The 57,671-nt window shown below is 62.8% G+C and carries 50 protein-coding genes, 1 pseudogene and 2 CRISPR repeat arrays (1 of these 53 running past the window's edge); of the genes and pseudogenes, 13 read left to right on the top strand and 38 right to left on the bottom strand.

What is annotated here, in order from left to right; genetic code table 11:
* The 12 genes in view from ACFXKA_RS04675 to ACFXKA_RS04620 are tightly spaced (at most 47 nt apart) and all read right to left on the bottom strand, a layout consistent with a single transcriptional unit that may run on beyond the window.
* Positions 1-414: the 5' end (the start) of a hypothetical protein gene (locus ACFXKA_RS04675; protein ID WP_379426083.1), read on the bottom strand. 1,605 nt of this gene lie to the left of the window's left edge; the window shows 414 of its 2,019 coding nt (coding positions 1-414); it begins with the start codon at positions 412-414; its stop codon lies off the left edge, out of view.
* Between the two features lie 8 nt (positions 415-422).
* Positions 423-1,514 carry a hypothetical protein gene (locus ACFXKA_RS04670; RefSeq protein WP_379426082.1) on the bottom strand — a complete coding sequence of 364 codons (1,092 nt, stop codon included), beginning with the start codon at positions 1,512-1,514 and terminating at the stop codon, positions 423-425.
* Positions 1,511-2,377 (bottom strand): hypothetical protein, encoded by an 867-nt coding sequence (locus tag ACFXKA_RS04665; RefSeq protein WP_379426081.1) that lies wholly within the window; start codon positions 2,375-2,377, stop codon positions 1,511-1,513. The genes ACFXKA_RS04670 and ACFXKA_RS04665 overlap by 4 nt, the downstream gene beginning before the upstream one ends.
* Positions 2,374-2,781, bottom strand: a complete 408-nt coding sequence (locus tag ACFXKA_RS04660) for a hypothetical protein (protein ID WP_379426079.1) — start codon at positions 2,779-2,781, stop codon at positions 2,374-2,376. The genes ACFXKA_RS04665 and ACFXKA_RS04660 overlap by 4 nt, the downstream gene beginning before the upstream one ends.
* Complete coding sequence (locus ACFXKA_RS04655; protein ID WP_379426078.1) at positions 2,778-3,173, bottom strand: hypothetical protein; 396 nt, start codon at positions 3,171-3,173, stop codon at positions 2,778-2,780. The genes ACFXKA_RS04660 and ACFXKA_RS04655 overlap by 4 nt, the downstream gene beginning before the upstream one ends.
* A complete protein-coding gene (locus ACFXKA_RS04650) occupies positions 3,170-3,982 on the bottom strand; it encodes a hypothetical protein (RefSeq protein WP_379426077.1) in 813 nt (270 codons plus the stop codon). The genes ACFXKA_RS04655 and ACFXKA_RS04650 overlap by 4 nt, the downstream gene beginning before the upstream one ends.
* A gap of 47 nt (positions 3,983-4,029) precedes the next feature.
* Positions 4,030-4,716 carry a hypothetical protein gene (locus ACFXKA_RS04645; RefSeq protein WP_379426076.1) on the bottom strand — a complete coding sequence of 229 codons (687 nt, stop codon included), beginning with the start codon at positions 4,714-4,716 and terminating at the stop codon, positions 4,030-4,032.
* Positions 4,713-5,060 carry a hypothetical protein gene (locus tag ACFXKA_RS04640; RefSeq protein WP_379426075.1) on the bottom strand — a complete coding sequence of 116 codons (348 nt, stop codon included), beginning with the start codon at positions 5,058-5,060 and terminating at the stop codon, positions 4,713-4,715. Before ACFXKA_RS04640 ends, ACFXKA_RS04645 begins: the two co-directional genes overlap by 4 nt.
* Positions 5,057-5,350: a hypothetical protein gene (locus tag ACFXKA_RS04635; RefSeq protein WP_379426074.1), complete on the bottom strand. Its 294-nt coding sequence runs from the start codon at positions 5,348-5,350 to the stop codon at positions 5,057-5,059. Before ACFXKA_RS04635 ends, ACFXKA_RS04640 begins: the two co-directional genes overlap by 4 nt.
* On the bottom strand, positions 5,347-5,505 hold the full coding sequence (locus ACFXKA_RS04630; RefSeq protein ID WP_379426073.1) for a hypothetical protein: 159 nt from the start codon (positions 5,503-5,505) through the stop codon (positions 5,347-5,349). The genes ACFXKA_RS04635 and ACFXKA_RS04630 overlap by 4 nt, the downstream gene beginning before the upstream one ends.
* Entirely contained in the window at positions 5,505-6,065 is a 561-nt protein-coding gene (locus ACFXKA_RS04625; protein ID WP_379426072.1) for a hypothetical protein, read from the bottom strand. The genes ACFXKA_RS04630 and ACFXKA_RS04625 overlap by 1 nt, the downstream gene beginning before the upstream one ends.
* On the bottom strand, positions 6,065-6,295 hold the full coding sequence (locus ACFXKA_RS04620; protein ID WP_379426071.1) for a helix-turn-helix domain-containing protein: 231 nt from the start codon (positions 6,293-6,295) through the stop codon (positions 6,065-6,067). Before ACFXKA_RS04620 ends, ACFXKA_RS04625 begins: the two co-directional genes overlap by 1 nt.
* A gap of 185 nt (positions 6,296-6,480) precedes the next feature.
* Here ACFXKA_RS04620 and ACFXKA_RS04615 point away from each other — a divergent pair, with 185 nt between their 5' ends.
* Positions 6,481-7,752: an XRE family transcriptional regulator gene (locus ACFXKA_RS04615; protein ID WP_379426070.1), complete on the top strand. Its 1,272-nt coding sequence runs from the start codon at positions 6,481-6,483 to the stop codon at positions 7,750-7,752.
* Here the strand turns inward: ACFXKA_RS04615 and ACFXKA_RS04610 are convergent.
* The 4 genes from ACFXKA_RS04610 to ACFXKA_RS04595 form a co-directional block, all read right to left on the bottom strand.
* The gene (locus ACFXKA_RS04610; RefSeq protein WP_379426069.1) at positions 7,733-8,404 is read right to left on the bottom strand and encodes an HAD family hydrolase; all 672 of its coding nucleotides are present in this window, start codon (positions 8,402-8,404) and stop codon (positions 7,733-7,735) included. The genes ACFXKA_RS04615 and ACFXKA_RS04610 overlap by 20 nt on opposite strands.
* Positions 8,405-8,584: 180 nt before the next feature.
* Positions 8,585-9,628: an ImmA/IrrE family metallo-endopeptidase gene (locus ACFXKA_RS04605; RefSeq protein ID WP_379426068.1), complete on the bottom strand. Its 1,044-nt coding sequence runs from the start codon at positions 9,626-9,628 to the stop codon at positions 8,585-8,587.
* A gap of 49 nt (positions 9,629-9,677) precedes the next feature.
* Positions 9,678-10,367, bottom strand: a complete 690-nt coding sequence (locus ACFXKA_RS04600) for a hypothetical protein (RefSeq protein WP_379426066.1) — start codon at positions 10,365-10,367, stop codon at positions 9,678-9,680.
* Positions 10,368-11,217: 850 nt separating this feature from the next.
* Complete coding sequence (locus ACFXKA_RS04595) at positions 11,218-11,520, bottom strand: hypothetical protein (protein WP_379426065.1); 303 nt, start codon at positions 11,518-11,520, stop codon at positions 11,218-11,220.
* A gap of 342 nt (positions 11,521-11,862) precedes the next feature.
* On the opposite strand from ACFXKA_RS04595, the gene ACFXKA_RS04590 reads away from it, so the two are divergent.
* On the top strand, positions 11,863-12,018 hold the full coding sequence (locus ACFXKA_RS04590; RefSeq protein WP_379426064.1) for a hypothetical protein: 156 nt from the start codon (positions 11,863-11,865) through the stop codon (positions 12,016-12,018).
* A 98-nt stretch (positions 12,019-12,116) separates the two neighbouring features.
* Positions 12,117-12,680: a CRISPR direct-repeat array (repeat unit 30 nt; unit sequence GTTGCGACCCCTCGCAGGGGCGATGGTGAC).
* A 173-nt stretch (positions 12,681-12,853) separates the two neighbouring features.
* Here the strand turns inward: ACFXKA_RS04590 and ACFXKA_RS04585 are convergent.
* The 10 genes from ACFXKA_RS04585 to ACFXKA_RS04540 form a co-directional block, all read right to left on the bottom strand.
* Positions 12,854-13,024, bottom strand: coding sequence for a hypothetical protein (locus tag ACFXKA_RS04585; protein WP_379426062.1), 171 nt, complete (start codon positions 13,022-13,024; stop codon positions 12,854-12,856).
* Between the two features lie 307 nt (positions 13,025-13,331).
* The gene (locus ACFXKA_RS04580; protein WP_379426061.1) at positions 13,332-13,874 is read right to left on the bottom strand and encodes a CopG family transcriptional regulator; all 543 of its coding nucleotides are present in this window, start codon (positions 13,872-13,874) and stop codon (positions 13,332-13,334) included.
* 856 nt (positions 13,875-14,730) lie between these two features.
* Positions 14,731-15,281: a CRISPR direct-repeat array (repeat unit 21 nt; unit sequence GTTGCGACCCCTCGCAGGGGC).
* A 70-nt stretch (positions 15,282-15,351) separates the two neighbouring features.
* Positions 15,352-15,675: a hypothetical protein gene (locus tag ACFXKA_RS04575; protein ID WP_379426060.1), complete on the bottom strand. Its 324-nt coding sequence runs from the start codon at positions 15,673-15,675 to the stop codon at positions 15,352-15,354.
* Entirely contained in the window at positions 15,672-15,827 is a 156-nt protein-coding gene (locus tag ACFXKA_RS04570; RefSeq protein ID WP_379426059.1) for a hypothetical protein, read from the bottom strand. The genes ACFXKA_RS04575 and ACFXKA_RS04570 overlap by 4 nt, the downstream gene beginning before the upstream one ends.
* A 1,016-nt stretch (positions 15,828-16,843) precedes the next feature.
* Entirely contained in the window at positions 16,844-17,707 is an 864-nt protein-coding gene (locus tag ACFXKA_RS04565) for an Abi family protein (protein WP_379426058.1), read from the bottom strand.
* Positions 17,708-19,611: 1,904 nt separating this feature from the next.
* Positions 19,612-22,023, bottom strand: a complete 2,412-nt coding sequence (gene cas3, locus ACFXKA_RS04560) for a CRISPR-associated helicase Cas3' (RefSeq protein ID WP_379426057.1) — start codon at positions 22,021-22,023, stop codon at positions 19,612-19,614.
* A gap of 38 nt (positions 22,024-22,061) precedes the next feature.
* Entirely contained in the window at positions 22,062-22,715 is a 654-nt protein-coding gene (cas5, locus tag ACFXKA_RS04555; RefSeq protein WP_379426055.1) for a CRISPR-associated protein Cas5, read from the bottom strand.
* Positions 22,716-22,773: 58 nt separating this feature from the next.
* Complete coding sequence (gene cas7i, locus ACFXKA_RS04550) at positions 22,774-23,829, bottom strand: type I-B CRISPR-associated protein Cas7/Cst2/DevR (protein ID WP_379426054.1); 1,056 nt, start codon at positions 23,827-23,829, stop codon at positions 22,774-22,776.
* A complete protein-coding gene (locus ACFXKA_RS04545) occupies positions 23,826-25,373 on the bottom strand; it encodes a hypothetical protein (protein WP_379426052.1) in 1,548 nt (515 codons plus the stop codon). The genes cas7i and ACFXKA_RS04545 overlap by 4 nt, the downstream gene beginning before the upstream one ends.
* Complete coding sequence (locus tag ACFXKA_RS04540) at positions 25,318-26,061, bottom strand: CRISPR-associated endoribonuclease Cas6 (protein WP_379426051.1); 744 nt, start codon at positions 26,059-26,061, stop codon at positions 25,318-25,320. The genes ACFXKA_RS04545 and ACFXKA_RS04540 overlap by 56 nt, the downstream gene beginning before the upstream one ends.
* Positions 26,062-27,240: 1,179 nt before the next feature.
* Between ACFXKA_RS04540 and ACFXKA_RS04535 the strand changes: the two genes are divergently transcribed.
* Positions 27,241-28,392: a hypothetical protein gene (locus ACFXKA_RS04535; RefSeq protein WP_379426050.1), complete on the top strand. Its 1,152-nt coding sequence runs from the start codon at positions 27,241-27,243 to the stop codon at positions 28,390-28,392.
* Positions 28,393-28,409: 17 nt separating this feature from the next.
* On the opposite strand, the gene ACFXKA_RS04530 is transcribed toward ACFXKA_RS04535, so the two are convergent.
* Positions 28,410-29,183 carry a hypothetical protein gene (locus ACFXKA_RS04530; protein WP_379426049.1) on the bottom strand — a complete coding sequence of 258 codons (774 nt, stop codon included), beginning with the start codon at positions 29,181-29,183 and terminating at the stop codon, positions 28,410-28,412.
* An 849-nt stretch (positions 29,184-30,032) separates the two neighbouring features.
* Between ACFXKA_RS04530 and ACFXKA_RS04525 the strand changes: the two genes are divergently transcribed.
* Complete coding sequence (locus tag ACFXKA_RS04525; RefSeq protein WP_379426048.1) at positions 30,033-30,467, top strand: hypothetical protein; 435 nt, start codon at positions 30,033-30,035, stop codon at positions 30,465-30,467.
* 219 nt (positions 30,468-30,686) lie between these two features.
* Here ACFXKA_RS04525 and ACFXKA_RS04520 read toward each other — a convergent pair whose 3' ends face one another.
* The 4 genes from ACFXKA_RS04520 to ACFXKA_RS04505 form a co-directional block, all read right to left on the bottom strand.
* A complete protein-coding gene (locus ACFXKA_RS04520) occupies positions 30,687-32,459 on the bottom strand; it encodes a UvrD-helicase domain-containing protein (RefSeq protein ID WP_379426046.1) in 1,773 nt (590 codons plus the stop codon).
* Positions 32,452-34,347 carry an ATP-dependent endonuclease gene (locus ACFXKA_RS04515; protein ID WP_379426045.1) on the bottom strand — a complete coding sequence of 632 codons (1,896 nt, stop codon included), beginning with the start codon at positions 34,345-34,347 and terminating at the stop codon, positions 32,452-32,454. The genes ACFXKA_RS04520 and ACFXKA_RS04515 overlap by 8 nt, the downstream gene beginning before the upstream one ends.
* A gap of 422 nt (positions 34,348-34,769) precedes the next feature.
* The gene (locus ACFXKA_RS04510) at positions 34,770-35,474 is read right to left on the bottom strand and encodes a hypothetical protein (RefSeq protein ID WP_379426043.1); all 705 of its coding nucleotides are present in this window, start codon (positions 35,472-35,474) and stop codon (positions 34,770-34,772) included.
* 343 nt (positions 35,475-35,817) lie between these two features.
* Positions 35,818-36,462: a hypothetical protein gene (locus ACFXKA_RS04505; RefSeq protein ID WP_379426042.1), complete on the bottom strand. Its 645-nt coding sequence runs from the start codon at positions 36,460-36,462 to the stop codon at positions 35,818-35,820.
* Positions 36,463-36,816: 354 nt separating this feature from the next.
* Between ACFXKA_RS04505 and ACFXKA_RS04500 the strand changes: the two genes are divergently transcribed.
* Both ACFXKA_RS04500 and ACFXKA_RS04495 read left to right on the top strand, forming a co-directional pair.
* A complete protein-coding gene (locus ACFXKA_RS04500; RefSeq protein ID WP_379426041.1) occupies positions 36,817-37,755 on the top strand; it encodes a tyrosine-type recombinase/integrase in 939 nt (312 codons plus the stop codon).
* A gap of 132 nt (positions 37,756-37,887) precedes the next feature.
* The gene (locus tag ACFXKA_RS04495) at positions 37,888-38,091 is read left to right on the top strand and encodes a hypothetical protein (RefSeq protein WP_379426039.1); all 204 of its coding nucleotides are present in this window, start codon (positions 37,888-37,890) and stop codon (positions 38,089-38,091) included.
* Here ACFXKA_RS04495 and ACFXKA_RS04490 read toward each other — a convergent pair.
* A complete protein-coding gene (locus ACFXKA_RS04490) occupies positions 38,080-38,808 on the bottom strand; it encodes an adenylate/guanylate cyclase domain-containing protein (protein ID WP_379426038.1) in 729 nt (242 codons plus the stop codon). The two genes, ACFXKA_RS04495 and ACFXKA_RS04490, sit on opposite strands and share 12 nt — an antisense overlap.
* An 11-nt stretch (positions 38,809-38,819) precedes the next feature.
* Positions 38,820-39,395, bottom strand: a complete 576-nt coding sequence (locus ACFXKA_RS04485) for a Pycsar system effector family protein (RefSeq protein ID WP_379426036.1) — start codon at positions 39,393-39,395, stop codon at positions 38,820-38,822.
* Between the two features lie 219 nt (positions 39,396-39,614).
* Between ACFXKA_RS04485 and ACFXKA_RS04480 the strand changes: the two genes are divergently transcribed.
* The 5 genes from ACFXKA_RS04480 to ACFXKA_RS04460 all read left to right on the top strand — a co-directional run bounded on the left by ACFXKA_RS04480 (position 39,615) and on the right by ACFXKA_RS04460 (position 44,267).
* Positions 39,615-39,947, top strand: coding sequence for a transposase (locus ACFXKA_RS04480; RefSeq protein ID WP_379426035.1), 333 nt, complete (start codon positions 39,615-39,617; stop codon positions 39,945-39,947).
* A complete protein-coding gene (locus ACFXKA_RS04475; protein WP_379426033.1) occupies positions 39,947-40,864 on the top strand; it encodes an IS3 family transposase in 918 nt (305 codons plus the stop codon). The genes ACFXKA_RS04480 and ACFXKA_RS04475 overlap by 1 nt, the downstream gene beginning before the upstream one ends.
* Before the next feature lie 630 nt (positions 40,865-41,494).
* Entirely contained in the window at positions 41,495-41,782 is a 288-nt protein-coding gene (locus ACFXKA_RS04470; protein WP_379426031.1) for a hypothetical protein, read from the top strand.
* A gap of 1 nt (position 41,783) precedes the next feature.
* The gene (locus tag ACFXKA_RS04465) at positions 41,784-42,497 is read left to right on the top strand and encodes an RNA polymerase sigma factor (protein ID WP_379426029.1); all 714 of its coding nucleotides are present in this window, start codon (positions 41,784-41,786) and stop codon (positions 42,495-42,497) included.
* Positions 42,498-43,565: 1,068 nt separating this feature from the next.
* On the top strand, positions 43,566-44,267 hold the full coding sequence (locus ACFXKA_RS04460) for a hypothetical protein (protein ID WP_379426028.1): 702 nt from the start codon (positions 43,566-43,568) through the stop codon (positions 44,265-44,267).
* 242 nt (positions 44,268-44,509) lie between these two features.
* Here ACFXKA_RS04460 and ACFXKA_RS04455 read toward each other — a convergent pair whose 3' ends face one another.
* The 3 genes and pseudogenes from ACFXKA_RS04455 to ACFXKA_RS04445 form a co-directional block, all read right to left on the bottom strand.
* On the bottom strand, positions 44,510-45,898 hold the full coding sequence (locus ACFXKA_RS04455; protein WP_379426026.1) for a DUF2075 domain-containing protein: 1,389 nt from the start codon (positions 45,896-45,898) through the stop codon (positions 44,510-44,512).
* Between the two features lie 500 nt (positions 45,899-46,398).
* Entirely contained in the window at positions 46,399-49,440 is a 3,042-nt protein-coding gene (locus ACFXKA_RS04450; protein WP_379426025.1) for an NACHT domain-containing protein, read from the bottom strand.
* A gap of 813 nt (positions 49,441-50,253) precedes the next feature.
* Positions 50,254-50,415: pseudogene (locus ACFXKA_RS04445) on the bottom strand (site-specific integrase); the annotation flags it as partial.
* Positions 50,416-50,993: 578 nt separating this feature from the next.
* Here ACFXKA_RS04445 and ACFXKA_RS04440 point away from each other — a divergent pair.
* A complete protein-coding gene (locus tag ACFXKA_RS04440; RefSeq protein WP_379426023.1) occupies positions 50,994-52,229 on the top strand; it encodes an IS256 family transposase in 1,236 nt (411 codons plus the stop codon).
* Positions 52,230-53,075: 846 nt separating this feature from the next.
* Here the strand turns inward: ACFXKA_RS04440 and pheT are convergent.
* A complete protein-coding gene (gene pheT, locus ACFXKA_RS04435) occupies positions 53,076-55,577 on the bottom strand; it encodes a phenylalanine--tRNA ligase subunit beta (RefSeq protein ID WP_379426021.1) in 2,502 nt (833 codons plus the stop codon).
* 32 nt (positions 55,578-55,609) lie between these two features.
* Positions 55,610-56,668 (bottom strand): phenylalanine--tRNA ligase subunit alpha, encoded by a 1,059-nt coding sequence (gene pheS / locus ACFXKA_RS04430; protein ID WP_379426019.1) that lies wholly within the window; start codon positions 56,666-56,668, stop codon positions 55,610-55,612.
* 185 nt (positions 56,669-56,853) lie between these two features.
* Between pheS and lipB the strand changes: the two genes are divergently transcribed.
* Complete coding sequence (lipB, locus tag ACFXKA_RS04425; RefSeq protein ID WP_379426017.1) at positions 56,854-57,525, top strand: lipoyl(octanoyl) transferase LipB; 672 nt, start codon at positions 56,854-56,856, stop codon at positions 57,523-57,525.
* Positions 57,526-57,671 lie beyond the last annotated feature (146 nt).

Below are 57,671 nucleotides of genomic sequence, written 5' to 3'. Positions count from 1 at the left end.
GGCGAGGTGGTGCGCGCCGTCCCACAGCAGGCTCAAAGGGGTCGACCACGACCCTCCCGCCAGCGCCGAGGTCAGTGGCAATGCCCATGCGGCGGCGGCGAAATTGCGTAGCCGGTGCGGCTCCAGCGGCCGGACCGCGGCCACAGCCACGATCAGCACCAGCATCGCCGCCAGCGCCGCCCCGCACACCAGCGCGGTCTCGGCGGCCTGTCCGGCATGCGCCAGGTTCGGGCCCGACCAGTGGGTGACCGGGTCAGTGACCGCGTGCACGACGGGCGGGGTGCCCGGCGGAGCCTCCGGGGTCATCGGAGCAAAAAGGTTCGCCGTGGGCGTCGAGTCGGCAGCCAGCGGTGTGGCGGTGGTGGTCGGGCCGCAGTCGGTGGGGGTGATCAGGGGTACACAGTCGTTGGTCATGACGTTTCCTAGGAGGTTTGAAAGGTGTTGCTGGACTGGCGTTTTGCCTCGCGCTTACGCTTTTCTTTGCGCTTGGCTTCGCGCAGCGCGTTGCGGGCGTCGAGGAAGGACTTCCATTGCTTGTCGAAGTCCTGGATGTGCAGTGCCAGCGGCGAGTCCGCGAATTCGGCTTCGGATTCCAGCCGGTTGGCGGCGGCCTCCACGTTTTTCAGCACGGCCTCGCTGCGGCACAGGTAGAGCAGGCCGACCATCGAGTACGGGTGCGCGTCCTGGGCGGCGCGGATCGCACCCCGCAATGCGGTGTCCATCGACACGCGGTCCTTGACCGACAGCTCGACCTCCAGGGCCCACCAGCCGTAGGTGCCGCGTACCACGCCCAGAAACCGGCCGTCGTGGATGTGGGGGCGTCCCGGGATCGGCTCGCGCCCGGTGGAGAACTCCAACATCATTGCGGTGCGGCGTTTCTCGGCCGTGACCCGCGCGGAGCGGTTGGCGTCGTGTCGCAGGGTGCGTTCGGAGATGAATGCGCGGCGGTCGCTGCCGACGAGCATGATCCGCGCCTGTGCGACAGCCCGGTAGTGCTCGGCGTACATCAGCGGCGGGCTCCACTCGCCAGGCTTCCACCCCAGATACCGCTGCTCGACCTGCGGCGGTGCGTACACCCACGCCCGGCCGCGCTGAACCTTCGTCAGCTCGCAGAGCATGCCTTTGGTGATCAGCTCCCGGACCAGTGCATACGCGGTGGACTCCAGCACGTTGAGGTACTCGGCGAGCACGTCGACCTGCATGCCGCGCATATGCGTGACGCCAGCGAGTACCTCGTCCTGGCGGGCGGTCAAGGTGCCGCGCCGCCGCGCCGGCAACACCCGCCCCAGCGACCCGACCGGTATCCCGATTTCGGCGGCGATCTCCTTGGTGCGGAAACCCTGCGCCCGCAAGGCTTCCGCCTCACCGAGCACGGTTTCGATCTGCCGCAACGAAACCCCGAGCAGTTTGTTGATCTTGTGGTAGGTGAGCCCGGCGGCGCGGAGCCCGTCGATGATCGCGACGCGGTGGCGGCGGTCCAGCGCGGCGTAACGGTCGGCATTGACCTGGCTCATCGGCGGCGCCTCCTCTCTGGTGTGGAGGTGGTGGTGCGGCAGGCCGTGGCATCGGTGCGTTCTGCGTTGTGGGTGTGGCGGGCGCGGTCGCGGGCGACCTGGCGGGGGTTGATTCCGAGTCGGTCGGCGATCTCGTCCTCGGTCAGCCCGCGGGCGGTCAGCGCGGTGACCTGTTCGCGCCGTTCTTCCCACGCCGATCCGGGTGTCCAGCGGGCCCGGACCGGGCGGGCGTTCGGGTCGTCGAGGGCGTGTTCGTCCCACTCCATCGGTAGCGGCCAGCCGCGCCGCTCCCCCAACGCCCGCGACTGCGCCGACGGGCCCGGCGTCATCTGCAACCGGTCGAACAAGGCTTTGACCGCGCGCTCACGCTCCGCCGAAATCTCCTGGGCGACACGACCGTCGCTGTCGGCGCGGTGGCCCATCAGCGAATGAATCGTGCGATTGGTGCGGGTCACGCCTAGCTCCCGAGCCAGCTGCGTCGCCGGATAGCCCGATGCCACCAAGGCTTGAAAGCGTCGGCGGGCACCCAGGATCGGCACCAGCGCGGTGTCGGTGGTCACCTCGGCGGCCCGATCGGGTACTGGCACCGCGAGTACTGCGGCCTCCACCCAAGCGGCGATCTTCTTGTCCGGGCCGGTGGCCATGATTCGGGACAGGGAGGGCTGGCCGACGCCGGTCAGCTTGGCCAGCTGGTTCTGGTTCACCCCGGACGCGGCCATCGCCTCGACGTGTGCGCGCACCGCGTCCGCCGGCACCCGAGGATTCCAACGCCCGTACGCGATCTGACGCCGCCGGTACTCGGCATAGTGGGTCGCGCACAGCCCGCGGCCCTTGGCCCGGTCGGTTCCGCATGCGCAGCTCACCGTGATCGCCTCCGATCACGTTCGGCAGACGGACGGCGGGCTTGGCGGCGGGCCGCCAGATCGGCGCGGGCCTTGGCGATCAGCTCCCGCATATCGGTGGCTTCGATCCCGCGGTCCTCGCATGCGTTCGCGGACCGCACCCAGCGGGCGATCTTCAGCGATTCCAGTTGCGCGTCAGAACATTCGCGCTTGGGCACCGCCTCGGCTTCGTCGTACAGGTACGCCTGCAACTTGTGACCGCGACGGCTCATGCCGCCCAGCACCTGCGCTTGGGCTTCGCCACCCGGGCGCCGCTTGTCCTGTGCCAGTTGACTTTCGGTCTGCAAATGCGCCGGCGCCATCCGCCACGGGTAGGTGGGAATCCCGTAACGCTTGCCTTCGGGGTCGTGGAATCGGGCGTTCATCGCGACCGCCGCCGATCACGCTTGGCCGACTTCTCAGAGGCACGGCGGGCCGCCAGATCAGTCCGGGCCTTCACGATCAGCTCGCGCATCTCGGGGTCGCCTGCGTGGATAGGTTCGCGCTCGGCGCGGGATTTGGCGACGAACTTGCTGCCCCATCGCACCTCGCCGTACGCGTCGGCGGCGGCGAGGTACTCCGCCAGGGCAGGCTTGTGGAACCTTCGCCAGTGATCGCGTTTGGCGGCCTCGGCCGTGCAGTCTCGATCGCCCTTTTGCCGCGCGGTGTCGCTGGCGGCGCGGAAGATGTCGGAAAGGACATCGGTCACCGTGCTGAGACGGTCCCGCTCGGCGCGCAGGGCCGTCAGTTCCGCCGATTCTCTTCGCGGCGTGGTCATTTCGGCTCCGGGAAGTTCTCGGCGGTGAATCCGCCTTTGGGACGCTGCAATTTCGTCACCGCGCGCCCGCGGCGCCACAGATTCCAGGCGGCGACGATCAGCCCGATCTGGTCGCGGTCACTGACCCGGATCCGGGTGGTGCGGATCGTGTCCAGGCGCTCCCGCAGCGCCAAGATCGGGGAATCAGCTCCCAGACCGGCACCGCTGTCCCACAGCCGCACGAACTCCGCAGCGGCGTCCGGGTCGATCTCGGTGAGCCGGACCGCGACCGCGCACGCCACCGCAGGCCGCGCCTTCAACCGGCGGGCTACCCCGGTGAACCGGTCGGCGATCGACACCAATTCCGGGTACGCGTTGGCGAATTCGACGACCTTCGTGGTGGATTGGCTGCTCCCCCGGCTGGACTCGCCGAAAAGGTTGCCCTCCATCCAGATCATGTAGACGCGCAGCGCGGCGGCGACCACCGTGATGTTGTGGCCGGCGATCCCGGTGAGGGTGAGCTGATCGGCGGGGGTGCGTTTCGCGCCCTGATCCATGGTGACCTGGGTGTCGGGCGAGAGCCCCCGCACGATCAGCATCGGGAAACTCATCCCCGTGGTGCGGGCGATCGCCTGCAGCCGGTGCTGACCGTCGAGGAGTTCCCCGTCGGGACCGAACTTGATCGCTTCACCGTTCAAACGCCAACGGCCCGAGATCATGTCGTCGTAGTACTCCTGCACGCGCGCCTGGCGGATCGGCCGGTTGTTCGGGTTGCGTTCGAGCCAGCCCCGCGCCTGCGCGGAATCGACCGCCTCGATCTGGGTGCTCACCGTGGACTGCGGGTGTCGGGCTGGTCGGGGTCGACGAGATGCATGGCTCATCCCTCCTCGGGACGGTCGGAAAGATCAGGAAGACGGTCGATGACCGCCTGCAGGGCGTCCCGCACGCGCAGCAGGTCGCTGCGGAACCGATGCGAGAGCTGCTCGGCGTGCCGGTCGAAGCGGGCATCGGCCGCCAATTTCGCCAGCGTGTTGGCCTTCGTCAGCAGCTCCCCACGAGCGGAGTCGAACGACTCGGTGATGGGACGCCGCTTCTGTCGCGGCACAGGCTGCTCAGCGGTCGCGGGGACTTCTTGGGCCGTGGATGCCTCGGAATCTGGTTCGCGGTCACCGGCTTTCGGCTGATAGGACTTGCCGTCCAAACCGATCACCGTGTCAGGTGTTCGGTTTTGAACACCTGCCGCTGCGCTGTGAACGGTGCCGACGCTCATGCCGGTCACGGCGGCGATCGCTCGTGTGCTCATGCCGGTCTCGCGCAGTGAGGCGACGATCTCTGACCGCTCTTCGCGCGGGATCCGCAGCTGCGCTCCGTCGAATTCGGCCGCGCAGTATGCATCCCAGCTGCCGTGCCCGAGTACCTCCCACACCCGGCCCAGGTACGCCTGCCTGACCAGCTCCCACACCTGCGCGACTTGCGCCCGAATGGTGTCGGTCAGCTCCCGGGCCGCCTCGGCGGTCAGCACCGGATCCGGCTGCGGCACAGCCACTGTGAGATCAGTGCTCATCGCGACCGTCTCCGATCACAGGCACCCCGACCGGCGGTGGTGACATCCAGCGCCGTGATCCACTGCCGCACACCGGTCTGCGTGACACTCCCGCGATCCGCTGCCGTTGCGGTGGCCTGCCGGGGATGCTCGGCGCGGTGCTGGCCATACCGATCCAGCACCGCCGCCGGCGTCAACCGCTCGTGCGGTGCCGACAACGAATGCAGCTGCTCGCGGTCCAGGGCATCGTCCAACGCGGTCGACAGCTCCGCGACGCGGGCGTCACGCTCGGCGAGGGTGCGGCGCAGGCGTTTGTTCTCGGCCTCCAGCACCGCCTTCTGCCCGAATAGTGCAGTCCAGTTCATTGCGGCACCCCCATTGGGGTCGGCGCGACCGCGGTGGCGTGCACGCAGTCGATTCGCGAAACCTCTTCCGCGCGGCACACATTCGGCGAGATCGCCCGCGTGCCGCCCTGGGCGAGCATCAGCCCGAACACCACGCCGACCCCGAACACCACGGCCACCACAGCAAACATCAGCCGCAACCGCAGCGACACCCCGTAGGCATGCGGGTCGATCAGCATGGCGGGGTCGTACTCGCGCCCCGACATCGCCGGCATCCCCGAGTGATGGCGCGCGAAATCCATGGGATTCATCGCCGCCACCCCCGCCGCGACGACCGCACGAACCAGCGCAACCCGAACACGATCACGCCCACGCCGATCAGCAGACTCGCCACGAACTGCGGCGCTACTAGCAACCCGACGCCCAGGACGAGCAGACCGAACATGAGGAGGTCCAGGCGGGCCATCACAACCACCCCCGAGTGGGCCCGGAGGTCTCGCCCGCGCCGGAATCATCGGCGTCGTAGTTGTCGCCCAGATATGCGCAGATGTCCCGCTGATGCCGCTCGCAGCCCTCGGCATGACCGGACTCGTTGTCGACCGGATGCCCGTCGTATGGGCCCCGATCGGTCACACGCTGCCCGCACGAGACGCACGTCCAGGTGGTGTAGTTGTCCGCACGCCAGCGGTAGCGGTCCGGAGGCGCGACGCGCTCGAATGCTTCGATGGCGGGGTCGTCGACCTCGTCCGGGTCGATCGTCATTGCAGTCGCGATCTCTGCCCAGGAACTGCCCTGACCGCGAGGCTTGTCGGCGTAGTCGATCATCAATGCGCAAGCGATGCCGGAGAGACGCTCGGCAACCTCGATCGCCTGCAGATAATCGGTCGGCACGTCATGGTCGCCGTAGTTGTGACCCGTGAACTGCGAGATCAACGGCTTCCGCGTGATCGCAACATCGTCATGCTCGTCACGCAGCTGCGCCAACACGAGCCGCTCCAGACGGCTACGAATATCCGAGCTGTCCATCACGCGGCCCCTTCGGGCGAGTCAGGGAGGACAGGACGGGCCAGCGCAAGTACCTCGTCACGATTAACACGCCAGAGGCGGTCGTTCACTCGAAAGCCCTGCAGCACACCAGCTTTGATCCAGTTCCTGATTGTCTTCGAGTCCACTTCGACAAGCTCAGCGGCCGTCTTGAGGCTGATGAGGTTCCTCGCTCGGCGGGGATCGAAGGGCGGTCGGTCGGTGGTATCCAACGGGCTCACTCCTTGGTGGAAAAGAGCGGAAATGCCTGCCATCTCCGCGTGATCGGCGTCATAAGCGCCTATAGAGATGGTCCGACCGGGGAATGTCCGAAAATAGGCCGAGAAGTAGGACATAGATAGGCCATTCCATGTCCCATTGAGTAGAGGGTGACCTCTTAGCGGACTAGACTGTCCTCATGACAACCCCAGGAAACGCTGCACTCCGCGCGGCGCGTCAGGCTCTCGGGTACCGCTCGCAGGCCGCGCTTGCCGAAGCGGTGAACGACGCTGCGCGCGCGATTGGCCTGCGCGTATCCGTTAACGCTCGAACAGTGCGACGTTGGGAATCTGCTGACCCGCCCTGGCCGCACACAGAGCATGCGGCAGCGCTCGAAGCGCTGTTCAAACGGCCAGTGACCGAACTGGGCTTTACCCCGCCGTGGGAAGAGGATAGCGGGCCCTCCACTCGTACAGCCAAGCACTTCTCGACGGAAAACCGGCTTGGTCAGCGCATCATCGGAGCGTCGACAACGCCCCTACCTACCTCGGTCGCAACGGATTTCATGAACATCACGGTGTCCTTGCGACACCTGTACTGGCTGATCCCGGCTACCCGCTTGCATCGGTCAGTGGCAGATCACGCGCAGCTTGGAATCGAGTTGCTCGGGCAAGTGCCAGAACCAGCCAAGCCGGTTCTTGCTCGCGCCGTTGCGGAGTCGAGCCTGCTCGCCGGCCGACTAGAGTTTTTCGACCTTCAACAGCCCGAACTGTCGCAGCCCAGCATGGTTGTGGCCCTTCAGGCTGCACATGAAGCGGACGATGCACTTCTCGGCGCGGCAACCCTCGCACACATGGCCTTCGCGCCAGCCTTCTCCGGAGACTCGAACCGCGCCGAGGAAGCGCGAGATCGAATGCGGGCTGCGCGAGCGTTCGCCCGGCGCGGCAACGCCAGCCCTGAGATGGTGGCATGGCTCGACGCAGTAGAGGCGGAAGTCGAAACGCGCTTTGGCGACACCCGACGCGCACTGAGCCTGATTCAGCACGCAGAGGACAGCTACCGCGAGTACGACCCCGACACGAATCCTTCTCCAGCCTGGATGGATTGGTTCTCACCGACCCGACTTGCCGGGTTCAAGGGGAACACCTTGCTCGTCGCCGGCCGTGGTCGCGAGGCGCGAGAAACACTCGAGCAGGTACTGGTTGAACTTCCCGAGGACGCAGTGAAGCAGCGCGCGGTGTATCTCGCGGACGTCGCCGCAGCAGCAGTGCTAGAGAACAATCCGGAACAGGCGTGCTCGTACCTGGAAGACGCCATGGACCACCTTGGCCGCACCTGGTATGCCACCGCAATGGATCGGATCAAAGCGGTGCGACAGACACTGCGGAAGTGGGATTCGCTGCCAGCTGTACGGAACCTTGACGATCGGCTCTACAACTGGCACACGACGGTCAATTCACTGGTTGGCTAACCGAATCATTCTCAGCTGCAACGATATCCGGAAGCTCAGTGAGGTCGCGGATCCTGTAATCAGACAGGTCCGCGACCTCTTGCTTGTTCCGAAGTATCCACCCCCAGGGACCACGCTGCAGATAGGCAGTGCGCATGCCAACACGCTTAGCAGGTGCCACGTCGTTGTCGATCCGGTCACCGACATAGACGATCTCATCGGCACCGCAGGGCGCGACCTCAACAACCCTCTCGAAGAACTCGACCGACGGCTTCTCCACGCCCCAGTCGTCCGAGGTCGCAATGAAGTCCGTGGGTAGGTTCAGACTCCGCAGGATTCGCCCTGATCGCACAGTCTGGTTTCCAACGATGCCGACCCAAACACCCATTTCCCGAAGCTTCGTCAGTGCTGGGCGCACGTCGGAGTAGAGATCCTCTTCCCCGTAGGACTCGGGCTGCCCCGCGTCAGCGCGAGCTTGACGTTCCTTGGTGAGATCAAATCCGGGCTGAAACACTTGGAAAGCTTCGCGATAGTCCTGCCCTGATGCGATGACAGCACCGAACACTGCGGCGAAGGTATGTCGTGGAACTCCTAGCCAGTCGGCCCAAGTGCCATACTCGCGGGTCTCATCGACCAGCGTCTCACCAACATCGAACACGACAGCCGAAATCATGGCCCTAACCGTACCGGCCCGATCATCGAGGCCCCATGTTGGTTACTTTGGCCAGCCTCTTCATGAGCGCAATCTATCCGTCGCAGAGCTATCGATCGGATCCGTCCCACTCGCACGGGCTAGCCCTGTGCGATGCGGAATCCTCTGCCAGTTGTCAGGAGACTCCGCATCGCCTGTAGCTCACACTGCATGCAGCCGGTACCGGCCGGAGGGGCTCGTGTGACTGGTGTCACTGGTGACTTCGGTGTCCTGGGCGGTGCGCAGCTCGACACCGAAGGTCAGTGCATGGACGTCGCTTACGGGCAGATCCAGCTCACTGGCGATTGTGCGGGCATTGACCTTCGAATCTGGTCGGTTGAGCACCTGCGGAAACACCCGTGACATCTCATAGTTCGGCATTCCACCCGGCTCCGAGGATCGGAAACCTCGTGTGGACAGCTCGATGCAGATCTGGCGGTAGTTCCAATCGCTGAGCCAACCAGCCTTCTGCGCCGCCATGGCGAGTGCCATTGCCGATACCTTGAACTGGCTACGTACATCCAGGATGTCAGCGACCAACGGATTCGACGGCAGATACTCGATGATGCTCGCAGCCGGTACCAAGAATTCCGACGCGAACGCGTCGGCTTCCCTTTCCAAGGCGGCGGTTTCGCATGGTTCGCTGTCGTGCAAGACGAGGTGCCCGATCTCGTGAGCCAGGTCGAACCGGATCCGTTCTGGAGATTTACGGCGGGCCAGGAAGACGTACGGTGTCCCCGACCGCCACATCGAGTAGGCGTCGACGGCATCGGCGAACGGCGGCAAACTGTAGACCCGGACTCCGCGAGATTCGCACAGTTGCACCAGATTCGGCAGAGCCTTCGTGCCCAAACCCCAGACACCGCGCAGTAGTTGCGCGGCGATCTGAGGGCTGTTGCCCGCCAGCGAAGGTAGACCCACCTCGGGCAACACGAACCGTTGGGATATCCAGCCATCGATCTCCACACCCGAGATCCCAGCCGCGACCGCGGCATCGCGTTCACGAGCGCTGGCGCGGCGTGCTGCACGGAAACGAACCTCGCTGGAGTCGAATATCGGTGCTTCGGGGCGCTCGAAATAGCTGGCAGGAAAACCCAACACGCCTGACAGTGCGTTGGCGAGACCCCGCGGTGCCTCGCCTGCTTCGTAGCGGGCAACCGTGCGGGGGATGACCGACAGTTGCCGCGCCAGTTCGGCTTTCGTCATCCCCCTACGCATCCGCGCGATCTGGATACGATCCGGATCCAGATACGCCTCAGACGACCTCGACGACCTGGAAGTCGACGTCTTGTCCCCCGATGTCGCGCGGCCTCGCGCTACCACTGTCCGGCCTCCAATCATCGAGGATCACTCGCACGATCCAACTTGTGAACTGACCATCCTTGAACCCACGTGGCAGTGATACTTCCACACGCACAGCGTCGTCGTCTCGGTAGTACACGATGAACCAATTCCCGCGTGGCGGACGTTTACGCAGGTCACTGTCGTGATCGCTGATTCCTCCCTGAAGTGCCCGCAGCGCCTCGACCGTGATCAGCGGTACAGCGCCGTTCTTCACCGCCTCTTCGGTGGCTTTTCCCCGCTTACGCGCGGCAGAAGGCCCCCTGGGATGGTCGATAATGCCGGTGATCTCGTTACCTCCAACGACCGACAGCGTGAACGTGCCGTCCTTGCGCTGCGAGATCGGCCGGTTCTTCGGATCATCGGGAACCCACAACTGTGTTGCGCTCAGACGCTCACGCACAGTGCCAACCACGTAGATCCATCGGGTGAGACCAGCGGCCGTGACCGGGTAATGGCGACCGGTCATGTTGCCAGCCCAGACATCACCAGCAGCAACGGCGTCGATGATGTCGGAGACCTGGATCCCCATCTGGGCGAGGTAGGCGGGGGCGTCCGGAGGCTCGATGACGATCGGGGACTGAAACGGAATTGGCTGGCTCATACTGCGTGCACCTCCGCGCCTCAATTTTCTGTTCAAAACCGGTCAATGACCAGGTGGAAGGCACGTTAGCACCCGAAACCACCTGCACGGCAATCGAACTCACGAAGCTGGCACGCACGGTCACACCGGGGCTACCGGATGTCCGTTCTTCGGGGACCGCGACCATCAGGGGTCATTCGGGTGGATGACTGCGAAGCGTGTCATCGACAGAAAGAACCCTGCTGCACAGTCGATTTGGGCTGCTTGGACCGTTGAACGTCTACTTGAACTCGCATACAACTTCACGGGCATCGGGAACGCCCTAGATGATGAGATCTCGATCTTCATGGGCTTGAAGCCATCGCACACTGAACTCCAAGCAACCACGCCCGAGGGCGGCGCCCCCGACACGCCATCCGGAGATACCCTGTAGCCCGCCTCACCAGACTCTGGACATCGCCCACACCCGAAGTTGGTGTCGCAGGTTCGAATCCTGCCGAGGGCACTCCTTGACCTGCACATTTGCACACAGGTCGCACTTCAATGCCAGATACGTGCCAGTTCCACGTGTTCGACGGCCGCAGAAGTGGACATTTGGGCACAGGTCGGAGCAAGGTCCGTGCCAATGGCGGACATTCGCGTGTCCGCAGCAACGCCCAGCCCTCGCCCGACGTCAAACCAACCATGAACGACGAACGAAACCAGCGCCTTCGGCGTGCGGGACTCGACCCGACCGCCCCCTGAACCGGTGGCGATTCCATCAGATCCGAATCATGATCATCACCACCATGCCGAGCGGACTTCGGTGCGGACAGCGATGGCCGGCATCACCCGGCCGGCATCGATAGCGCCGCAATGCCTTCCGGCGCGTTCAATACCGGTCGGCCAGATCCTCGTCGTCGACCACGCGCACGGCCTCGTCGAGCCGACGCAGCCGCGCGACCACGATCTCGGCCGCCGCACCGGTCCGATAAACGCCGTCGCACACCGCGACGACACCGCCGAGCATCGACAGGGCGAGCAGCGCGAGCACCTCGTCGACCTCGTCCAGGCCCGGCGCTGGGTCGACCGCCGGCCGGACCGCGCGCAGCACGTCGCGCCCGTCGAACATCTCCGCCGGCTCGACCTCGGCGAGGACGTCGAGGACCGCGGCGAGCAGGTGGTCAGATGCCATCGCTGGCACCGTCGCGCCCGTCGAACGCCAACGGGCTACAACCAGGGCCGAGTTCCAGCTGATACACATGGGCACCGCAGCGGCCGCAGGTGTGGGCGAGATGACCGCGGGAGCATCCCGCGAGGCGGCACGCGGTCCATCCGAGAGTCGACCGGCTCGCCGCAAGGACGTGGCGTTCTGGGCCCGGGCAGAAGATCGGCGTCGGGAGCACCCACCCGCGCGGAGTCCGGATCAGGTGGTCGTTGTCGATGGCGTGGCCGTCCGGGTGCAGATACCAGACACGACGCCGGTTATTCGAACCCATGTGCGAATGATAGCCGAGCGGTCGCTTATGATCTGCGCGTGTCGGGCGATCAGAAAATGTGCCAGATCTGCGGCGAGCGCCCGGTCGGCGAGGGCTACCTGTCGATGATGTGCCCGCAGTGCCGGGCGCGGATCGAGGAGCAGAACCGCACCCGGCCGTACCCGTTGCTGCCCCCGCCGGACGACATCATCTAGCGCCCCGGCGCGGCGCCTTGGCCGGTTCGGTCAGCGCGACATACAGCTTGACCGTGCGTTACGCCGCTGCCGCTCTCCGACACCGCCGACGAACACCTGTTGGGACCCCTCGCAGGGCCGATGGTGACCCACGACTGGTACCCCGTCACCGGATTCCCGACCTTCGGGTTGCGACCCCTCGCAGGGACGATGGTGACACGACGACGCGACCGCGGCCGCGCTGAAAACACTCGTGTTGCGACCCCTCGCAGGGGCGATGGTGACCCCGAGCGCGCAGTGCCCGCGCAAAGCTGCCGCCTTGTTGCGACCCCTCGCAGGGGCGATGGTGACTCTGGCGGCGTGGTGGCAGATGACCGACCCGTACGAGTTGCGACCCCTCGCAGGGGCGATGGTGACGCCTCCGCCCACGCCGACGCTCTCACCTGCTTCGTGTTGCGACCCCTCGCAGGGGCGATGGTGACCGGTGCGTGGACGGTGTGCAGCTTCGGGTGCGTCACCAAGTTGCGACCCCTCGCAGGGGCGATGGTGACATCGCGGATTCGCTGGCCGACGCGCACGCCAAGATGTTGCGACCCCTCGCAGGGGCGATGGTGACTCCCCGCCCATGCTGACGTAGGTGGACCATGACTGATGTTGCGACCCCTCGCAGGGGCGATGGTGACCCCAAGGTAAAACACCTGTTCATACAGCCGCAGGGGCTATTGATTCGGGTCGATTTCTCAGTGAACCGCCGATCTTGCGCGAACACTCGGCGTGTCGCTGAAATCTGACGAGGATCACGATCGACAACGGCGAGAGGCGGGCATACCGTCCTCTACGAGTTCAGGTTGATGGGTCACAGGATATCGCTCGGCGCGGGCTCGACAGCGCCCCACTCCAGCCGCCGAGGCTGCCCACCGGGCGGGAACGTGTACACCAGAACGTTGTCGTACGACAGGTCCAGGGCGGACTCGACGGCTGATTGGAACCTGCGGAGCTGGGCATCGCACAGTTGGCCTTCGAACACGCTGCACATGATGCAGGTATTGCCGGCCATATCTTGGCTGTCTAAGAGCACACCGAAATGGTCACCGCCTTTGGCCCGACCGTTTCGTGGCGGCCAGCACTGCGCGGGCGTCTCTGCGTCGCGCCGCGGTGGGGTGGAACACCGCGACAAGACCCGCGCACAAGCGGGTGGGCCCGTCCCTGTGGACCCACCAGATCGCGCCTGCACCGGGACCCGCGCTAACGATGGTGGTGAACAAGCTGGTCATGAGTCCACCCGCAGGACTATCAGGGGCGCCGAACTCGTTGCCGGACATGTCCCGACGTGGTCAGCCATGCACTTCGGCGTCATCGCTGTGATGTTGAAGAACGGCAACGAACACCTGCCGGAGCGCATCACCATATCCACGCAGGTACATGCTGGAACGCCTGAATGAAAACCGGTCGAACCCAATGGGATCGGCAAGTTGACCGAGATCCTCGGCGAGCAGGGAAAGCCACTCGGGTCCCGCTGCGCTCGGCGATGTCTGCTCGCAGACCGCGGAATGAGCTGCGCGCGTCACCGGCCGGATCCACGCAGCAATGTCGAAACGATGGGTGTCGAGCTCGTCGAAAACCTCCCATGGCAGATCTGCGGCACGGTTCAACGCCGCTGCGAATCCGTCCTCATATTCCTGTTGAGCCATGGGCATCAACCGGTTTCTTGCCTGCTCGATGAGTCGTGGCGTATCGGTCGGCACCCGAGCGTAAGTCGCACTGGACGACTCTCCGAAATGGCGGCGGAGGGCTTCCTGGATCACCTGGGATGTCGACTCGCCTGTGCCAGCGGTTTTCAGCAGCTCAGCGAGATCATCGGGCAGGTAGATCGACATCCGTGGCATGTGAGTATTTTAGCTCATACATGTGGACTCACATGTTATGTGGGAGTCCAATGCTTCGATGTACTGTGACACCCGCCTGAACCGATTCCAACAGTCCAGACCCCGGAATTTTGAATGGTCTTCTGCTGGAGAGATTTGCAGGTCAGGTACTCGGCACAGCCTATCGACCTTGGGTGGATTCTGGCCGTGACCTGGCTTCTCGGGCTCGGCCACCGCGCGGGAGTTGGGCGGGCGTGCGGGATCCACCACCAGATGGTCCCTGTAGAGCTGGAACCCGAGCGAACCTCAGGTGCGCTGCACTTTGGCCAGTTCCTCGTCCAACCGTGGATGCGCAGTCAGTGCGACCCCTTTCGCAGGGGCGATGGTGACCATCGGGCTGTGGACCAACAACGGCGCGACCTTCCTGTTGCGACCCCTCGCAGGGACGATGGAGACGACCTGCTCGCGAATTTCCTGCGGTCGATCGCGGGCATGTTGCAACCCCTCCCTCGTAGGGGCGATTGTGACACGCGGGTGTCCTCACGTTCCGGCGCGGTCGACTGGACGTTGCGACCCCTCGCAGGGGCGATGGTGACCTACGCCCACGGTGCGAAAAACGCGCTCCAGGTCGTGTTGCGACCCCTCGCAGGGGCGATAGTGACACCCAGTCCCGCGCTGACCAGAAGGTCCAGGGCTACCTGTTGCGACCCCTCGCAGGGGCGATGGTGACTGCGGCGGTGATCCAGGACGCCACCCAGCTGACCGCGTTGCGACCCCTCGCAAGGGCGATGGTGACGCGGCCCAAGCCTGCCAGCAGGCCGCGAACATGTGACCCCGAAATCGACACGCGGCCAATCTGTTTCGACATGTTGTGACCCCTGCAGGGGTGATGGCGATGGCGGCCGCCGCGGGAACAAGCTGCTGCTGTATTTGTTGCGACCCCTCGCAGGGGCGATAGTGACGGCATCGGAAGGCCGGCGCGTGCTGCTGGTCGATACGTTGCGGCCCCTCGCAGGGGCGATGGTGTCAGCACCACCCTGGGCAGCGCGTTCACCTCGATTGCGTTGCGACCCCTCGCAGGGACGATGGTGACGTCAGCGCCGAGGTGACGCCCTGCTGAAGATCCGGTGACGTTGCGACCCCTCGCAGGGGCGATGGTGACTCTTTCGGCGACCTATGACGCGCTCCCCGTACTGCTGTTGCGAACCCTCACAGGGGCGATGGTGACGCAAGAAGGTCACCCCCGATCCCGGGCCCAGCCCTGTTGTTGCGACCCCTCGCAGGGGCGATGGTGACCTGTGGGCGGTCACCTTCTGGTCGGTCGTCATGAAGTTGCGACCCCTCGCAGGGGCAATGGTGACCGCGCGGGCGGCTGCCGGTGCAGTTGCTGATCGTGCTGTTGCGACCCCTCGCAGGGGCGATGGGTAACCGGTGAGCGCCCGACCATCTAGGGCTGATCGGGTCATCTGTGAGGCCATCTCCTGTTGTGTCAGGCGGTATCGCGCAGGCTGGACAGGACCCGGATGGCGTCGGAGAGCGGGATCATACGCTCGGGTTGTTCGGCGGCGAGGCCCATTTCGATGTACTGGCGGATCAGCATGCTCGCGGTGATGCAGTGTTCGGCGGCGGTCTCCCGGACGCGGTCCCGCAGTTCGGCGGGGAGTTTCAGGGAGGTGGTGACCATGCCGGTTTCGATCTCGTCGGCGGTCGGGGGTAGCGGCGGCGCGGCGGTGTCGTCGAAGGTCAGACCGCCCAGGAACGCGGTGGCGTCCTCGGGGGTGCGCGGGTAGCCCTGGTCTTCGTGGTCGCTCATTGGTTGGCCTCCCATGCGTTGTACTCGGTGAGCTGGTGTTCTCCCATCGGCACGGCCATCAGGATTTCCCAGCGTGTGGAGGCCGAGGGCAGCTGTCGCAGGACGACGATCAACGCGTGGTCATCGTCGCTGCGGCCCCACACGGTCAGCACCGGTAGACCTTGGTTGGTCCGGGCTGGCCGTGGCCACCGGTGAGCCGAGTACAGGACTTCCATCACCTCCCAGGTCCGGACCTGGAAATGCTGGAGGAACTGTTTGGCTGTCGGTGACCACTCGTACTCCACACCACCACCATAATACCTCGGTATTATCGCTGGTGGCGGTTACCGGTCCTGCTGATCGCTGCGGCCCGTGTCGCGCCGGAACCCTGGGCGGCGTCGAGGACGAGCGCGACCGCCCGCTCCGGTGCGGCAGCGGGGAGCGGTTCCCCCGCCGCGTCGGCGATCTGCCGGCCGCCGATGGTGACGACGACACCGTAGCGGCCAAGACGGCTGGAACCGCGTTGCGACCCTGACGGGCGATGGTGACCGCCCGGCAAATGGATGCTGCCGAACTTCTCGTTCGGGTTGCGCCCCTCGCAGGGCGGTGGCGACCATCCTTTCGCGTGAGCGGCAGCTGGTCGACATCTTGTTGCGACCCCTCGCACAGGGGCGATGGTGACTTCGCGGCAGCTGCGCGCGATCTGGCAGGCCTGGCTGTTGCGACCCCTCGCAGGGGCGATGGTGACGACGGAATGTACTGGCGCGCATTTCGAGACACCGCGTTGTGACCCCTCGCAGGGGCGATGTGGTGACGCGCCGGGCCGGTACACCACCCAAGGCACACTGGGCAGGTTGCGACCCCTCGCAGGGGCAATGGTGACCTGTCGGCATACACGACCCTGACCGCTACGTCTGGTCGTTGCGACCCCTCGCAGGGACGATGGTGACGCCCGACCGACATCGAGCCCTGGACCTTCGACTGGTCGTTGCGACCCCTCGCAGGGGCGATGGTGACATCCGAGGGCGTCGCGGTCGGCGACGATGACCACACGTTGCGACCCCTCGCAGGGGCGATGGCGACACGCCCCATTCGGCGGTGTCGCCGGTCGAGATCATCAGGTTGCGACCCCCGTGCAGGGGCGATAGTGGCACCGGCCACGATATCGGTGTTCGGAAAACGATGACTCCTACATCTGGGATGGGTGGGTCAGCCCCTGGCACAGCCATGCAGGCTCGCCCTCGATGAAGTCCCAAAAGGTCTGCGAGTAACAGTCATCACCGCGGGCATTGTCGACGAGATGCCCAAGGGTCACAGCCCATGCCCAGGGTGTGTCCTTGTAGAGGGTTCGATCGTTTTCGGTCCACACAACGCGCGGTGCTTCGACTTCGATGCCATGGCTTCGGTTCCAGATGCGGCCGTGATGCGCACAGACGTTCCGCAGCACTGACATCGCGCGGAAGGTCTTTCGCGCGATTTTGTGGCTGATCCCGAAGCGGGTCGCGAGCGGCTTGAATACGCCGTCTGCATCCTTGATCAGCCCATACATCTTTGAGCTAGTACCGAGGGACAGAGCTTCCACCGCAGCCCACACTGGGATTGCCTCTCCCCGAGCGCGATGGTGCTGGACGAACCGTTCCGTGGAGCGTTTCAGCTCGCTGTCGATGCTTTGGAGAAGCTTGTCTCTTGCACCGTTTCTGTCCTCGTAGATGTCGTCGTCCAGGTAGGAGTCCGGCCCGGTCGACTGCGCGATGAGGTAGGCGAGCTGCGATCGAAACACGATCTCGAAATCGGCGAGGCCTGACTGAAGCCGCTCGGTGAGTCGCCGATCGAATGAGTAGGCCGCCTGGATCTTCTGGAATGTAGCGCCAGCGGTGAACTGGTTTTGCCCGGTGGGTGGGTTCACCTGGAAGTATCGGAAGTAGCCACTCAGCCTGTAGTAGTTGTGATCCTTGAGGAACCGAACCGCTTCGGCACTCTCGGTGGCTGTGAGCGCGAGGCCGTTGTCGCGCAATCTTTGAACCTGGTCCTCGATGCTCAGGAAGGGCTTCACCCTGAGTGAGGGTAGTAAAAAGCCCGCCGAAGTGAGGAAGCTTGCGCTCTAGCCTTGGCGGGCATCGTTGGCATGAGTGTAGCAGTTCTGCACGACGGAATGCGCGGGGCCGCAGCGAGCGGAGCTTACAAGTCAGGGTTCGGGTCGGACCAGAGTCCGTTTCCGTGTGCTCGTGGCGACCCGCTAAGGGGCCGGAACCACTTGTTGCGGTACTCGTCCGTGGAGCTGATGTCCGCTTGTATCTGGTTGACGCCGGGGCGTGGTACGCCGTGGCGGCGGTGCCGTTGTCAAGCAACACCGTGGTGATAACACGGGCATCACCAAGGGGCAGAACTCCTACAAGTTGCACCCCCTCGCAGGGGCGATGGTGACTCCCTGAACGACTCCGAGAGGAGGTCTGACCATGGCGTTGCGACCCCTCGCAGGGCGTGGCGACAGGATGGCGAGGACACGCACATCACCGCGAACGAAACGTTGCGGCCCCTCGCAGGGGACGATGGTGACGCCCAGATCGCAAGGGCGTCCCGATGCGAAAGATCATGTTGCGACCCTCGCAGGAGCGATGGTGACCGTCTGATCCTGCAGAAGATCGGCAAGATCCCGTACCAGTTGCGACCCCTCGCAGGGGGTGATGGTGAGTTCCAGGCATCGCGGCTGATGCCGTGCATGCTCAGGTTACGACCCCTCGCAAGGCGAGGGTGACGACCCCGCTGGTCAAATCGGCGCGCCCACAAGCGACCCTCGCAGGGGCCGATGGCGACCCGGAAGCGGTGGATCGCGCACTGCCTGGCGCTCTAGTTGCGGCCCCTTGTAGGGGCGATGATGACCACATTCGCGCGTACTCGTCCGCACCGATCATCGCGTTGCGACCCCTCGCAGGGGCGATGGTGACGCCGTCACCAACATGGTCGGCGAGAACACCTTCTAGTTGCGACCCCTCGCAGGGGCCGATGGCGACCCGGAAACGGTGGATCGCGCACTGCCTGGCGCTCTAGTTGCGGCCCCTTGTAGGGGCGATGATGACGCACCAAGTTGGCCACCGCGATCAACTCGACCCCGGTATTGCGACCCCTCGCAGGTGGGATGGTGCCGGGTCGCGGCCGAGGGCGCGGTCTACGACATGTGGGAGTTGCGACCCCTCGTAGGGGCGATGGTGACTGGCGCGGTACTCGATGCTGCTGACGGTCACCTGCCGGTTGCGACCCCTCGCAGGGGCGATGGTGACCGGCTGATCGTCCTCCAGCGCGGCCAGCTCGACAGGTTGCGGCCCCTCGCAGGGGCGATGGTGACCACGGGCGGCACTCTGGCAGCGGCGACCTATTACTAGTTGCGACCCCTCGCAAGGGCGATGGTGACGATTCAGGGTTTGCGGGCGTGTCAGGACGCCCACCACCGCGGGTTGCGACCCCTCGCAGGACAATAGTGACCGTCTGACCCTGCAGAAGATCGGCAAGATCCCGTACAAGTTGCGACCCCTCGCAGGGGCGATGGAGCCTCGAGCTGCTCGCGATCCAGTTCCAGATCGGCACCGCGCTGCGACCCCTCGCAGGAGAGATGGTGACAGGGACGATGGTGACCTTGCGGGCATCATGCTCTACCTGCTCGCCATGGAGTTGAGACCCCTCGCAGGGACGATGGCGACCTGGCCTCGAACCTGGTCCGCGACCAGCAGCCGTTGCACGCCAATGCTTCTCAGAATCGGGTCGAGCTCGGTGTATGCGAAGAAGTTCGGCCGGTTTTTTCCAGCACGAGATCGCCGGGCTGCGGCGCAACCGCCGCCATCAGTTCACTACTCCAGCGCTGCTCCTCCGGGTTGCGACCCCGCGCAGGGCGATGGTGACGCACAGAGATCGTCGGCTGCCGCGAGGCCGGCTGCATGTTGCGACCCCTCGCAGGGGCGACGATCACAACACCCACCCAGCCCGATAGATCTGCTGCGCCGGTCCGCGCACCCCCTGCAGGCCGAGCACTGGGTCGTAATCCCCGTCGATGACACGCACGTTGAGGGCTTTTTCGTACTGTGTCAGAGATCCGGCCCAGTGTGGCATGGGGATGAGATAGCGGTCGGCGAGTAGCCGGCCGGCGGCGGAGTCTGTGCCGGTTTCCTTGAGTGCTCGCTCGTAGTCGTCGCGGTCGGTGCTGAGGATCGCTTCGGTGCCGTCGAACAGTTCATCGAATCGTTCGGCGAGTTTGGAGCGGTCGTCGAATGGTTGGGCGAAGGTGAGGAATCCGTCTTCGAACAGTTTGCGGTGGCTGTCGACGGTGGCTCGCCAGTGGCTGCCCCATGGGCTGCTGTACACCTGGTCCAACCACGTGGTGGTGGCCTTTTCGTCGATGATCTGTCCGTTGTGGCGTGTGAGGATGTCCCATGCCAGGCGGGTCGGAGCTTCCTCGTAGACGCCGTCGGCCCACAGTTCGCCGCCACCGCGTCGCGGGGTGTAGGTGGGTTCGTGCACGATGGTGGGCACGGGTGGGAGCGCACCGACCCGGTTGGTTCGGCCGAATCGCTGCAGCAGCGCTTCCAGGTCTGCGGCGGAGGTGTGGCAGCGATCCAGGTCGATGTTGAGTGAGACCTCGAGGACTTGGGTGCCGATCAGCAGTCCGGGCCGACGGGGGTTGCCGACAGCGAATCGGCGCAGGATCGCGGCCTCGATCTTGTTGCGGTCCTCGCGTTTGAATCGCGAGTGCAGCAGAAACGCCGAGTCGTCACCGTGCAGGTCGATGCAGGCGGGTCCGAGCTTTTCATACAGGTAGACAGCATCTTTGACGTTGTTGGCGACGACCAGCACCGATTCTCGCGCCTCGAGTGCGGCGCTGATTTCGGCGATCGACTCATCGGCGGTGAGGTGAGCGGTGCGGGTGTGCAGGTGGTGGCGGGCAGGGGCGGTGGCGTCGGCGGGCGGTTCGACCAGTGAGGCCGGCTGCTGCAGGGTCGCTTCGACCAATTCGACCAGGGCTGTCGGCATAGTTGCCGACAGGACCGCGATGCGGCCGCCGGTCCGTTCCCACAAGCGCATCATCGCCAGGATCATGCCGAGGCGACGCGCGTCGAAGGCATGCAGCTCGTCGAGAATGAACACCGAATTGGCGCTGTCGACCAGGACGCCGGAATGTGCCGGGCCGGCGAGGGCGCCACGCAGCAGCTGGTAGGGGGTCCCGACACGCAGCAGTTCCCGAAAGTTCCTGGTTGCTTGGGTGCGAGAGTGCGCCTTGCGCGCAGCATCGGCACGGATACCGGCTGCATCGCCGGCGCAGCCGTCCTCAAGGGCGCGGGCCAGATGGTAGGAGGCGGCTTTGGAGTGGGCGACTCCGATCCCGTCGCTGGTGTCGAGTTCGTCGCCCAGACGGCTGGTCATCGCGTTGATACTGGCCAGATAGGGCAGCAAGTAGAAGACGCGCGGGTTTCCCGCGGTCAGTGTGGCCAGGTCGGTGACCTGGGTCCGCGCCCACAGCAACGACGCCTCGGTCTTGCCGCTGGCGGTCCATGACCGCAGCAGCATGTGGCCGCGGGTGTCGGCTGCTCGGGTCTGTTGGGGGCGCAGGGTGTGCCCGGCGTTGGCGAGGCGCCGGGTCAGTCGGGTGCGGTAGTCGGCGGTGAGGGGTTGGTACTGCTGGAGTTGGCGGTGTCCTGAGGAGAGATGGTCGGCCATGGTCACTGCACCCAGCAGCAGTACGGCGGTCAGTCCGCGGTGGCGGTCGTCGGAGATCAGCGTCCATTCCCAGCGATCCATCAATTGGTCGAACAGGGTGTGGGCGTGGGAGACGACAGCGTCGGGGGTGATGGGGTGATCGTGCGATTGGGTGGGAAGCCCGGACGCGGTGGCGGTGTGGTGCAGCCACACGCAGAGCCGGTTGACGGCATCGGTGTCGGCGGGCAGGAAGTTGGTGGTGAACTCTGCGGGGCTGTCGCCGCCGTAGAGGGTGAGCAGCGACCCCTTGCCGCCAGTGAAGGGGCGGTGGTGGCCGGCGACGGCGCCGGCGATCCAGAGGCGGTCCTCGGCGGGGAGGTTGTCCAGGAGCAGGGACACGAACCCGAGGGAGAGGACTTCGTGGCGTTGTCCCCAATTCTTGGGCGGTTCAACGCTGTTGCCGACCATGCGTTGGAAGCCGTCGGCTACTTTGCCGGCGTCGTGTAGCAACGCAGCGAGCGCGGCCCAGACCCAGAACCCGCCGGGCATCGGGAGTATTCGGCCCACTCGATCCTGGATCTGCCGCAGCGAGTTCAGCGTTGCCTGCAGATGGTGGGTGAGGAGTTCTCCGCGCTGGGCGGGGTGGCCGGGTCGGGGGGTCGGACTCTTCGCCCACAGGTCATGCATGAAGTTCTCCCGTGCGCAGGGTGGACAGCGAACCGGTGTCAGGCACTCGCGCTGAGCTGGGCGGGGTGTATCGGCGGTAGCAGCGCGACGGCTTGACCGGTGTCGGTGACCAAGCCGGTGTCGATGTCGGTCGCCGCGCCGTGCGCGGCGTAGCGGTAACTGCCCCAACGGGTTCGGGCACGGTCGATGGACACCGCGGTGGTGAGACGGAACCGGGTGCCGGCCGCGTGCGGCAGTGTGTCCGGGACGATGGCATGGCCTTGAGTTCCTGGCCCGGTGCTCAGTTCGACGCGGCGCGTGCGTGTGGCGACAAGGTCTTGGCTACGCCCCAATCGCATCGGCCAGACGGGGCGGCGCAGCGCGTGCTGCCAGCGGTCGAGGTCGGTGACGAGCCAGACAGTGAGGGTGGTCATAGCGAGAAAGTCTCGGTCTTTGATGGTGATGTTGGCGGGGGTGCCAGGGTTGGCGAGCGGGTGGTAGGTCTCGAGGTCGGTGCCGAACCCCGCCGCGTGGAAGGTCATCGCGAATCGGGTGGTGTCAGCGACGCGGTCCCACCCGCCGGCCGCGGCGGCGAGCGCCCCGCCGACTGTGGACGGCGGCGGGCAGGGCAGTCCCACTTGCAGTCCGTCATAGAGCGGGTTGCGGAAACTGACGATCGGCGCGGTGAACACGATTTCCAGGGCCGGGGGCATGATCGCTTCCTGTGTGACGACGAGGCGCGGCGGCCCCTCGAAGGTGGTGAGGTGCCGGTCAGTCGGTGGGGTCGTCGAACCAGTCGTCGCGGTGGCCCTCAAGGAACTCCTGGGCGAGAGTGTGGAGCACGGTACGCGGGTGATCGAGAATGATCGTCTCGTCCTCGATCAGGTCCGCGAGGTCGGTGCGCGCCTTCTCGCGGGAATCGCCGAGAAATCCTGGTGCCCATCCGATCCGGACGGGGCCGTCGAGTTCGCTTTCCCACGCCGCGATCTCTTCGCGCAGGACATCGACGTCGAAATAGGTTTCGCGATCACGGTTCCGGACGACACGGGTGAAGGGGTTGGTGCCGCCTTTGATCGGTGCGAGCACGATCAGCCCCGGGGTCCGATCACCATAGTGAGCCGACTGCTTGGCGCCACCCTTGACCGACGCCATGGCACGCAGCAGGACCGCGACACGGCGGCGGCGTTCCTCGATCGGCAGACGCACACACCGCGTCCCCCGCAGCGATACCTCCGTCGCCGACCCCGCGAGCAGCTCGGCCGCCACGGTGGGCGGAAGCGCGGATTTCATTGCGTTGCCGCCGATTTCGAAGGTGCCCACGCGTGGCAGATCGAGCAGAAGGTCGCCGGCCAGGTCAGCGGTATACATCTCGTGTTCGTGGATGACGGGGTTGGTGTCGGGTCCGAAGCCACGGCTCATGGTGCCGAAATCCATGACTGGGCGGTTGGGGACCACGGCCACCAGGGTGCCGGTGGCCAGCACCGTGTCACGCATGAACGTCTTCGACTCACCCCTCTTGCCACCGACGGTGTCGGCTTTCACCGCGATCATGTAGCCGAACAGATCGTCGTCGAGGAACTGGTCGGGCCGCCCCTGGGTGTAGGCCTGCTGCTTCTTGCCCTCACCGCTGCGCACCACCGGCGACACCGGCTCACCGGCGGGCAGCGAGTCACGCAGCCACCGCCGCGACGCCTGCGCGGACACATACGGCACCCGGTCACGGCCGACGGTGAACTGCTTGACCATCCCGCGGTTGTCTTCACCTCTGCCGTTGTTGGGTGCACCGGCCTTGATCTCAAGTACGGTCTTGCCCACCAGATAGCTCATCGCGATTCCTCTTCACTGTCGTTGTCGGCGGCGTGTTTCCCGGCTTCGGTAACGAGTTCTTCCAGTTCCTCGGGTGAGCCACTCGGTTTCCACCCTCGGGCGGCGAGCGCTTCGATCACCGCGAAGAACAGCAGCCGCCGGTGGGCCCAGCGGTTGTCACCGTCGAAGAGCAGGCGACTATCTCGCGTGGACAGCAGGACCGCGGGCATGCCGTCGGGGCGGTGGCCGTCTTTGAGTAGCCACGCGACACTGTTGGTGCGGAACCAGCCGTCGAGGTTGCCGCCTCTGGCGTTGGCGCGCACGAATCCCTGGAATGGTCCGGGCCGCGCGTCCTGGCCCAGCAACGCCGCAAGTCGATGAGCCAGTTCGGTGAGTTGGGTGACGTCGTTCTCGTCCAAGTTGAGTACCTCTACGCAGTAGGAGTTCACCAGGGCAGCAAGGGTGATCGCCTCGTCGGGGACGGTGCCGCGATCGGAAAGTGCCTCCAAAAGCCAGTTCACCACCCGCGAGAGCACCACGGCGGGACTGTCGAACACTCGCTTGGCCAGAAACTCTTCGCCGGGAACGGAATTGGAGGCTTGAGTCGTGAGCAACGCGCCGTAACCGGCGCGGCGGTCGGGATGGCGGGCCGTGGACCGCAGCCATTGAGCGATCGGCTCGGTCAGCTCCTGCGTGCGCAGGTACTGCTCCTTGTTGGAGTTCGACAGCACGATCAGCTCGACACCGGCTGTGATCCGCCGATCGTAGGAACGCACCCGATCGAGCACCATGCGTTCGCGAGCGTAAGGGGCGGCCTTGACCTTCGCAGGCGGCATCTGCGAAATGGATAGTGTGCGAGCGACAGCGACAGCGGTCATGCGTGCGAGAAACTCCTCGTCCCAGGAGTGGATCGCCGTGGCACGCCCCCCGGACAGGTCACAGCCATAGGGAAAGGCCCACAAACTCGCGACGCACGCGAAGCACAGGGGTGTGCCCTGATGTCCCGGTGCGGTCGTGTTGCGGTGTTCGACGCTGGCACCCAGGGGGATGTCGACCTTGCCGTACCAGTCACACGCCGGGCGGTCGCAATACGCGCACGGCACGCCCGGCCACACTGTGATGTCGGCGTCTCGAGGAATCCGACGCCATTGTCCGATCAGCTCACGGCGTTGCTGTTCGGATTGCTTGCCGCGGGCGGTGGGGTTGATCTTGGAGTTGGGCCACAGCGCATAACTTGCCGAAAGCCAGAAGCCGCCGGCATCGCCGGGCTTGTCGACCCCGGCGGTCAGACACAGATGCTCGGTCATCTTGTCGACGGCCCCGTCGAACTGCTCGACAGTCATCTGGTCGGGGTGGTCCCGTTCGGCCAGTCGAGCGAGCGCGAAGGCGCCGATGCGTTGCAGCGGACTAGCGGTGAGTATCACGGTGCGCTGCTGGATCAGGGCATCGGACATGGGTTTCCCTTCCTGACAGTCCGCGACCTCGACGGACGCTGCGACAAGGCCGGGGTCAGCAACAGATCCAGCCCATACCAGCGGAATTGGCCTGGCCCAGGCCCCAATCATGGAGGGCCTGAAGGGTTTCGGGGGCGCCGACAACATCGACTTCGACACACGCGCCGGGTTTCTTACCGCCAGGTCCCGTGGCGCTGCCCACCGCGAACGATCGTTTCGCTCCGACCCAGCCGACTCGCTCCAACGTCACGTCCGTGTCCAAGCCCAATGTTTCGGCTTTGCGTCGCAGATTCGCTTCGATGTAGACATCCCACTCGGGCTCACCCGGCAAGCACCACGCTTGCCGGGTTGTGCGCGTACCGGACTCGTCCCGACCCGAGGACTTCATCACGACCGGGGTGCTGGTGCGGAACCTCGCCCTCCCGGACGTGAAGTCCGTCGGCTCGACAGTGTCGACAGCATCGATAATGAATGCGGCTGCACCCCACGCGATGACCGGCATCGTCGTCAGCGCCTTCGCCCACGCCTCGACGATCTCCGGTAGCGGGCTGCCCAGTTCGAGGATCCCCGGACCGCCGGCCGGGTAAGCGCCCGCTCGTCGCCGCGCTGCCGGAAAGACCGGGGCCGAGTACCCGAAGGGCGCCATCCCGAAGCGGCCGTAACCATGGGCGTGCAACCCAGCCCCCAGTTCGGGTGCCGCACTCTCGAGCAACGCGTAAGCCAACGCACGCCCAGGTCGGAGCACATCGACCCAGGGCAACTCTGCCGCGCCGGTGTGGAAACTCAGCCGCAGACGCATGCGATATACCCCCCATATCTCGAACCGTCGAAACCAGGACCGAGCGCTTGAGGGCGCTACTTGTCGGAGGTCACCGCCATGATCATGACCAGCGGCACGACACCAACGTATGCCCGAGAAATCCTGCCCGTCAATCCCCAAATATTAAACACGACAAAAGATTCCGACCGACCGGAACAATTTGCCCGCTGGCTATAATCAAGACAGCTCATCGCCTTCGAACGGCACTGTGGTTGGCCCGCTCGAGTTGGTCGCAACTGTTTCACGTTCGGGGAGAACGCCTCTGAATGATGAAACCCATCGCCCCTGCGAGGGGATCACGCGGGTCTGCGCCGATCTCAAGCCGACGATCGACATGCCCGACAAGAACAAGCGGCTGCACCAGAAGCCGACTGAGATGGAGCCAGTCAACGGTGGTCCCGAGCTCGACCAGCCCAGCCGGAGCGCTGCAGTCGCCTGGGCCATCTCATCCAATTCGACAGCTCGGCTATTCGTGATCGCCTGTGCCACAGGGAAGATCGAGGCGTCGCACAGGTCGTATCATGAGCGAAAGTCATCTCTGACGCGAAACACTGCACAGCAGTGCTGAATTCGTTCATGTCCCGACCCCGGCACTCGCGAAATACATACCCGCACAGAGGTACCGGTGACCACCGACGAGATCTGTGAGATGCTCTAGGAAGGGCACCCGGACCTGGATTGATGCATACGCTTCAATCAGTCGGGTTGATGGATACGGCTCAACCCGCAAGTCACCCGAATAGCGGAATCTGCTGCGCCGCATACCGGGGTCACCGTGGTGATCAGATGCTCACCTGGGTTCAGGCGCTTCTCGCGATTGGGGCGGCGTTGTTCGCGAAACCTCTTCGCACAGCCCAGAGTTAGGCGATCGCGAACAATGCCGGATCCCCTCGTCGGGTCTTCTCATGGTGGCCTGGTGCAGGTGCTCGGTGACCGTCAGGCGGGTTCCGACGAAGACGGTTTCCCGATCCGGCCGCCGTGGATGATGATCGGTTCGTACATCCAGTCCTGCGGTGCCGAACGTCCGCAAGTTTGCGAGTACTGAAGGGTGCGCACCGCGAAGTTCAGGTGCCATTCTAGCTGATGGTGCTGCCGAGTCCTCGTGTTCGTCCGACAAATCCAGTTGGTGCGGCCGTCCTGAGAACTGATAATCGTTCGATGGCCAAGAAGTCGCTGCGAACGATCGCGGAGTTGCTCCACGATGTCGAGCCGATCACTCTTCAGGAACTGCGGGAGCGACCGCGAGACGACGATCAGACCGGTTTCGAGCTCGAACTGTCACGAGAGCGGTTCCCGATTCCGGAGTTGATCCGATTCGTCATGATGGAACTGGGCCTCAAGAACCTGGGCCACAATGAGAAGGTCGCGTGGCAGTTCCCGTTCGTATCCGGCAACAGACTCGGCCTCGTGCTGTTGCGCAAGTTCGGACTGAGACTCTCCGTTTGGTGCAGTCGAGACGATCTCGCAGATGCGCAGGCCTGGGCATCGACATTTGTGGGCCGATTGGGCGCAAGCCAGCGGGCCGCTGAGTCACTGTTGCAAGGACTTGCCAGTCAGCAGTTCGAGCAAGGGAAGGTGACGTTGCGCAACCAGTACGTCGAACTACGTGAGACGTACCTGTACTTCCGCGAGGGTGCGCGTCTCGCATTCGCCGGCGAAGGGCGAATCCCCGAACGAAGCCCAAGCGGCGGATATTACATTTTCCGGGAACAACGCGAGGGATCGTATAACGTGCTGGCAATGTGCACGGCGTACTTCTCACTCGTGGAACATGTTCTGGCACTGTCTCTTCCGTTCCTTGAAACCTGGCCGGGGCCAGCGGAGATGAACGTCCGCAAGTTCATCGGGCAATCGTGGTCGGACAAGTACCGGTACGTGTTCGGCACCCACGGATCTGGGCCCGCCAGCGACTTCTTCACCCGCCTGAGCAAGATCGCTGAGCGACATCGAAATACGTACGCTCACGGCGCCTTCGGCAAAGAAGATGCGACGATCTACTTCCACGTTCCAGGAGTCGGTGCCATCCCAGGCAACATGACGGCCGTTAAGAACAGCCCGCAGTTTGCCTTCTTTCCGACCAGCGATGACGACTTCGCCGAAGTCTGCAGCACTTTCGATGAGTGGGAACGGTACCTCGGATCGTCGCTCGACTTCGGCACGGCGTGGCAGTGGATCACATCCGGACTCGATGTGCGCTACGACGGTGCGTTTGTAGACCAGGTGCGGGCTGCGATCGATGACGGCGAGCTCGAAACTCTCATTTACAGGACGGCGATGGAGTGGGAACGACACGCAAACATGGACTATTGACGATCTGCGCTCATGAATCACTCGGTTGGCCGTGACGCTCGCGCACTGCTTTCTTTGATTGTGGTACTGAGCATTTCGGACACCGCGGGGTTCTGCTGGTGCGGCGGCGTGGCTTCGGCGATGGTGAAGGGGTCGCGGCAGACCCCGCACAGGATCGGGCCGGCGTCGATGGTCTTCTGCCGAGCACGCACCCGCCGCGGCGGCGTGCACCCACACACCAACGCACGGCCATTACGTGGGGCCTTCTCCTCAGCGTCGTCGTCTTCCTCGTTGTGGTCGCCGGCGCCTTCGTCGTTGACCCCGACCGGGTCGTGTTCGGAACGCCGGTGGGCCACCAGGACCCGTTCCAATGCCTCGATCTCGCGGCCGTACTCGCCGGCGGTCGCATCCGGGACCGTGGTCAGTGACCAGCCACTGCCGGCACTGCGTTCGACGCCCAGCCCGAACTCGGCCGCGATCTCCCGGAACTTCCCGTTGTGGTAAGCACCGCCGCGGCTGGTGTCAGCGACACCCCGCGCCGACGCCGCACCGTGAACGGCCTCGTGCAGCAGGGTGCCCAGCACCTCGCGCGCACCGAACGCCAGCCCTTCCCCACCGACGAACAACTCCGGCAGCAACTCCGGGCCATGTTCCCAGCGCGCCAGCCCGAAGTGCCCCAACCGCACACCCTTACGGCCCGCGGAACCAGCTGCCATGGTCACCACGACATCCGGCACATCCGGATGCCGCACACGCAACTGGCCCCAAATCGATTCGATAGTGGTGATCAGAGAACCTGCGATGGCGGTCATACCACGCCCCTCAGAACTTGATGATTATCCATCAATTCTACCGAAAAAGGCTGCCCACCAAGGCTTTTGATTAATACGGTTCAATTACAGATTTGATGGATAGTCATCAAATCGGCTGCTCTCCAATATATTTCGCTCTGATAGATCCATTGATACATACGGATCAACCGATTGATGGCTACTCATCAATCGCCCCGGCCGGCATCCCTTCGTTGTGGTCCCTCGTCGTCACCCCGTACGAGACCTGACTTCGCGCTCACACGCCCCCTTGTGGTTTCGTCCTCTGACGCGACCTGCTCCCAACGCACCGTGCCATGCCAACCCGCCCCCTTGTGGTCCCCTCTTGTGGTCTCTCTTCCTTGTGGTCCTTCGTCTTCTGGTTCTTCTATCCTTCTGCTCTCAGCTGTTTGGTGGTGGTTTGCCTCCCGCCTGATCCCCACTATCTTCAGCGAAGCGGGAGATAGTGGGGATCAGGCGGGAGGCGGACCGCCACCAAACACCCAGTTCAGGGCGATTTTCATCGCACTTTTATCGCAACGCTTGTGTGCATTCATTGTGCATCCAGTGTGCATTCATTCCGCATTCGTTCCGCATCGAAAATCGGTGCCAGACAGGGCAGATGATGCATCCGAGGCCACCCCCACCAGGCTTCAGGCCACGTGCGACGGTGCACGCCCCAGCACTCCGAACACGTGCGCCGACACCTGTAGGCGAAATCCCTATAACCTACCGGAAGGTCTGATATTGCTTAGCCCATACCGGAAAGACTTGGTCTACACCCATACTCCCCAGCTAGATTGCCGCGGTAGTCATCACTCAACCCGCACCGCCCAATGCGTACTATCGGGCGTGGTTAAAAGTGGTGCAGCCGTAGCCAGTTTGGCTTTTCTGGGTGGGTTGGCGGCCACAGTGGGGGCCCTCACTGCAGTTCATGCCCTGCGTGACGGTTACAGCGCCGGCTTCGCCGACCTGTACACCGTCATGCCATGGGGATGGTTGCGCGGCTACTACTGGCTGGCAGCCGTTTTCGATCCGAGCGCAGCGCTCCTACTGATCGTCGGTGCGATCCTGCTGATCGTGCGCCGAGGACCAGGACAGATCCTGGTGATTGCAGGTTGTGCCCTGGTGATCATGCTGGGCGTCTTCGGAGCAGTCGTCAAACCGGACCTCCTCGGTACCGGCCCGGCAGGATTCATGGACCACGTGATCCGCCTTGCCCTGCTCGGCTTTCCGATCATCACGATCGCCTTGGCGAAACCCCGCCTCACCCGCCGACCCGTTTGACGACCGCGTCCGCGACGGCACCCGCATCGCCGTCCGCCAACTCGATCACGGCGGTGGGCCTGACCCGTACGGCGCAGTTCCATTGCCGGTCCACCGCTAGCGGATTCAGCGAAGCAGGTTGGATCGAAGCTGGGGTTCGATGCCAGCACGGTGCCGGCTGGCCTTGCCGCGGCGAGGGGTGAGGATGCGGGAGGCGGTGGCGAGACGGCCGCATGCAACCTAAAACAACTGATTCGAAGCACCCAACCCCCGACCTGTCGTCGGATCGACAACATCGAACGGAACCTCGTCAGTTATCAGCCTCTGATAGACCCCGTCGTACTCTGAATCATGTACGGCCAGCATTAGAAGCTCCTCTGCGCGAGTAGCTCCAACATAGAGAACGCGACGGGCTTCACCTTCCAGGCCAGCAAGCCACTGGCCAACGCCCGTTTCGTGAGGCTGCCACTTATCTTTGTTATCAGGAACGATAACTGTAACGAACTTTCGCTGCAAACCTTTGTAATTGTGTATGGTGGAAAACTCGAAAATCGGCTGCTTCGCCGACGGTAGGTTCGACCATTTGTCCAACTTTGGCTTTTGAATCGCTCCGGCGCGGACCCAATGAAAGTCGTGCTCTTGAAGTGAAGACACGAGGCAAGCCTTAAACTCTGAAGGTGCAAGCGCGCGATCAAAATTGACAGCATGCGCGAGCCGCAAGACCTTGGCGAGGTACTCTCGTTCGGAAAGCCCTATTGCATCATAAAATTCGTGAGTGGCAAGTTGGTTATAGGCATCATGTGATGCCTCATGCAGGCAAACCGTGAGATTCTTCAATGCATCCCGACGCTTGGATCCTTCGTTGGACGTCGATTGGAGGGCTTCGACAGCGATCGCGATTCGGGCCAATCTTGCCTCAGAGACGAGCTCGGCCGCCGACCCGCCAGCGCATGACGCCGCCTGGCGGCGGCCGTGAGCTAGGACAATACAGTCCTCATTAACGATCCCGTAGGCTTCGGCTACTTTTGTCTTGGCCGCAGCGACGGCCGGTGGTTTGTCATACTTTAGTAGCAATATTGGGGTATTGATGTCACGGTTTCGGCCAACAGAAATATCAGTCTCGTTCGATGCGCGCAGGCTGTTCGCTGCACTGCATATAGCGGGCGTGCTTCGGAAGTTGCCGTTGAGTCGCTCACCGAGAGGTGCAAGTAGCTCCAGCCTGCGCGCCGCGTTTTCTGAGCGTCCTCGAAACTCGTAAATCGCTTGGTCGGGGTCGCCTACCAATACTAGGTGTATGCCAGAATTCTCGATCAACTCCAATATCTGGACGTCTTCATCGGAGCAGTCTTGAACCTCATCGACTACTACCTCGAAAAATCGATGGATCAGGATCTTCGTTAAGCTCTTACGAAGCTCACTGTCGTCGATGTAATCAAGTGCAATTTTTCGCGAAGCCTCAGCGCTGAGATAACCCTTACTGATGTAGTTTCGCCGTATCGTTTCGGCCTGTTGTTCAAACGACCGCACCTGCCATACCGGGAGCTTGTCGAACTTCGTGCGATGCTCAGAAGGGATGCTGTGCCGCGACAGTTGCGCAGCGCCGCTGCGATCGAAGGTGAACCAGTCCAACGACGCCCAGAAATCTTTGGACTTGACCGACGTATGTGGCAATTGGCTCCAAACATCGATGAATCGAGGAGCCATCTCTTTCTGGGATGTCCACACCGGGCTGACGATAAACCGATTGATGAACTTGTCAATCGTTCCTACAAAGTTTGGGCAGAGGAGCAAATCTGGCTTTGATGAGCAGCGTACTGCAGCCTCATCCGCGGCGGCATTTGTGAAGGAGAGAAGCGCCATCCCTTTGCGTGGGTGATGGTTCGGGCGGCGTACGTAGCGCTCCGCGATTGCCTGGGTCTTTCCGGCTCCAGGGCACGCCAGCACATACTGGGATCCTGTCCCATCGATGAGCCGAAGCTGCTCCGGGGTGAAAGTGCGTTCGGAGTCAGGCAACCTGTTCTCCAATTATGAATTTGATGGCCTTTGCAAGGTAGTCAGGGCACTGATATCCGCTCGATATCGCTAGTTGTATTGCAAAATCATGCGCAAACTGGCCTTTGCTAATGAACTTATCTACCTTGCGAAGTTTGGTATAGAAGGCAAGCGCAGGATCCGGTGATGAGACGATCGATTCCCATGTCCGCTTAGAACGAGTCTTCTGCGCGAGGAAAGCCTTTCTGAAGACTTCTGCGTTGGAAACGGTAGGTTCCAGAAGGTCGGCCTCAAGTGTGTGCGGTGCTTCCGCGATATGTATGGCGTCGGACGCGCCCAGCGCCTGCGCCAACTCTCGCAAATCAGATGCTCGGTTGTAGACGACTTCTTCCGAGGTATCATCCTCTTCATTGACCGAGTCGGGTGCATCCGCTTCGCCGTCAGTTTGTTCTTTGGGCAGCTCAGGATCCTTGTCGGTGACCGCTACAAGCCGGTCCACAAGCCGATGCCCATCGATCTTCTGGAGCAATAGCTTGATGTATGGCTCGAAATCGACACTTCCGACATTTATCAGAGAGATCCCTCGGAAGCGTTGTAGCAACGCAGCCTTATCCTGTCCGTCGAGCACCGCATACCGGGCTAGGGCGGGGATGATCACCATCTCGGATATTCCCTCGACCAGGACTACATTCCGCGCAAAGAGGAGCTCAGCTCTCGTCACGTCGAGGTATTGGTTGATCTTTCTTTTCTCTTTGTCATCGAGATTCAGCTTCGATAGAGCCAGCGCGCAGGTGCGCGGGGGAGCGTAGGTCTCGGACTGGTCGCTGATTGCCTTAACCACGACAATGTTGTCGAGCCCAACTGCACTGGCGAGATTTGGGGAATGCGTCGTGGCGACGACTTGAATACGCCCAGCCGGCCGCGCGCCATCATCGATGGTGGCGGACTGCCGCGCTTGGTCGCGAAGATAATCGAGCAGAACCGCCTGAAGCTGCGGGTGCAAGTGGGCTTCTGGTTCCTCCACGAGGAAGAGTGTCAGTTCAGATTCGTGTACGTTGCTGAGCTCTAGAACGACCGTAGCCAAGTAGAGAAGATTGGCATAGCCAAGACCCGAGTTCATCAGGTCCTGGAGATCGAGTTCGTGCTCGGACATTTTTACACGTAAGCTGCGAGCCAAGCGGTCCAGGCGAATATCGTCGAAACCAAGCCCTACCTTTTGGCCCCGGATAGGCGCGGTGAGTGCCGTCAGCTCGGTTTGAATCTTTTTACGCGGTTCGGTGATCGCTGGATGATCCTCTAGATCCTTCAGCTGCTTACTCGCAAGTGTTAGAAATGCGTCTTGCTCTTCGCTAGTCAATAGACCCTGAATGATAGTGGCAAGCCGATTCCCCGACCCCGAATCAAGCTCACGGTTGGCATCCCTGAGTGGTGCTAAGTAGACGTGGTTGATTTGTTCGCGCTTCTCTGGCTCAGTGTCGGATCGTCCATACTTTCCTGCGGAAAAATCGACCCGTGATTGCCTTGGCTTGGCGAAGTTTGGAGTGTAGGTCGCCCGATAGGTGGCAGCTTCTGTCACCATATCGTAGGCGGCAACATAATGAGCGGCCTGAAAGTCGGAGAGGCCACTGAATTCGGTCTCAATTATGACTGGGCTCGGGTCTCTGCGGTTAACATCATCGAGTTCGAAGTATCGCGTTCGGCGTCGGCTCAGCGGCATCGTCGATAGCCTGAGCGCTTCGATGATATTTGACTTTCCCGCGTTGTTCTCGCCGACTAAGATTGTGATGTCAGGCTGGAGAATCACGGTCGTGTCGATACACGATCGAAAGTTTGAGATCTTCACTTGGCGCAAATGCATTGCGTTCTGTGAGTCGGTATCGGAAGTGGTAATTGTAGGCTCGCCCTTCATGCGGGTATTGCACAATTGGTGATCGGATTTGCCCGGGAGCATCAGGGGTTCACGCGGGGGTGTGGCACGGTTTATCGAAATCGACACGCCATACGTGACCGATGGGTTCCCCTATCTCCCGACCCTGCGCATTCCAAGCCTTCAAGGAGGCTGCCGGGCCGCTCACGATCGCCAGAAACCACCTAGTTAACAATATACTGCATGTCAATCCGGTTTAACAGTGCGAAATGCGCTGGGGCGGCTCGCCCAAGAGACGTGCCGCGATCCGACGCTTTCGAACTGGACGGTTGTTTAACGACCTGGTTGTGGGAGCTTTTGTCGTTGTTATTTCCGAATTTGCCGCTTGACGCCAAGTGCCGTCACAGGTGGGGGTACTTGAAGATTGGGCGCATCGATAGTCCAAGCCCCTCGAACACTGCTCATCAAACGCTCGGCAGGTTGTTTTCGGCGGGGCGGACGTACGGCTCCCGGCGCAGGTGCTCAACGTATTGGTTCTTCATGTACGCGGCTGCTTCGTCCTGTGAGGGGTCTTTGTAGGTGTCGGGTTGACGCCAAGGGCAGGCCATCAGATAGTCGTGCGCAACCGCCGCGCGCACCGGCCACGGTTGGGAGCCCATCTCGCGCAGAGCCTGCTGGGCCGCCGACCCTATTCTCTGGCTGATCCGGCGAAGCTGCAGCGGGTCGAAGATGGCCAGCACAGACCCGACGCCCACGGGCGGATTGGTGCCTATTCCGACGTGGCCTGCGTTGGTCAGCAGGAACATTGGGTCGTCCGGCGGTACGTGCTTGGCTGCCCGCTCCCAGCCTTGCGTGCGGTGCCATGACGTCATAGCGCGGGCGACGACATCCGGGCCAGTTGCGCCCAGTCGCTGTACGTACGGGACAACGATGCTCCAGTACTGCTCTTCCGCGTCGAGGACAGCCTGTTCGATGTTGCCGAGCAGGCCGAGTACAGCCTCGCCCGGGATCGCGATGCTGATCGGATCACTGTCGACATCGCTAACTCGAAGCGTGACGCATCCTGCAATGCTGCGTACCTCGACGCGGTCCACAACCAGCATCGTCCGAATCCGAACCAGGCGTGGTGGTTTGCCCTTGCCGCTTCGGGTCTTGCGGTTCTTTGTCACAGCTAACCCCTTCGAATGACCAACACTGGGTGAACGAAGAGCTCACGACGCCGCCTACCGTACAGCCGTGCTCCGACAGACTCCGCACTCTGTCACGCCGCGAGAGGTTGACCCCGTCCCGACCCGGCGGCGTCCATCTGGAACTCGGCACGGCAGGGCTGGCCAAATACCGGTAGCGAACGATCTCGATTCGGAAAGGCTTCACAGGACTGCCGTCACGACTGCCCGTTTGAACAGCAAAAACCGACCAGTTGCCAGGGATGCTATGCGGCTCAAAGTATCTGCACCACAGTTTGATTCGGGCGCTGTGCCTCATCAAGTACCAAAAGGCCCGCGGTGGGCCTCAGACACCAAGCCGGTGCTCAAGGCCCGCGATCGCGTCCGCGTGGGCCGTCGTCGCTGAATCCATGATCCAGATGTCCTCGTTAATGGGGAAGAAGCCGATGGACTCCCACACATGACGGACCTTCTTCAACTCGCTGGTGAAGTCCGGTGAGCCGTGTTCGAGTTCGAAGGGCTGCGGGTACGTCACAGCTATTGAGTAGAGATCGCCCATCAGTTGGCGGAGGATGTGTCCCATCAATACTCGGCCGATGCCACCCCGACCCCGGAACTCTGAGGCGAGAGAGACCCGGTCGATGAAGACGATCCGTCCCGGTGGCATCTCGATATGGTCCTCGACCTCTGCTCGAAGATTGTTGCTGGTGGCATTGAAGACTGCCGCTGCCAACTTCTCATAGTCGGCACTGACTGCGTCCAGCGCCCGGTACACGCACTCACTGGTCGTCCACCGATCGACCACGATGCCGTTCATCCACAGTAGCGTCCGAACCGTCGGTTCTCCGGCCCCTCGCCCAGTCTGGTCCCAGGAGCGCAGTTGGCCTCGGCCGTGCCACCACGAGATGCCCGGTCCGGTTTGACCGTTATCCCTGACGGGAGCGCTGATCTCGGTCTCGACATGCACATCATCCCAATCGATATCGTCCATGGGGGGATGCTACGAGTGGACGGTCATGGAGCCGGCCAACTCCAGAATGCTCGTCGAGACACCCCACTAAGTCCCACCAAATTGACTCGCCGCCAGCATGTTTCGAAATTGCGTTCGATAGCCCGGAGTTGTTCTAATGCGGCCAATTTCGGAGCTAGCCAGGGCATTTCAGTTGTGATTGACAACAGTAGGTCGCATCGAGTAGCGATGCCTCAGCCTAATCCCTAGGTCGCAGGTTCGATTCCTGCCGGGGGCGCAAAGTGTGACTGACCAGCGAAAACGCTGGCAGTTACACCAATACCCAGCCCATACAGCGCTCAAACACCAAGGAACTTTCACGAATAGACTCGTGAGATGGGGCAGGATCTCGACGCCATCTCAGAGCTTCTGGAGGACTTTGTCACCGAGCTGCGGCGCACCAACAAGGCCAAGGGCACCATCGACGTCTACAGCCGCGATGTCGGCTACTTCGTCGCCTTCCTCGAATCTCAGTCCCCACCCATCGAACCGAACGCCGACGCCCTGACCCGCGACAACATCGGCGCATACATCATCGACACCCTCGGCCGAACCAACCGCCGCACCGGCAAACCCATCACCCCCGAGTACGCCCACCGCCAGTACCGCAGCCTCCAGCAGTTCTGCACGTACCTGGAGGCCGAGGAAATCCTCGAATCCAACCCGTTCGACAAGATGAGCCCACCGCGCGTCCCCGAGAAGCCGGTCCCGGTCCCACCCATCGAAGACCTCCGAAAACTGTTGGCCGCCTGCGAAGGCACCGATTTCGAGGCCCGCCGCGACACCGCGATCATCCGCCTGCTGACCGATATCGGCCCACGCGTCGGCGAGATCGCCGCCCTCGACGTCGACGCCCTGGACTTCCAGGAGAACACCGCCTTGGTGATCGGCAAGGGCCGACGCCCCCGTGTTCTTCCCTTCGGTGACAAAACCCGCATCGCCCTGCGCCGCTACCTCCGCATCCGCGCCCGACATCCCAAGGCTGCCAACGACAATCCCGCCCTATGGCTCGGCAAACGCGGCCGAATGACCAGTTGGGGCATCTACCAACTCCTGGAACGCCGCGCCGAAGCCGCAGGCATCCCCCACCTCCACCCGCACCAACTACGCCACTTCTTCGCCCACAATTGGCTCGCAAATGGTGGCCAGGAGCAGGACCTCATGATGCTGGCCGGTTGGCGTTCCCGCCAGATGATCGGCCGCTACGCCCGCGCCACCGCCGAGGCCCGAGCCCGCGACGCCCACCGCAAGGCCCGCCTCGGCGACAAGCTGTAGTCGAGGTCGCAAAACTGTCCAGTCCGAACTGGTCAGGTCAGCGCGTTATTGTCCGCCGGAGGTTTGTACCGCGAACTATTCCAGGGGTCTAGCGGTGGGTGACATTCTCGACGTCGACCTAGCATCGGGGAGGTGCTGCGCGAGCTACGAGCCGATACAACCTTCGAATCGATATCGACGTACAGGAACGCAAACTCGGCCCGCTTGGAAGCTGAACGCGTGGACCGCCAGCGCAAGCTGGACGAAGAGTCCGACGACGACTACTACGAGCGCGGCTCAGTCAAGGCCCCGGGTTGGCAGAAGATGGTCGAATTCGGATCGGGGTCAGTCCAATGAATCGATCCAATCGTTCATGTCGGTCCGTACGACGTCTCCTGCATAGATGCTACCGAGGCCTTGCACGTACTGAGAGTTCAGAAGCCCCTGGTTGTGGTCGTTCAGGTTTCCAAAGAAGTCGGAACCGACAAAGATCGGCTTCTGCCATTGGCGTCCGGCCTCGTGAGCCAGATGCGCGGCGCGGTTCACGACGTCACCCATGTATATGACCTCGTTGATGCCGCTGCCGCTGTAACCCGCCTTGATCATCAGCGCACGCCCCCAGTCGGCACCGATGCCGATGCTGATGGGGTCAATGCCCTTCTTTTCGAAGTGTTGATTGAGGAGTTTCTTCAATGTGTTTGCCTGGAAGGCGACGGCGAAGACGTCGTCGATATGAGACTTGAAAGGTGTGTTGTAGACGGCCCATACACAGTCTCCAACGATATTCACTTCTCTCACGAAGGGTTCCGAGTTGAGCAAGGCCACCATCTCGGAGATGAACGAACGGTAGATCTTCGCGAGTGTCGGTCGCTTGTGCTTTTGTGTGAGGGTGGAAGAACCCCGAATGTCGACAAAGAGTGCGGAGCATGTCCCGTAGAAGCCATTGGTGAAGGTCAGCTTGTCCCGATCGGGCAGCCCGTCGACCTCCTGGAACGTCCCGGACGGCTGGTTCAGAATCTCCTTAATCCGTTCCGAGCTCTTGATGTAGTCGTAGGGCTTGTAATTGCCGTCCATCGAGGCCCCTCCTATGAGCAACTAATGCCGACGACGATTGCCAGTGCCGCAACGACTACACCGGTCGCCAGTGCGGAACGAATCGCCCACTTGGCAGACCTCGCCTTGATCGTAGCGATCTTCGCGTTCGCGTGGACCTGGGCGGAGAGGTGCTTGATCAGCTCGGAGTCGTCCCCAGTAAGGGTGCTGAGAACCTCGCTGTACTGCTGCCGTCTGCTCTTGAAGTGTTGGGAGATGCTGCCGAAATACAGCAAATTGATGGACTGGGGATCAGCATCGCCGTCGTTCACACGAGGTGTGAGTGTCCATCCGCATAGCGCGGCCGTCAGAAACAAGAGTGCACACGTGAGAACGACCAGCAGATCGAATGCCGTCGTGCGATGGTGGAAATCCTTGACGAGGTTGAAGACCATCGTTGCGAGCACGCCAGTGAAAGCCAGCGTCACGCCAGCCTTTGCGTCCGCATGCCGGATCCACTCATTCATCAGCGCAAGTGTTTTCCAAGCATGTTCCGGGTTGGGGCCAGGGGTGACGTCATCCCGATCGGTGACCGCTCGGTTGCCGCGCGAGAGCCAAGGTCTGAACATGGGATGAGGGTACTGAGAAGGTACGACATTCAAGTACCACTGAGCAGGCTTCGATATGCGCGCTCCCGCGTCGCCCACTGGCCGGTAGGTGCCTCCGATCTTGCCGGACAGGTTGCAGTGCCATCACGCCCTGGGCGATACATGTCAACCGTGATCTGCTCTGAGGTTCACCCCGGATGGTGGACACCGATTTAGCGGGACCGAGGTCCTGCTGGAAGGATGTCCATCATGCCTCCTCGCAAGCGTCGGTCGTTCACGGCCGAGTACAAGGTCGAGGCTGCGCACCGGGTGATCGACACCGGTCGCACGATCGCCGAGGTCGCCCGCGAGCTGGGTCTCAACGAGGGCCTTCTGAGCAATTGGGTCAAGGACGAACGCCGCCGCAGCGAGGCCGCCGCAGCACACGGTGACACGCCCCTGGATCCGGCCGAACGCGCCGAACTACTGGCCTTACGGCGGCGAGTTACCGAGCAGGACAAAGACATTGCGTTCCTGAGAAAAGCCTCGGCGTACTTTGCCGCGATGCAGAACAACCGCAACGGTTCGCTCTGATGGCGAAGTACGCCTGCCCCGATGTCACCCAGATCGCCGGCACCGGGCAGGCATCGCACAGGTTCTCCATCACCCGCATGGCACGCCTGCTGGACGTATCGGCATCTGGCTTCCATCAGTGGCGAAACCGCAGGGCTGCAAAGGAACTCACCTCGCGACAACAGCGACGTGCGGACCTGACGGTGAAGGTCCTCGACGTGCACGCCGACTCGCACGGCACCTACGGGTCACCACGGATCACCGCGGAGCTGCGCGAGCGCGGCGAGACGGTCACCGCCAAGACCATCGCCAAGATCATGGCCGAGATCGGGATCGAGGGCATCAGCCCGCGCACCTTCAAAGTCCGCACCACTATGGTCGATCCGGCCGCGTCGTTCCCGCCGGATCTGGTGGTCCGGACCTTCGATCAGGGCCGTCTCGATGCCGTCTGGTTGACCGATATCACCTATCTGAGCTGCGGAGAAGGTGACATGTTCTTGTGCGCGATCCGCGACGGGCATTCCCGCCGCGTGCTCGCCCACATCACCGCCGACCATATCGGCGCTGACATGGTCACCGCCGCCATCGACGCAGCGGTGGCCGCACGTGGTTACCGCCCCGAGGGTACGGTGCTACATTCGGACCGCGGTGGCGAGTTCACCGCCAGGCTTACCGCGAAAGCCTGTGCCCGACACGGGCTTCGGCGGTCGATGGGTGAGACCGGGATCTGCTGGGACAACAGTCCTGCCGAATCGTTCTGGTCGAGTTTCAAGCACGAGCACTATTACCGGCACGTCTACCCAACGAAGGCCGAACTCGTTGCCTCAGTTGACAATTGGATAGACTGGTACAACAGCACTCGACGCCACTCCACGATCGGAATGCTCAGCCCTCTGCGCTATGAGCAATCCCTGACAGCCACAACGGAAGCTGCCTAGCCAACTGTCCACCGTTCGGGGTGAACCTCACGCCACACTCTGGCACGGTGGAGCACACCAGTGACCATCTACGGCATACCGGCCGATCCGGATCGAGAGTGAACCCTGTCCTGCGATCGGTTAGGTTGTGTCAGCGGCCAGTCACGATCCCCACCAGCGGCCGGGCGAGGATCGTTGTCTGTAGTCAGCGTTAGCCCGTTTGTTGGATCCGAGGGACCGGTCGTGCCGACATTGGCGGTTGGCTCCTGCGGTTTCCACGCTGTCTTCGGGCGGTGGTACAGGGGCCGTCAAGGGCGTTCGCCTAACTTCCGGCGACCACCTATCAGTACCTGATCGTCGGTACAGGGTGGGAGGGGTCCACCGCCCTGATCTTGGTCGGAGCGCGGGCGGCGGACCCCATTTCGACAGACGCACAGAAAGCGCGCCTGTGGGTATTGGGGGGAATGTATTCACCCCGCGTTCACTAGATGTGACGCTTGTCACCTGGTCCTCTTTTTCGCTTCCGACATGCAGATATGGGCGGGGAAGATACGGCGGACAACTGCAGATTCACACTCGGAGCGGCCCAACTTCTTGGTCGGAGCGCGACCGGTTCGAGTGTTCCTTTCGACAGACGCGCGGGAGAGCAACATGTATGTTGACCGTCCGCTCGACCACGACCAGCCCGAGGCGGCGCATGGTCTGGTTCGAGCGATTCGAAGGCAGCGCTGGACCGGCGGCTTGCTGTCCGTCGATGTGATCACCGGCTGGGGGGCGGCGCCGTGGCCGCACGTCGCACAGATGGCCCAGGCGGCGACGCTGCCGATCGCCTGCCTCATCGTTCTTGAGCTGGGCTGGTCTGCAGCCCAGCATGTGCGGTGGCTGCTGGCCAATACCGACGTGATCGTGATCAAACTCCCAGCCCGCCGGAGGCGATGACGTGAGCACTCGCACCAGCGTCGCGAATTCGCCGCTGGCCATGGTCAGATTCCACGAGCTAAGCGCTCGACTCGAGGAGTTGGGCCAACTTTCCCTGTTCGACTCAACCGAGTTGCTAGGGCCCATTGAGCTCGCCCAGTACAGGGAACGGCTCGCGACCCGGCACGCAGAGTTCGAGCAGTTCTTCCGCAGGTGCGCTCCGGGCCTGGTGGGCTTCCTTGTGATGCAGGGTGCGAGCACCGCCGACGCAAACGAGATCGTGCAGGAGTCGATGATCGAGGCGTTCAGGGACTGGACGGCGATCACGTACCCGGCGAGCTGGATTCGAGTGGTGATTATTCGTAAACTGCGCCACCGCATGCGTCTAGCCGCTCGTGAGTCTTCGCTGGATCTGTTGCTGGCCGGGAACGAGGATCAGCGGTTGCTGTCGAGTGGGGACGAGTTCACCGCCGAGGAATCTCTGGAAGCAATGCTGACCAAGCTGGATCTGAACCGCTTCCTGCAACGGCTGCCTCAGCGCCAACGCCAGATTCTCGCTTGGACAGCGCAGGGGTACACCCCCACGGAGATCGCCAGCTTCCTCCACATCAGCCCCGAAGGAGTCCGGTCCTCTCTTCACAAGGCGCGAAATACCTTGCGTCCCTTAGTAGAAACCGAAGGGGTGTACCGCCGGGCGAACTCGCCACAGTACCCAACGAGGCCCTCGTCTACATAGACACAGGGCGGGGGCGCGTGAGGGAGGCGGGCAGGCCCGTCCTGCCCGCTTAGTGCCCGCCTTAGGTGCCGCAGTACCTCCCGATTCCAGGGGACGCGCCGACCGAATTTCCGACACCAGGCCGCACGGCAATCGCGATAGTGGGAGCGGAAATTCGGTCGGGTGGGCGCGTGGACCCTGGAATCGCTGGAGGGGCGGCACCTGTAGCATTCCGCGCCCCCGCCCACACACCGGGCGCAGCGAGCATTCGAAGGGCCAGCCGGACACCGGAACAAGGGCGTCCTTCACTCGCGACACGCCGGGCAACACCGTGGGATCCGAACGGCATAACCATGGTCGATGACCGGCACGAGGTGGTGCCCTCAGCGCTTAAAGACTGGAATTCCGGCGGACACCTCGACATGCGATCAACAAACGATGGTCGTTCGCGTTCGTCAATATGCAGGCAAGTCGCACGCTTTCCCGCCCCTGACCAGCGGTGATCTGCTTCATGCTCAGAGGACAGCAATAACACCCATCAGTGCGTTATTGCTGTCCTCTGAGCATGAAGCAGGAGAAGGGAAGGAGGGCGGTAAGGCGAGAAACTATGAGTAACAAGAAAATTCAAGAGGGAAGAGGAGTAAGTACTGTTGGGTGAGAATCGGTGCAGTTGGGTGCGTAGTTGCAGTAGGTAACGAAGGCGAGTAACTGGCGGTCCGGTAGGCGGTAGCGTCTGGCAGTGTGGTGGCGTCCCGGTGCGATCGTGGCGGAGTTCACGGTCCGGCTCGGTGCGAATAGCGGCGGTTCCGAGTCCGGCGAGAGACCACTGCCGGTGCGACAGAATCAGTTTCGGTATCCCTGGGTGCGCGCCGCATGGTAGCCGCGCCGTCCCTCCACGAGTCAAGGACGATTTTCCAACCGGCGGTCCGAATTTCCCTGCAGTGGAGTGATCGGAAATTCGTCCTTGATCGGGAGCCTCTACGGCGCGGCGGGCAGGCGGTGGGGGGCAGGCCGCGGGCCTGCCCCTCGGAGAGCGCGGCGCGCGCCCAGGGATTCCACGCTGTCCGAGGTCCCCATTCCCATTGACACGTGCGTGTCAAAACCATTGGGCCGCTGGTTGACACGTACGTGTCAAGCACTCGGAAGGAACCGGAGATCATGACCGACTCCGACACCATCACCGGCCTGCTCGTCTCCGCATTGGAAGGCGTCTGGGCGGCAATCCGTTCCCGCCACCCGGACGTACCAGAGGTGGTGCTGACCGTAGGTTCGGGATCGATCGGCAGCGACCTCACCCTGGGGCACTTCGCACCGAATCGGTGGGTGCGTGGTGAATACGAACTCCACGAACTGTTCATCGGCGGCGAAGGACTCCAGCGAGGCGCTGCCGGTGTGCTCGGCACCCTGCTCCACGAGGCCGCACACGGCGTCGCGGTCACGCGCGGGATCAAGGACACCAGCCGCCAAGGCCGCTGGCACAACGAGCGATTCCGCGTCCTCGGCGAAGGGCTTGGGCTCACCCTGGAGCATCACGAGAAGATCGGATGGTCGCTCACCACCGTGCCGGACAAGACCCGCGAACTCTACCGAGATGAACTGGAGGAGCTCGCTTTCGCGTTGGTTGCCTACCGGCGTCACGAACCGGGCCGGCGCGGCGGACGCAAGTCCAACAACAACGGCCTGTCCGCAGAGTGCGATTGTGGCCGGAAGATCCGAGTTTCCCGCAGCGTCTACGAGGCCGGATCGATCTCCTGCTGGCTCTGCGGAGGCACTTTCGAGGCGGAGGAGTAGGTAGCGGTCAGGTCACAAGTAGAGAACGGCAGAAAGGCCCGGTGGAAACCGGGCCTGAACTGGTCGAACCTTGGTGCGCGATACTGGGATTGAATCAGCGATGCCCCTGGGTGACGGCCTCATAAAGACAATCACGAGCCCGAGGCGCATTTCGTTACCATCATCTACATCAACGCGCGCGCACTCTGACCTCGCCCGGCTGCATAGACCACCATCAAAACACGTTTTTCAGCCGGAAAGCTCTATCGGGCCATTGCCTCCAGGAACGCTTGGGTCTCAGGATCGGTCGAATAAACACCCACTCCCCGCATTCCGCGAGTTAGCAAAACTTTATAGGTGTTAAGGATCAAGGCTTCAAATTGAGTCTCACCTACTTTTTCAACAGCAGGATCGCGGGAGCATTCCGGACGAGCTAGCCAACGGTCTCCCCTACGAACAAGATCCGGCCCAAAAATAACCCCCGCCCAATCGTATTCGAACCCTTGGGCGGTATAGATGCATCCAATCTGCTCGAACCCACGGTCGTCGGAGGCCCATGAGTAAGAATCTGGCACTCCGATAATATGCCTGCCTGACTTCGCATTCCATGGCCGTCGCCAGTTTCCTATCTCAACATCAGCGACCAGTCTTCTTCCGTATTCATCATCTATTGGATCACTCCATGGCCAACAGAGGCCCGCAGTTAGCCTGGCTGTTCCCCCACGCTGTTCCTGCTGGTACCGAAGCCAGGCTTCAAGATCCTCTGGGGATGACGCGCTGACTACTCGAAATTCATCATCTTGCCCCTGAGTCAATTGGCTCCAGGTGATTGCAGGCGGTTGACCCGCGGAAAGCAATCTTTGAACCCAGGTTTCAAACGTATCCGAACCGCCGAATCGAAACTGACCGGTAAGATGAATTGTTTCGATTGCGCATCCCGCCGCCTCAGCGGCAGTCATTATGCTTCCGACAGAGCCCGATTCTCCGGGTCGCACAATCTGAGATTCATCGATGAAGAATACTGACACCCAGGCAGCGCTAATGAGTTCCTCAACCTGCTTTCGGGCTTTGATACGAGCTTCCCTGCGAGTAAACCGGTTTACACTGGTTTCACGGATTCGATGAGCTTCATCACATATTAGGACATCGAGTTCTAGCGGACTCGCGCTAACATAACTATTGAAATATTTGAACAATGCCTTAATGCGAGGATTCCTCGTACCCGCCACTTTGCGCAAGGTATTTGTCAGTGTGCTGGACCCCGTTGCATGATGCACAATTATTCCTTGCCTAACGAGGTCTCCGAGCATACTCAATGCGAGTGTGCTTTTCCCAGATCCTGGACCGCCCTCGACAATAATTACGGTCTGCCTCTTTGCAGCCCGCGCACGATTAACAGCTTGCATTACTATGCTGTATGCAACGCGCTGCTCATCCACCAGTATGGATTCATCGCCTCTTTGAATTCCTTCCGCTGCAAGCTGCAGCAGCGGTTTTGATGGTGAGTGATTAAACGCCAAAAAAGAGTCGGCCGTCTTCCGTGCGCGATCTCTGCCCGCGTCAACATCAAGCACAGACCTAAGATAATCCAGCATTTCGGCCCGGTCGTCGCCGGTGAACATCCGACCGTAATTGCTCGGAGTGTAGAGCATGAGCGATTGGACATCCGCGGCCTTAGCGTTGTGAAGGTATGCGATTCCATGCAAACTATCCGGTATCGCATCTAGTTCCGGAGTTACATCTATCAGATACCTGCAGTAGGAGCGTACTTGTTCTACGGGGTGCAATACAGGATCCGAGTAACTCGCCAGTGATACCAACCCAACTCCTGCCAATTCAGCGTTCGACCACGCCTTTAATTCAACCAGGACATAACTCGGACCCCCCGTCCTCGGATGGACGCCGCATAAAATAGCGTCAATTCTCTTAGGGCTGTGCGGAAGTCTCTGTTCAAGTAGGACTTCTACATCACCAAGACCGCCGTCGACGACATCCACAAGAAACGTTGGAAGACTATTGGACCATGCCTGCATCTCACTAGAGCCGGCTCGATGATTCAATTCAAGCTCAACCTGCGATGCCAGTTGCTGTGGCAACCTCCCCGCGAAAGCCTCGGTATAAAGATAGTTTGCGCTTTGACGTACGAGAGCCACTAGTTCCCCCAGTCGTCGGCGGTCAGGACAATAAGTTCGTCGGGTTGCGCCTCAACACAGAATCGACGCTCCAGAAGTGTGGCATCAATCGCGATCTTTCGGAGCCGCGACGATATCGCCTCATGGCTTGATTTTTGAGCCAAATATACTGCCAAATGCCGGATCTTAGCTGCAAGCTTCGGTGTTATTTGCCGATCACGTCGGAAAACCGGTGTCGCAATTGAGATCAGTTCTCTAAGTAGGTCAGTCTCCCAGCGTGACAACCCGTGAACTCGGTCTGCCATAAGCTCAGCCTTGACAAGGTTATCAGAAGGGCCGTCGGGAGAATCATGTATTCCAACGACGGTTTCCGCACCTGATGCTCGAGCGAGCAGACGTGCGAGAATCACAATCTGCACAGCATTGAATGGGTCATCCCGACCGTAGGTAAGTGCCACTTCGAGAATGAAACAAGGCTCAAGCGGATTGCCTTTCTTCCTCAGCTCTTCGGAGACTAAGAGTACGTTATTCTCGTCTTTCACGTCGGAGATGGACCCTGCTCTGGCTTTGGACAGTTCGCACGCAATCCCTTGAACCAAGTCGTCCATCTCATTGCCGGAAAGTACATCTGTGCCAGCTTTCACAAATTCAGGATCAAGCGCGGCAGCGATTACGAGAGCATTTATGCAATAACTATCTAATCGGAAATTTATCGACGCTTGCAGCCGATTATCGAGTTGGCCAACCCTTATTGCAATCCTTCGGGCAAGTTCAGCGTCGATAAAGTGAACAATAGCTAAAATTGGAAAATAAGCGCGAACGCTATCATCGTGCAGCTCACTCGCGATCTGATCGGTATTCGCCGAAAGTGATCTTATTACCATGTTTGTCACTTCATCTAATACCAGCCTGTCCGGCCGATCCACCGTGCTCATAGTTCCGCTTCGGACCCATCGAGTAGGCAGACCGAACTCCGAGTTGAGCCAAGCCCTTCTCATGTTCGCTGGAGCCAAATCTCCATTTGCGAGCTGGTCCAGTTCGGCTACAGTAGGCAGGCGGTACTTCGAGGATGGCCCCAGAACGGAATTTGCCCATGCAACGAAGCGAACCGCGTCACCACCGCGGACGCCGCGGACTGGCTCGTCAAGATTGCTAGGATATGGAGCATCGGGCAATGGGAAGTTGGTATCGTTTTTAGTGCATTCCGCAAATATAAGGAATACCTTCGCCGATACAAGCTGAGGAGTTCTCCGGCGAATGAGGCTGAACAAGGAGATCTCTGCGAAGAGCTCAGCTGATTGGCGAGACGGTGCGCGTAAGAATTCGTCTACAAGAACGGCCGACTCTTCTTGCCCCGTATCATGCTTCATCCAAGCCAAGAATAGAACACAGCCGCGCCACCAGTCTGGGTCCTCTCGTACATGCGCCATCAGAGTATGCACAAGATGGTTCTCATGGATATGCACCGCTGCAAGATACTCTTGAAATGTCTTGTGGGTGAATGAGACAGCGCCACCAGCTGTCAATGTAACAAGCCCGTCGGATTTCAGCGCACGAGCTGGGCCTTCGAGGTCGCCCGCACCAATTTGTGGAGAAAGCGTTGGGATCGTTGATGATAATTCTCTGTTAGCCATCATGGCAAATGCCAACGAGGTCAAGGCCGTACGTTTTTGGGCCGGATCGAGCCCTGGCGAAACTCGTCGACACAACAGCACGTCGCAAATCTCTCGATATAGATCTACGCGACTTTCAGGGAGTCTCGGATCTAGCGAGACATCCAGGAGAGTTCGATAGAGCGAAATCATCATCGTGAGCAGTAACGGATTTACTGCGAGGTCGTGCAGATCATGATCCTGAATTTGTTTGAGAAAACGATCGGCATGCCGTTGCGATTCAGATCGAAGCATCGCCAAGAACCGCTTACGAGTAAAGGCCGCCACTTGGTCCCCAGTCAGAGGCATGACCTGCGCCACTAGGTCCACTTGCGATACAGGGCTACTAAGGTAGGTATCTGGCCGACAGGTAAACACGAATCGATTCTCATAATTTTTCCAGGCTGGCGATTTCTCAATCCACGATATAATTTCCCTGCGCGACCGTACATCCGCAACCTCGTCCAGCCCGTCCATGATCACAAGACAATTCCCTTTTGCGAGCTGGGCCTCCAGCCATTTTTGACAGCCTTCGATTTCTCGCCCACCGAGAGATCCTAGCCTCGCGAGAGATAGTGAATCACCTCCCAAAATCTGGGGCGCACAGTCCGGCAAAGTGATCAGTATTGGAATTACTCCTCGAAGATTTTTGAGCTGGCCCTCCTTGCGCCCCAGGCTGTGTCCAGATTTCTTACTACTAGAGGTGAGTTCATGCGCGAGGTAGTGCGATAGTGACGTCTTGCCCATTCCGGCAGCACCGAGGACTACCAGCACACGCACCTTATTTTCGTTGAGGATATCGAGTATCCGTAGCCGTCGCGTGTTCAGGAGGCTTTCAGCCGAGAGCGCGTCGGAGGGGATATTTATCGGACGGCGTTCGGCGATATGGATTTGAACATATACATCCTCGAACAATAGGCGCGACGAGTCGATCTCGGCCGCACCCGTACTGCCAATTTGCTTCAGTCGATTTCGAAGCTGGTGTCGATACAGGCGGTCATATCGGGAGAGTACACGGCCCGCCATGATACTAATTCCATCAGCTTGACGTTGAATCCAGTGATTCACTTCTCCTTTGACGGTGCGCCAAAGGAACGCCGCGACGACTAGAACTGTCGCATATACCGCAAATCCCGCTACCAGCAGCGCTGGGTGATCCTTTGCAAACCCTTTAAGCAATGCAGTGACAAGTGCGGGTAGTCCCAGGGTAGTTGCCGTGCCCACCACCCACCGTCTGACTCGGTTCGAAGAGATGGCCACATCGGTGCTCTCTTCCTTCACCACAGTGCCCCCTTGGCGGTTCAACGTGCAGTCACGCGCGCCACATAGAGTATCTGCACGAGCAATGTTCGGCGAATAATCGGCTGTAAGCGATTGATTGCGCAGGATCACATACAGGAGACGACGCACGGAACCGGATCCATCGCGTCTTTGCTTATCATCATCCGGCGGGCGAGCTGGTGATCCGACAGCGGACCGGCGGTAGCGAGGCTGCCGATGGAACCGGTCACTTTCACTACCATGGCCACTGTCGGTCACGTCCAGGTCCAAGTGCGCGTGATCGCTGCGCGTAGAAGCACCACTAAGCTCGCCACCAGCGCGAGAAGCGTTCCACCCCAGCACACTCCGAGGCTCCAGCTGATGTAGTTCTGGTTGTGTTTGGGCTTGTTCGGGCAAGGATTGTTCACGAGCGCGACCATCACGACGGAAGCCGCGATCAACCGACGTGCACCACAATGGCGTACAGCGCGGACATAGAAGGCTGTCTATCCCTCGCAGGACCTTCCAGCGGGCGGGATGTGTGAGCGGCCGGGCGCGCTCAGGTCGGTCGTTATGCGTGGTTCCAACCTGATCGCGACGCGGGTACCACAGGACTACTCAGCTGTGGGAGACAAGCGCCGATGGGCCAGTCATCGACGCCGCTACAGCGATGCGGCGGGCCGACGTAGGCTGCGGCACCGGGCTTTACGCGCGACCATCAAGATCAGTCGGGACGGATCGGTCCACCTAGGGATTCTGCGGTTTCACTCCCCCGGGACCAGTATTTGCGCAGGTCAGGACAGTGTTTCGGGGGCAGGAACTACTAATCCCTAGGTCGCAGGTTCGATTCCTGCCGGGGGCGCACATGGGGTGACTGACCAGCGACAACGCTGGCAGTTACACCAGTACCCGCACCGGGGAACCCGCAAACCGCACTGTAACCCCAACCAACTCCCAACTAATTCACTTCGCGCCGACCGCATTGTGAAGCGCGGCGGCCGCCGCCGGATGCACCCGCCCCCGGGCCGTGTACCGACGCTGGGCCGTCGAGGGGTCGGCGTGCCCGAGGACGTCGGCTGCGACACGCGCGGACAAGCCGGCTTCGTCCAAGATCGTCGCGACGGCACCGCTACCGCCGCAACCATCCCCACAGCACCGCCACATTCCTGACAAACCAGGGTTTGCCGTTCCACTGCACGAACGGGCCCTCACCGACTGCGAGCGAGTCCCCGGCGGTGATCACCCGCTGACCACTGTTGTGCGCGGCAATTTGGCCGTGGCGTCCGCCGCCGCACCTGCGCCGGCGCGTGCGCGGTGGTCGGGTTCGCGTGACGCGCAACCAGAGTCACCACGCGAACGCTGGCTCCGCCCGGTGGTGCCGGTACGGGAGCTGGTCACCCTCACCCGAGACCCGGACTCCGGTGGCTACCGCGTCGCCGATGGCTGTGATTATCTCGGCCGCATCACGCGCCCGGTCGACGCGGACGCTGGCAAGCGCTCGACCCGCACAACACTGTCCTGCGCGCTGGCATCACGTATGCCGCCGAGCCGGGCAGCCCATCGCACAACAGGTTGCGTCCAATAGCGTGGTGTAGCAGCAGCGATCGGCTGTTGAGTCTGTCGTAATCCCCGGACAGCAGGGTGGCCACCGCGTGATCCTTCAGAAGACCTACCAAGTCGCTCCGAAGGAAGAAGACCACGCGATGACCAATCTCCAGCCTATCGACCCTGCCAAGCCCTTCGCCGAACAAGTGGCGATGGCCAGCCCGGACCTGCTGCGCGCCATGGTGTCGAGCTTCGTACAAACCTTGATGAGCGCCGAGGCCGACGCCGCCTGCGGCGCCGGCTACGGCGAACGCAGCGACGACCGCGTCAACCACCGCAACGGCTACCGCCACCGAGACTTCGACACCCGCGTCGGCACCATCGACGTGGCGATCCCGAAACTGCGGTCCGGCAGCTATTTCCCGGAGTGGCTGCTCGAACGCCGCAAACGCGCCGAACGAGCCCTGACCTCGGTGGTCGCCACCTGCTATCTGCTCGGGGTGTCGACGCGGCGGATGGAGAAACTCGTCGAATCCCTCGGCATCACAAGCCTTTCCAAGTCCCAGGTGTCGATGATGGCCCGCGATCTCGACGCCCAGGTCGAGGCGTTCCGCACCCGCCCGCTCGACCAAGGGCCCTACACGTTCGTCGCCGCTGACGCCCTGGTGCTGAAGGTCCGCGAGAACGGGCGTGTTGTGAACGTCCACTGCTTGATCGCCACCGGTGTCAACGCCGACGGCTACCGCGAAATCCTCGGTCTGCAAGTGGTTTCCGGTGAAGACGGCGCCGGTTGGCTGGCGTTCTTCCGTGACCTGGTCGCTCGCGGCCTGACCGGCGTCGCCCTGGTCACCTCCGACGCCCATGCCGGGCTCGTCGCGGCGATCGGGGCGACGCTGCCGGGCGCGAGCTGGCAGCGCTGCCGCACCCACTACACGGTGAACCTGATGTCGGTCTGCCCGAAATCGTCCTGGCCGTGGGTGCGGACCCTGCTGCATTCGGTATTCGATCAAGCAGACACTGAATCAGTTGCCGCCCAATATGATCGGATGCTCGACGCCCTCGCCGAGAAACTGCCGAAGGTCGCCGACCACCTCGACGCCGCCCGCGCTGACCTGCTCGCCTTCACCGCGTTCCCCAAACAGATCTGGCGACAGATCTGGAGCAACAATCCGCAGGAACGACTGAACAAGGAGATCCGCCGCCGCACCGACGTCGTCGGGATCTTCCCCGACCGCGGCTCGATCATCCGCCTGGTCGGCGCCGTCCTGGCCGAGCAACACGACGAATGGATCGAAGGCCGACGCTACCTCGGCCTGGACGTTCTGGCCCGCTCCCGCGGGCTCACCTCCGCCGACGAACAGGAGGACACCGCACCCGCAGAGCTCACCGCCTGACCGAATACCGGATCATGCGGTGACCACCCGAGTTACACCACGCCCTGGGACTTGACCGCAGCAGGTCGCGGCTGCGATCGAATCCAGTTGCTGGAGGTGGGGTGCTCGGGTGGCGTGATTCCCGGCTGCTCGTGTCGGGCTGGTGTGCGCAGGGCGCGGGGAAGTGTGGTCACCTCGCCTGCCCTACCGGACTTGGGCTGACGCCGGGTCGGGAGCGTTTCCCACCGATCCCGGCCCGGGGACTGCACGCATCACCTTCTACAGACACAACCCATCGCAAGTCCATCCTGAGTTCCTCGAACGCCGAACAGCCACAGCGGTCTTCTCCTCGCTACATCCCATCCTGCGGATACCGCAACCCCGAGATCCAAGCGAATACCTCCTGCAGCGACACCCACATGCAGGTTCAAAGGTGAGCGGGCTGGGAGACGAAGGCGCGCCCCCAACCCCGCCCCCTCCCTTCTCCAGGCATCTTTTGATCTTTTGGGTTTTCAGTTTTCGTTCGGGGCCGAGGCATATGCCTTCGGCCTGGTCGATGCTGTGCTGCGAGCGATGAGTAGCGATGAGTGCTGACCAACGCCGGGAAATCCCGCGGCGAATCACCGCTATCGACAGGGTCGAAGCTCGAATGACGGTGGGGCGCAGACGATATCGGGTTGGGAGATTCGCCTGATCGGCCGTACCACTCGCCTCCTGACCGCTGTCGGCGCGGAGATCCCGCTCCGCCTGCCTCTGCTGATCGAAGTTGTCGACATCCGCGCGAGCGACACCACCGAGCTGAGCGAACCGGGGAAATGACAACGGAGGCTCCGGGTTCGGAGCCTCCGTTGTGTTTGCCGGTTCGGGTCAGGCGCGGATGACCGCTCCTACCGCGGAGGACGCGGCGGCGACGGCTGCGTCGCGGGCGGCGCTGGCCTCGTCCTCGGTCAGGGTGCGGTCGATGGCGCGGAAGCGCAGGGCGTAGGTCAGGGACTTGCGACCCTCACCGGCCTGGGCGCCCTCGTAGACATCGAAGAGCGAGATGTTCTCGAGCAGTTCGCCCGCGCCGGCGCGGAGGGCGTCCTCCACGGCGGCGGCGGAGACAGCCTTGTCGACGCTGATCGACACGTCCTGCAGCACTGCGGGGAACGCGGAAACCACGGGGGTGGGCCGGATTTCGCGCAGCGGCAGTGCGTCGAGGTCGAGTTCCACGGCGCAGGTGCGCGGGGGCAGGCCCGAGCGCTCCAGGACCGCGGGGTGCAGTTCACCGGCGTGGCCGATGACCACCCCGTCGACGACGAGCTCGGCGCACCGGCCCGGGTGCCACGGAAGGTATTGCGCGGCACGACGTTCGATCACCAGGTCCGAAGCGTCGGCGATCGCGTCCACCAGGGCGAAGGCATCGCCCGCCTCGACCGCACGACCCGCACCCCACGGGCCCCGCGGCTCGCGGCGACCGGTGAGCACGGCACCGATGTGGATCGGCTGCTCCGGCAGCGACCGCAGCAGCACGCCGATCTCGTCCTCGGTGGGACGGCGGTCGACGGGCAGCGGGCCCACCGGCACGGTCTGCTCGTTCGGCAGCGTGACCTGGCCGATGCCGTAGATGGCGAGGTCGCGCTCCCCGCGGGAGATATTGCGGGCGGCGATCTCTAACAGACCGGGCAGCAGCGTGGACGACAGCTCGGCGCGCTCGACATCGAGCGGGTTGAGCACGCGCAGCGTCTTGCGGCGCGAGTCATCGGCGTCCAGACCCCAGGTGTCGAAGACACCGCCGGGCATGAAGACCGGCGCGGGCACCTCGACGCAGCCCTCGAATGCCAGCGCCTTGCTCACCGCGCGGCGACGACGCTGCTGGGCGGTGAGGCCGCGGCCGGCGGGGGCGGTGGGCAGCACCGACGGGATCTTGTCCAGACCCTCCAGGCGCAGCACCTCCTCCACCAGGTCGGCCGGCTGGGTGAGGTCGGGCCGCCAGCTCGGCGGGGTGACGACCAGCTGCCCGTGCCCGGACTCGCTGACGCCGACCTCGATGGCGCAGCCCACCTGCTGCAGACGGCGGGTGGCCGCGCCGGGCGCGTAGTGCACGCCCGCGGTGCGGTCGGCCAGGTCGATGTCCATGACGATCGGCTCCCGCGCCGGGGTGGGCACGCGCACGTCGGTCAGCACGGATTCGACTGTGCCACCGGCGATCTCGGCCAGCAGCGTGGCGGCGCGATCCAGCGCGGCCACATTGACCTCGGGGTCCACGATCCGCTCGAACCGGCGGCTGGCCTCGGAACCGAGCTTGTGGCGGCGCGCGGTGCGAGCCACGGCCACCGGGTTCCAGGTGGCGGCCTCGAGCAGGATGTCGGTGGAGGTGCCGGACACCTCGGTGCTCGCGCCGCCCATGATGCCCGCGAGCGAGATGACGCCGCTGTCATCGGCGATCACCACGTCCTCGGAGTCGAGGGTGCGCTCGGCCTCGTCGAGGGTGCGCAAGGTTTCGCCCTTGTGCGCGCGGCGCACCACGAAACCGCCCTGCACCTTCGTGGCGTCGAAGGCATGCAGCGGCTGGCCGAGCTCGAGCATCACGTAGTTGGTGACGTCGACGGCCGGGGAGATGGGTCGCACGCCCGAGAGCAGCAGGCGACGCTGCAGCCACCACGGGCTCACGGCCTTCGGGTCGATGCCGGTCACCCGGCGCACCGCGAAGCGCGTGCACAGCGAATCGGGCTCGAGCTTCACCGACCAGGCATCGGCCTCGTCGTCCGGCAGCAGCCGCACGGCCGGATCCCCGTATTCCAGGTCGAAGCCACAGGCCAGTTCACGCGCCAGGCCGCGCGCCGAGAAGGCATAGCCGCGATCGGGGGTGATGGCCAGCTCGATGACCGTATCGTCCAGACCCAGCAGCTCATTGGCGTCCGCGCCGGGCTCGGCGGTGCCGGGCTCCAGCACCAGGATGCCGCTGTGATCCTTCCCGATCCCCAGTTCGGCGACCGAGCAGATCATGCCGTTGCTGGTGTGGCCGTAGGTCTTCCGCGACGCGATCTGGAAGCCACCGGGCAGCACGCCACCGGGCAGCACCACGACCACCAGGTCGCCGACGGCGAAATTCCGTGCGCCGCAGACGATCTCCTGCAGCTCGGGATTGCCGACGTCCACCTTGCAGAAGCGGATCGGCTTCTTGAACTCGGTCAGCTCGGTGATCTCGGCGACCCGTCCGACCACCAGCGGGTGCTCGATGTCACCCTGCACCTGGTGCAACCGGTCGACCTCTTCGACCTCCAGCCCGACCCGGACGAACCCCGCGTCGAGCTCCTCCGGCGTCACCGACCACCCGGGGGTGGTCCGCTGCAGGATTTCCGTCAGCCAGGACTGCGCTACTCGCACTTGACGTTTCGCTTCCTCGTATCGGGGTCAGGTCAGGACTGGATGCCGAACGGCAGCGTGAAGCGCACATCGCCCTCGACGATGTCACGCATGTCCGGCAGGCCATTGCGGAACTGCAGGGTCCGTTCCAGACCCATGCCGAACGCGAAACCGCTGTACACCTCGGGATCGATGCCGCTGGCGATGAGCACCTTCGGGTTCACCATGCCGCAGCCGCCCCACTCGACCCAGCCGGGGCCGCCCTTCTTGTCCTCGAACCACACGTCCACCTCGGCGGACGGCTCGGTGAAGGGGAAGAAGCTGGGCCGCATGCGCGTGGTGGTGTTCGGACCGAACAGCGCCCGCGCGAAGGAGTCCAGGGTGCCCTTGAGGTGCGCCATGGTCAGGCCCTTGTCGATGGCCAGACCCTCGATCTGCGAGAACACCGGGGTGTGGGTGGCGTCCAGCTCGTCGGTGCGGAAGGTCCGCCCCGGGCAGACCACGTAGATCGGCAGCTCACGAGACAGCATGGAGCGCACCTGAACCGGCGAGGTGTGCGTGCGCAGCACCTGCCGCGAACCCTCCGGCGCGATGTGGAAGGTGTCCTGCATGGTGCGGGCCGGGTGGTCCGGCAGGAAGTTGAGGGCGTCGAAGTTGAAGTGCTCGGTCTCGACCTCGGGACCCTCGGCGACCTCCCAGCCCATGGCCACGAACACATCCGCGACCCGCTCGGACAGCACCGAGATCGGATGCCGCGCGCCCTGGGCGTGCCGACGGGCGGGCAGGGTGACGTCGATGGTCTCGGCGACCAGAACCGCCGCGTCGCGCTCGGCGAGCAGCTCGGCCTGGCGGGTCTCGTACGCCTGCGACACCCGGCCGCGCGCGACATTGACGCGCTTGCCGGCGTCGGCCTTCTCCTCCTTGGGCAGCGTGCCCAGCGAGCGCTGCGCCAGCGAGATCGGCGACTTGCCACCCATGTACTCGGTCTTGGCGGCAGCCAGCTCGTCCAGGGTCGAGGCCGAGGCGAACGCCTTCTCAGCAGCTTCCGCGGCGGCGGAGAGCGACTCCTCGCTCAACGCAGCGGTCTGCTCGGCACTGTTGTCATCGGCCACGATGGTTCGTCACTCCCCAGGCTGGTTACGGGTCGGGCGGAAAGTCTTGTCAGCAATGGTTACTGCGTACCCATTCTTGCTGGTCGCATCGTAATCCTTGTAATCAGGCCACCTCACCTGGATTTCCCCAGCTCGGGACCACCCTCTCGGCGCGGTGGCCGGACCGGCGGTGTACGAATGAACTCGTGAAGTCCCGGCCCCTGACTCTCATCGACGACACCGACCGCCTCATCGAGTACTCGGTGGCGATGGACCGCATGCAGCGGATGTGGGAGGAGCGCGTCGCCGACCAGCGGCCCGACACGCTCTGGCTGCTCAGCCACGAGCAGACTTTCACGATCGGACGCCGCACCCCGGAGGCGCATCTGCCAGCTCCCGAGACCGACATCCCCGTCTTCACCACCAACCGCGGCGGCCAGCTCACGTATCACGCGCCCGGTCAGCTGGTCGGCTATCTCATCGTCAAGCTGCAGCCCGGCGAAGGCGTCGTTGATCTGATCCGCGATGTCGAACTCCGTATCGTGACGGCCCTGGCCGAACTGGGCATCCCGGCCGAGCGCCGCGACACCCCGGCCGGGTCCGAGCTCCTCACCGGCGTCTGGACCCGCGACACCGGCCGCAAGATCACGTCCATCGGTATGCGCGTCGGCCGCAATGTCTCCACGCACGGCTTCGCCGTCAATGTCACCGGCGACCTCACCCCCTGGAAGCTCGCGGTCGCCTGCGGCATGCCCGATGTCGACATGACCTCCGTCGAGCGGGAACTCCCCAGGCAAGAGTCGCCGACGATGGATCGGGTGGTCGCCACCATCGCCACCGCCTTCGAGGCCGCCGCTGCTACAAGCCCGGCCCCATAGCGGCGCCACCTCCCGAGTGCACCTGAACGCGTTGTGTCCCTTCCGGACCGGTCCGGAAGGGACACAACGCGGGTCGTGGCGGCGGTAACCAGGCGCACGGGGTGCCGCTGCAGCCGGTCGGTTGGCGGGTTCGGTAGTGGAGCGCC

The organism is Nocardia sp. NPDC059228 (assembly GCF_042754245.1).
Classification (GTDB): domain Bacteria; phylum Actinomycetota; class Actinomycetes; order Mycobacteriales; family Mycobacteriaceae; genus Nocardia.
This window is presented reverse-complemented; position numbering and strand designations above follow the sequence as displayed.

What these genes read in the sequence shown, in the direction of transcription:
- ACFXKA_RS04670 (WP_379426082.1), bottom strand. Translation starts at nt 1,514, where the DNA reads ATGAGCCAGGTCAATGCCGACCGTTACGCCGCGCTGGACCGCCGCCAC.
- ACFXKA_RS04660 (WP_379426079.1), bottom strand. Translation starts at nt 2,781, where the DNA reads ATGAACGCCCGATTCCACGACCCCGAAGGCAAGCGTTACGGGATTCCC.
- ACFXKA_RS04655 (WP_379426078.1), bottom strand. Translation starts at nt 3,173, where the DNA reads ATGACCACGCCGCGAAGAGAATCGGCGGAACTGACGGCCCTGCGCGCC.
- ACFXKA_RS04645 (WP_379426076.1), bottom strand. Translation starts at nt 4,716, where the DNA reads ATGAGCACTGATCTCACAGTGGCTGTGCCGCAGCCGGATCCGGTGCTG.
- ACFXKA_RS04640 (WP_379426075.1), bottom strand. Translation starts at nt 5,060, where the DNA reads ATGAACTGGACTGCACTATTCGGGCAGAAGGCGGTGCTGGAGGCCGAG.
- ACFXKA_RS04635 (WP_379426074.1), bottom strand. Translation starts at nt 5,350, where the DNA reads ATGAATCCCATGGATTTCGCGCGCCATCACTCGGGGATGCCGGCGATG.
- ACFXKA_RS04630 (WP_379426073.1), bottom strand. Translation starts at nt 5,505, where the DNA reads ATGGCCCGCCTGGACCTCCTCATGTTCGGTCTGCTCGTCCTGGGCGTC.
- ACFXKA_RS04625 (WP_379426072.1), bottom strand. Translation starts at nt 6,065, where the DNA reads ATGGACAGCTCGGATATTCGTAGCCGTCTGGAGCGGCTCGTGTTGGCG.
- ACFXKA_RS04615 (WP_379426070.1), top strand. Translation starts at nt 6,481, where the DNA reads ATGACAACCCCAGGAAACGCTGCACTCCGCGCGGCGCGTCAGGCTCTC.
- ACFXKA_RS04610 (WP_379426069.1), bottom strand. Translation starts at nt 8,404, where the DNA reads ATGATTTCGGCTGTCGTGTTCGATGTTGGTGAGACGCTGGTCGATGAG.
- ACFXKA_RS04605 (WP_379426068.1), bottom strand. Translation starts at nt 9,628, where the DNA reads ATGACGAAAGCCGAACTGGCGCGGCAACTGTCGGTCATCCCCCGCACG.
- ACFXKA_RS04600 (WP_379426066.1), bottom strand. Translation starts at nt 10,367, where the DNA reads ATGAGCCAGCCAATTCCGTTTCAGTCCCCGATCGTCATCGAGCCTCCG.
- ACFXKA_RS04595 (WP_379426065.1), bottom strand. Translation starts at nt 11,520, where the DNA reads ATGGCATCTGACCACCTGCTCGCCGCGGTCCTCGACGTCCTCGCCGAG.
- ACFXKA_RS04580 (WP_379426061.1), bottom strand. Translation starts at nt 13,874, where the DNA reads ATGTCGATCTACCTGCCCGATGATCTCGCTGAGCTGCTGAAAACCGCT.
- ACFXKA_RS04575 (WP_379426060.1), bottom strand. Translation starts at nt 15,675, where the DNA reads ATGAGCGACCACGAAGACCAGGGCTACCCGCGCACCCCCGAGGACGCC.
- cas3 (WP_379426057.1), bottom strand. Translation starts at nt 22,023, where the DNA reads ATGCATGACCTGTGGGCGAAGAGTCCGACCCCCCGACCCGGCCACCCC.
- cas5 (WP_379426055.1), bottom strand. Translation starts at nt 22,715, where the DNA reads ATGCCCCCGGCCCTGGAAATCGTGTTCACCGCGCCGATCGTCAGTTTC.
- cas7i (WP_379426054.1), bottom strand. Translation starts at nt 23,829, where the DNA reads ATGAGCTATCTGGTGGGCAAGACCGTACTTGAGATCAAGGCCGGTGCA.
- ACFXKA_RS04545 (WP_379426052.1), bottom strand. Translation starts at nt 25,373, where the DNA reads ATGATTGGGGCCTGGGCCAGGCCAATTCCGCTGGTATGGGCTGGATCT.
- ACFXKA_RS04540 (WP_379426051.1), bottom strand. Translation starts at nt 26,061, where the DNA reads ATGCGTCTGCGGCTGAGTTTCCACACCGGCGCGGCAGAGTTGCCCTGG.
- ACFXKA_RS04535 (WP_379426050.1), top strand. Translation starts at nt 27,241, where the DNA reads ATGGCCAAGAAGTCGCTGCGAACGATCGCGGAGTTGCTCCACGATGTC.
- ACFXKA_RS04530 (WP_379426049.1), bottom strand. Translation starts at nt 29,183, where the DNA reads ATGACCGCCATCGCAGGTTCTCTGATCACCACTATCGAATCGATTTGG.
- ACFXKA_RS04515 (WP_379426045.1), bottom strand. Translation starts at nt 34,347, where the DNA reads ATGAAGGGCGAGCCTACAATTACCACTTCCGATACCGACTCACAGAAC.
- ACFXKA_RS04505 (WP_379426042.1), bottom strand. Translation starts at nt 36,462, where the DNA reads ATGGACGATATCGATTGGGATGATGTGCATGTCGAGACCGAGATCAGC.
- ACFXKA_RS04500 (WP_379426041.1), top strand. Translation starts at nt 36,817, where the DNA reads ATGGGGCAGGATCTCGACGCCATCTCAGAGCTTCTGGAGGACTTTGTC.
- ACFXKA_RS04490 (WP_379426038.1), bottom strand. Translation starts at nt 38,808, where the DNA reads ATGGACGGCAATTACAAGCCCTACGACTACATCAAGAGCTCGGAACGG.
- ACFXKA_RS04485 (WP_379426036.1), bottom strand. Translation starts at nt 39,395, where the DNA reads ATGTTCAGACCTTGGCTCTCGCGCGGCAACCGAGCGGTCACCGATCGG.
- ACFXKA_RS04480 (WP_379426035.1), top strand. Translation starts at nt 39,615, where the DNA reads ATGTCCATCATGCCTCCTCGCAAGCGTCGGTCGTTCACGGCCGAGTAC.
- ACFXKA_RS04475 (WP_379426033.1), top strand. Translation starts at nt 39,947, where the DNA reads ATGGCGAAGTACGCCTGCCCCGATGTCACCCAGATCGCCGGCACCGGG.
- ACFXKA_RS04470 (WP_379426031.1), top strand. Translation starts at nt 41,495, where the DNA reads ATGTATGTTGACCGTCCGCTCGACCACGACCAGCCCGAGGCGGCGCAT.
- ACFXKA_RS04455 (WP_379426026.1), bottom strand. Translation starts at nt 45,898, where the DNA reads ATGCTCTACACTCCGAGCAATTACGGTCGGATGTTCACCGGCGACGAC.
- ACFXKA_RS04440 (WP_379426023.1), top strand. Translation starts at nt 50,994, where the DNA reads ATGACCAATCTCCAGCCTATCGACCCTGCCAAGCCCTTCGCCGAACAA.